51 protein-coding genes and 1 tRNA gene are annotated in these 57,671 nt (G+C 54.8%); 28 read left to right on the forward strand and 24 right to left on the reverse strand.

What is annotated here, in order from left to right:
* Positions 1–61: 61 nt before the first annotated feature.
* The 4 genes from OGV79_RS01230 to OGV79_RS01245 all read right to left on the reverse strand — a co-directional run bounded on the left by OGV79_RS01230 (position 62) and on the right by OGV79_RS01245 (position 4,294).
* Positions 62–138 (reverse strand) — tRNA-Pro (locus OGV79_RS01230).
* Between the two features lie 91 nt (positions 139–229).
* Positions 230–1,921: a kdo(2)-lipid A phosphoethanolamine 7''-transferase gene (gene eptB / locus OGV79_RS01235; RefSeq protein WP_286466711.1), complete on the reverse strand. Its 1,692-nt coding sequence runs from the start codon at positions 1,919–1,921 to the stop codon at positions 230–232.
* A gap of 213 nt (positions 1,922–2,134) precedes the next feature.
* On the reverse strand, positions 2,135–3,337 hold the full coding sequence (locus OGV79_RS01240) for an L-lactate MFS transporter (protein WP_071259261.1): 1,203 nt from the start codon (positions 3,335–3,337) through the stop codon (positions 2,135–2,137).
* A gap of 252 nt (positions 3,338–3,589) precedes the next feature.
* On the reverse strand, positions 3,590–4,294 hold the full coding sequence (locus tag OGV79_RS01245) for an autotransporter outer membrane beta-barrel domain-containing protein (RefSeq protein WP_047460372.1): 705 nt from the start codon (positions 4,292–4,294) through the stop codon (positions 3,590–3,592).
* 158 nt (positions 4,295–4,452) lie between these two features.
* On the opposite strand from OGV79_RS01245, the gene tag reads away from it, so the two are divergent.
* Both tag and OGV79_RS01255 read left to right on the forward strand, forming a co-directional pair.
* Entirely contained in the window at positions 4,453–5,034 is a 582-nt protein-coding gene (tag, locus tag OGV79_RS01250) for a DNA-3-methyladenine glycosylase I (RefSeq protein ID WP_012135682.1), read from the forward strand.
* Positions 5,012–5,443, forward strand: a complete 432-nt coding sequence (locus OGV79_RS01255) for an N-acetyltransferase (RefSeq protein WP_200024260.1) — start codon at positions 5,012–5,014, stop codon at positions 5,441–5,443. The genes tag and OGV79_RS01255 overlap by 23 nt, the downstream gene beginning before the upstream one ends.
* Here the strand turns inward: OGV79_RS01255 and OGV79_RS01260 are convergent.
* Positions 5,421–7,754 (reverse strand): molybdopterin guanine dinucleotide-containing S/N-oxide reductase, encoded by a 2,334-nt coding sequence (locus tag OGV79_RS01260; RefSeq protein ID WP_200075904.1) that lies wholly within the window; start codon positions 7,752–7,754, stop codon positions 5,421–5,423. The two genes, OGV79_RS01255 and OGV79_RS01260, sit on opposite strands and share 23 nt — an antisense overlap.
* A 166-nt stretch (positions 7,755–7,920) precedes the next feature.
* Between OGV79_RS01260 and OGV79_RS01265 the strand changes: the two genes are divergently transcribed.
* The 6 genes from OGV79_RS01265 to ghrB all read left to right on the forward strand — a co-directional run bounded on the left by OGV79_RS01265 (position 7,921) and on the right by ghrB (position 13,886).
* A complete protein-coding gene (locus tag OGV79_RS01265) occupies positions 7,921–8,583 on the forward strand; it encodes an OmpA family lipoprotein (RefSeq protein WP_049008917.1) in 663 nt (220 codons plus the stop codon).
* A 148-nt stretch (positions 8,584–8,731) separates the two neighbouring features.
* A complete protein-coding gene (locus tag OGV79_RS01270; RefSeq protein ID WP_071259408.1) occupies positions 8,732–9,748 on the forward strand; it encodes a LacI family DNA-binding transcriptional regulator in 1,017 nt (338 codons plus the stop codon).
* A 100-nt stretch (positions 9,749–9,848) separates the two neighbouring features.
* Entirely contained in the window at positions 9,849–10,598 is a 750-nt protein-coding gene (locus OGV79_RS01275) for a sugar phosphate isomerase/epimerase family protein (protein WP_104868045.1), read from the forward strand.
* Between the two features lie 3 nt (positions 10,599–10,601).
* On the forward strand, positions 10,602–11,540 hold the full coding sequence (locus OGV79_RS01280) for a sugar kinase (protein WP_049008239.1): 939 nt from the start codon (positions 10,602–10,604) through the stop codon (positions 11,538–11,540).
* A gap of 68 nt (positions 11,541–11,608) precedes the next feature.
* Positions 11,609–12,889, forward strand: coding sequence for an MFS transporter (locus tag OGV79_RS01285; protein ID WP_049008241.1), 1,281 nt, complete (start codon positions 11,609–11,611; stop codon positions 12,887–12,889).
* 22 nt (positions 12,890–12,911) lie between these two features.
* The gene (gene ghrB / locus OGV79_RS01290; protein WP_047460360.1) at positions 12,912–13,886 is read left to right on the forward strand and encodes a glyoxylate/hydroxypyruvate reductase GhrB; all 975 of its coding nucleotides are present in this window, start codon (positions 12,912–12,914) and stop codon (positions 13,884–13,886) included.
* Positions 13,887–13,979: 93 nt separating this feature from the next.
* Here ghrB and OGV79_RS01295 read toward each other — a convergent pair whose 3' ends face one another.
* Complete coding sequence (locus OGV79_RS01295) at positions 13,980–14,690, reverse strand: DUF3053 domain-containing protein (RefSeq protein ID WP_024131051.1); 711 nt, start codon at positions 14,688–14,690, stop codon at positions 13,980–13,982.
* 356 nt (positions 14,691–15,046) lie between these two features.
* Here OGV79_RS01295 and OGV79_RS01300 point away from each other — a divergent pair, with 356 nt between their 5' ends.
* A complete protein-coding gene (locus tag OGV79_RS01300) occupies positions 15,047–15,337 on the forward strand; it encodes an HTH-type transcriptional regulator (RefSeq protein ID WP_012135694.1) in 291 nt (96 codons plus the stop codon).
* 280 nt (positions 15,338–15,617) lie between these two features.
* Positions 15,618–15,830 carry a transcription antiterminator/RNA stability regulator CspE gene (gene cspE / locus OGV79_RS01305; RefSeq protein ID WP_000014594.1) on the forward strand — a complete coding sequence of 71 codons (213 nt, stop codon included), beginning with the start codon at positions 15,618–15,620 and terminating at the stop codon, positions 15,828–15,830.
* 114 nt (positions 15,831–15,944) lie between these two features.
* Here the strand turns inward: cspE and glyS are convergent, their stop codons facing one another.
* The 3 genes from glyS to OGV79_RS01320 form a co-directional block, all read right to left on the reverse strand.
* Complete coding sequence (gene glyS / locus OGV79_RS01310; RefSeq protein ID WP_286466728.1) at positions 15,945–18,014, reverse strand: glycine--tRNA ligase subunit beta; 2,070 nt, start codon at positions 18,012–18,014, stop codon at positions 15,945–15,947.
* Between the two features lie 9 nt (positions 18,015–18,023).
* On the reverse strand, positions 18,024–18,935 hold the full coding sequence (gene glyQ / locus OGV79_RS01315) for a glycine--tRNA ligase subunit alpha (RefSeq protein ID WP_001168544.1): 912 nt from the start codon (positions 18,933–18,935) through the stop codon (positions 18,024–18,026).
* A 95-nt stretch (positions 18,936–19,030) separates the two neighbouring features.
* On the reverse strand, positions 19,031–19,333 hold the full coding sequence (locus tag OGV79_RS01320) for a YsaB family lipoprotein (RefSeq protein ID WP_012135698.1): 303 nt from the start codon (positions 19,331–19,333) through the stop codon (positions 19,031–19,033).
* 189 nt (positions 19,334–19,522) lie between these two features.
* On the opposite strand from OGV79_RS01320, the gene OGV79_RS01325 reads away from it, so the two are divergent.
* Positions 19,523–20,518, forward strand: a complete 996-nt coding sequence (locus OGV79_RS01325; protein WP_286466734.1) for an acyltransferase — start codon at positions 19,523–19,525, stop codon at positions 20,516–20,518.
* Between the two features lie 7 nt (positions 20,519–20,525).
* On the opposite strand, the gene OGV79_RS01330 is transcribed toward OGV79_RS01325, so the two are convergent.
* The 3 genes from OGV79_RS01330 to xylA all read right to left on the reverse strand — a co-directional run bounded on the left by OGV79_RS01330 (position 20,526) and on the right by xylA (position 23,885).
* Positions 20,526–20,879, reverse strand: a complete 354-nt coding sequence (locus OGV79_RS01330; RefSeq protein WP_275376113.1) for a YiaA/YiaB family inner membrane protein — start codon at positions 20,877–20,879, stop codon at positions 20,526–20,528.
* Between the two features lie 174 nt (positions 20,880–21,053).
* A complete protein-coding gene (gene xylB, locus OGV79_RS01335) occupies positions 21,054–22,508 on the reverse strand; it encodes a xylulokinase (protein WP_110493666.1) in 1,455 nt (484 codons plus the stop codon).
* 54 nt (positions 22,509–22,562) lie between these two features.
* Positions 22,563–23,885 (reverse strand): xylose isomerase, encoded by a 1,323-nt coding sequence (gene xylA / locus OGV79_RS01340; protein ID WP_286466738.1) that lies wholly within the window; start codon positions 23,883–23,885, stop codon positions 22,563–22,565.
* A 366-nt stretch (positions 23,886–24,251) separates the two neighbouring features.
* Between xylA and xylF the strand changes: the two genes are divergently transcribed.
* From xylF to xylR, 4 genes are all read left to right on the forward strand, one after another.
* The gene (xylF, locus tag OGV79_RS01345; protein ID WP_047460342.1) at positions 24,252–25,244 is read left to right on the forward strand and encodes a D-xylose ABC transporter substrate-binding protein; all 993 of its coding nucleotides are present in this window, start codon (positions 24,252–24,254) and stop codon (positions 25,242–25,244) included.
* Positions 25,245–25,321: 77 nt separating this feature from the next.
* The gene (locus OGV79_RS01350) at positions 25,322–26,863 is read left to right on the forward strand and encodes a xylose ABC transporter ATP-binding protein (protein WP_012135704.1); all 1,542 of its coding nucleotides are present in this window, start codon (positions 25,322–25,324) and stop codon (positions 26,861–26,863) included.
* The gene (gene xylH, locus OGV79_RS01355) at positions 26,841–28,022 is read left to right on the forward strand and encodes a xylose ABC transporter permease XylH (RefSeq protein ID WP_012135705.1); all 1,182 of its coding nucleotides are present in this window, start codon (positions 26,841–26,843) and stop codon (positions 28,020–28,022) included. The genes OGV79_RS01350 and xylH overlap by 23 nt, the downstream gene beginning before the upstream one ends.
* 82 nt (positions 28,023–28,104) lie before the next feature.
* Positions 28,105–29,283, forward strand: a complete 1,179-nt coding sequence (xylR, locus tag OGV79_RS01360) for a D-xylose utilization transcriptional activator XylR (RefSeq protein ID WP_012135707.1) — start codon at positions 28,105–28,107, stop codon at positions 29,281–29,283.
* Positions 29,284–29,377: 94 nt separating this feature from the next.
* On the opposite strand, the gene OGV79_RS01365 is transcribed toward xylR, so the two are convergent.
* Positions 29,378–30,202: a protein bax gene (locus OGV79_RS01365; protein ID WP_024131053.1), complete on the reverse strand. Its 825-nt coding sequence runs from the start codon at positions 30,200–30,202 to the stop codon at positions 29,378–29,380.
* A 316-nt stretch (positions 30,203–30,518) separates the two neighbouring features.
* Here OGV79_RS01365 and malS point away from each other — a divergent pair, with 316 nt between their 5' ends.
* Both malS and avtA read left to right on the forward strand, forming a co-directional pair.
* Complete coding sequence (gene malS / locus OGV79_RS01370) at positions 30,519–32,549, forward strand: alpha-amylase (RefSeq protein WP_286466742.1); 2,031 nt, start codon at positions 30,519–30,521, stop codon at positions 32,547–32,549.
* Positions 32,550–32,724: 175 nt separating this feature from the next.
* Positions 32,725–33,975 (forward strand): valine--pyruvate transaminase, encoded by a 1,251-nt coding sequence (gene avtA / locus OGV79_RS01375; RefSeq protein WP_024131054.1) that lies wholly within the window; start codon positions 32,725–32,727, stop codon positions 33,973–33,975.
* A gap of 35 nt (positions 33,976–34,010) precedes the next feature.
* On the opposite strand, the gene OGV79_RS01380 is transcribed toward avtA, so the two are convergent.
* Complete coding sequence (locus OGV79_RS01380; RefSeq protein ID WP_012135712.1) at positions 34,011–34,484, reverse strand: 4Fe-4S dicluster domain-containing protein; 474 nt, start codon at positions 34,482–34,484, stop codon at positions 34,011–34,013.
* A gap of 117 nt (positions 34,485–34,601) precedes the next feature.
* The gene (gene yiaJ, locus OGV79_RS01385) at positions 34,602–35,417 is read right to left on the reverse strand and encodes an IclR family transcriptional regulator YiaJ (protein WP_200075943.1); all 816 of its coding nucleotides are present in this window, start codon (positions 35,415–35,417) and stop codon (positions 34,602–34,604) included.
* Positions 35,418–35,635: 218 nt separating this feature from the next.
* Between yiaJ and yiaK the strand changes: the two genes are divergently transcribed.
* The 8 genes from yiaK to araD all read left to right on the forward strand — a co-directional run bounded on the left by yiaK (position 35,636) and on the right by araD (position 43,284).
* Positions 35,636–36,634, forward strand: coding sequence for a 3-dehydro-L-gulonate 2-dehydrogenase (gene yiaK / locus OGV79_RS01390; RefSeq protein ID WP_071259234.1), 999 nt, complete (start codon positions 35,636–35,638; stop codon positions 36,632–36,634).
* 11 nt (positions 36,635–36,645) lie between these two features.
* On the forward strand, positions 36,646–37,110 hold the full coding sequence (locus OGV79_RS01395) for a YhcH/YjgK/YiaL family protein (RefSeq protein WP_012135715.1): 465 nt from the start codon (positions 36,646–36,648) through the stop codon (positions 37,108–37,110).
* Between the two features lie 22 nt (positions 37,111–37,132).
* Complete coding sequence (locus OGV79_RS01400) at positions 37,133–38,062, forward strand: DUF4862 family protein (protein WP_286466745.1); 930 nt, start codon at positions 37,133–37,135, stop codon at positions 38,060–38,062.
* Positions 38,063–38,167: 105 nt separating this feature from the next.
* Positions 38,168–39,487: an MFS transporter gene (locus OGV79_RS01405; protein ID WP_047460323.1), complete on the forward strand. Its 1,320-nt coding sequence runs from the start codon at positions 38,168–38,170 to the stop codon at positions 39,485–39,487.
* 90 nt (positions 39,488–39,577) lie between these two features.
* Positions 39,578–41,083, forward strand: a complete 1,506-nt coding sequence (locus tag OGV79_RS01410; protein WP_286466759.1) for an FGGY-family carbohydrate kinase — start codon at positions 39,578–39,580, stop codon at positions 41,081–41,083.
* The gene (gene ulaD / locus OGV79_RS01415) at positions 41,080–41,742 is read left to right on the forward strand and encodes a 3-keto-L-gulonate-6-phosphate decarboxylase UlaD (RefSeq protein WP_058668274.1); all 663 of its coding nucleotides are present in this window, start codon (positions 41,080–41,082) and stop codon (positions 41,740–41,742) included. Before OGV79_RS01410 ends, ulaD begins: the two co-directional genes overlap by 4 nt.
* Positions 41,735–42,595 carry an L-ribulose-5-phosphate 3-epimerase gene (locus OGV79_RS01420; RefSeq protein ID WP_012135721.1) on the forward strand — a complete coding sequence of 287 codons (861 nt, stop codon included), beginning with the start codon at positions 41,735–41,737 and terminating at the stop codon, positions 42,593–42,595. Before ulaD ends, OGV79_RS01420 begins: the two co-directional genes overlap by 8 nt.
* The gene (araD, locus tag OGV79_RS01425; RefSeq protein ID WP_012135722.1) at positions 42,589–43,284 is read left to right on the forward strand and encodes an L-ribulose-5-phosphate 4-epimerase; all 696 of its coding nucleotides are present in this window, start codon (positions 42,589–42,591) and stop codon (positions 43,282–43,284) included. Before OGV79_RS01420 ends, araD begins: the two co-directional genes overlap by 7 nt.
* Before the next feature lie 85 nt (positions 43,285–43,369).
* Here the strand turns inward: araD and OGV79_RS01430 are convergent, their stop codons facing one another.
* The 8 genes from OGV79_RS01430 to OGV79_RS01465 form a co-directional block, all read right to left on the reverse strand.
* A complete protein-coding gene (locus tag OGV79_RS01430; protein ID WP_012135723.1) occupies positions 43,370–43,783 on the reverse strand; it encodes a winged helix-turn-helix domain-containing protein in 414 nt (137 codons plus the stop codon).
* A gap of 439 nt (positions 43,784–44,222) precedes the next feature.
* Positions 44,223–45,761, reverse strand: coding sequence for an aldehyde dehydrogenase AldB (gene aldB / locus OGV79_RS01435; protein ID WP_047460312.1), 1,539 nt, complete (start codon positions 45,759–45,761; stop codon positions 44,223–44,225).
* A gap of 215 nt (positions 45,762–45,976) precedes the next feature.
* Positions 45,977–47,128, reverse strand: a complete 1,152-nt coding sequence (yiaY, locus tag OGV79_RS01440; RefSeq protein WP_024131056.1) for an L-threonine dehydrogenase — start codon at positions 47,126–47,128, stop codon at positions 45,977–45,979.
* 186 nt (positions 47,129–47,314) lie between these two features.
* Positions 47,315–49,162 (reverse strand): selenocysteine-specific translation elongation factor, encoded by a 1,848-nt coding sequence (selB, locus tag OGV79_RS01445; RefSeq protein WP_286466768.1) that lies wholly within the window; start codon positions 49,160–49,162, stop codon positions 47,315–47,317.
* Entirely contained in the window at positions 49,159–50,550 is a 1,392-nt protein-coding gene (selA, locus tag OGV79_RS01450; RefSeq protein WP_286466778.1) for an L-seryl-tRNA(Sec) selenium transferase, read from the reverse strand. The genes selB and selA overlap by 4 nt, the downstream gene beginning before the upstream one ends.
* A gap of 99 nt (positions 50,551–50,649) precedes the next feature.
* Positions 50,650–51,258: a glutathione S-transferase gene (locus tag OGV79_RS01455; protein WP_047460300.1), complete on the reverse strand. Its 609-nt coding sequence runs from the start codon at positions 51,256–51,258 to the stop codon at positions 50,650–50,652.
* 174 nt (positions 51,259–51,432) lie between these two features.
* The gene (locus OGV79_RS01460) at positions 51,433–52,569 is read right to left on the reverse strand and encodes an HlyD family secretion protein (RefSeq protein ID WP_012135732.1); all 1,137 of its coding nucleotides are present in this window, start codon (positions 52,567–52,569) and stop codon (positions 51,433–51,435) included.
* Positions 52,570–52,571: 2 nt separating this feature from the next.
* Positions 52,572–52,955 (reverse strand): DUF3302 domain-containing protein, encoded by a 384-nt coding sequence (locus tag OGV79_RS01465; protein ID WP_071259218.1) that lies wholly within the window; start codon positions 52,953–52,955, stop codon positions 52,572–52,574.
* 531 nt (positions 52,956–53,486) lie between these two features.
* On the opposite strand from OGV79_RS01465, the gene mtlA reads away from it, so the two are divergent.
* The 3 genes from mtlA (at position 53,487) to mtlR (ending at position 57,363) form a co-directional block, all read left to right on the forward strand.
* Positions 53,487–55,400 (forward strand): PTS mannitol transporter subunit IICBA, encoded by a 1,914-nt coding sequence (gene mtlA, locus OGV79_RS01470; protein ID WP_012135735.1) that lies wholly within the window; start codon positions 53,487–53,489, stop codon positions 55,398–55,400.
* A 227-nt stretch (positions 55,401–55,627) separates the two neighbouring features.
* Positions 55,628–56,776, forward strand: coding sequence for a mannitol-1-phosphate 5-dehydrogenase (gene mtlD, locus OGV79_RS01475; protein WP_286466779.1), 1,149 nt, complete (start codon positions 55,628–55,630; stop codon positions 56,774–56,776).
* Positions 56,773–57,363, forward strand: coding sequence for a mannitol operon repressor MtlR (gene mtlR / locus OGV79_RS01480; RefSeq protein ID WP_012135737.1), 591 nt, complete (start codon positions 56,773–56,775; stop codon positions 57,361–57,363). The genes mtlD and mtlR overlap by 4 nt, the downstream gene beginning before the upstream one ends.
* Before the next feature lie 12 nt (positions 57,364–57,375).
* Here the strand turns inward: mtlR and OGV79_RS01485 are convergent, their stop codons facing one another.
* A complete protein-coding gene (locus OGV79_RS01485) occupies positions 57,376–57,585 on the reverse strand; it encodes a hypothetical protein (RefSeq protein WP_012135738.1) in 210 nt (69 codons plus the stop codon).
* Positions 57,586–57,671: the final 86 nt, after the last annotated feature.

Genomic DNA, 57,671 nt, shown 5'->3' on the forward strand with positions numbered 1-57,671 from the left:
TTCTCATCCTCGTTAAATTCCGGGCAGCAAAAAGCCAGCCCGTAGGCTGGCTTTTCTGAATTGGTCGGTGATAGAGGATTCGAACCTCCGACCCCTTCGTCCCGAACGAAGTGCGCTACCAGGCTGCGCCAATCACCGAATGCGGGGCGCATCTTACTGCTCAGGTGCGCGCCCGTCAATCCCTTAGTTTGAAAATGCCATTCAATCGGCGAGAAAGTCAGCAGACAGCTTACTGCACCGCTGCATTCTGTTCAGCCGGAATATGGCACCAGTCGTTGTTTTTGTTAATTCCGCCATCTGGCGAGGTGTAGCCGAGACATCCCATCACCGTGTCATACAGCTCCACATGACGGCGCGGCGTTTTCATCGCCGCCGCCTGTTGCAGGCGCGCAAGCATCTGCGCATGCTGCGGGTTCTCCAGATACTTATCCGACATCCACACCAGCATTGGCACCCGGAACTGTTCTGGCGGCGCCATCTTGCGCGGCGTGCCGTGCAAATGCTCGCGCTCATTGATCGACTCGCCGTGATCGGCGGCGTAAAACACAATGGCTTTCTTATCGCGCAGCTGATCGAACACGCGGGTAATAAAGTGATCAACATAGCTCACCGAGTTATCGTAAGAGTTGATCATCTCCGCTTTTGTGCAGCCATCGTCAACGCCGACACACTCCGGCGTCCACTGCGCAAAACTGCGGGGGTACCGCTGCGTATAGTTATAATGCGACCCTTTGGTATGCATTACGATCAGGTGTTTCCCGTCAGGGGTTTGCGCTAACGAACGCTGCATTTCATCCACCAGCAACATATCATCAACCGTCTTACCCCGGTTGCGCGGCTCTGCGCCGATTTGCTCGCGGTAGGCAATGTTATCCGCCATCGTATTGCTGTAGAACCACATCTCGCTCTGCATCGCATACAGATCGGCGCTAAACCCTAGCTGCTTCAGCACCGCAAAAATGTTTTGCTCTTTCAGCGTACGCTGCGGATTCTCCGACGCGCCACCCTCGCGCACAAACATACAGCGCAGCGAAAGTTTGGTCGCGGTATCACACGACTCACCCCGGAACGCCGCGAGATTTTTTTCCTGCGCCAGCTTCGGCGTCGTATTCCGCTCGTAGCCGAAGATGCCCATATGATCCCAACGCGTGGTTTCGCCGATGATAAACACAACATACGTATCATCAATGCCTTCTGGCGCAACATAGGAAAACTTCTTCGCCGGGTTCATCAGCGAGTTATTATCCGACGACTCATCCACCTGCGCCCAGGCGTACAGCCCTAAAGCCGATAGCCAGTTCGACGGTAAATAAGAGTTCGCCACCACGCCGCCATAGCTCGGCAAATCGATACCCGTTGTTCGTTCAACATTCTTTTGCTGAACGTCGAGCAGGCGAATCGGCGCCCACACCATCACCCCAGCCAGAACCACCGCCGCCACGCTGCGAACGCGCTGGCCCGGCGTGCGTAACTGCCGCAGCAGGGTGTAACGACAGCGGTTACTCCAGATAAAGACCAGCGGCAGAATGCTCACCGCCACCAGCCACAAAATGAAGTGCCAGCCGACGACCTCTTTCGATAAATCGATATCCGTGGTCATCACGGAGGCAATAATGCCGTAGCCGATCACCACGTTCAGGAGAGTCATGTAATAGCTGGCGCTCGCGGAGAACAGCACCACCAGCGTAGCCAGAACCCGCCAGACGCGGCGACCAAACAGGGAAAGCAGACGGAGTAAGAAGAACGTGGCGAGAACCGTGGCCCCAAGTTCAACCACTGCCGAGAGGCCTTTCCAGACGGTAAATTCCTGCGCATAGCTACCGAACCGGCGGTAAAACACTGCGCAATTCATAAACAGGCCGATATAGAGCGCAAGCAAGAAGCTCAGCTTCTGCTGCGTCATCGATTTAATGTATTTCATGCAAGCAAACCCTGGAAATCGGGATAAAAACCACCCGCAAAAGGCCATTCCAGACCGGGCAGGTGGATAAATGCGGTAACAGCAGATGTCAGACAGTCTACACGCGCGGGTATGTAGACCACAGGGAAGCGTAAAAGTGTCGGAAGAATAAGCAAGCGGCCCGGATATTTACAAAAATATCCGGGCCGGGAAGTGGTTAAATGATGAATAAAATCAGGCGTGAGCCTCTTTAAAGACGCGGCGCTGAGGCTGGCGAATCGTGGTCGAGAGCGCCAGAGAGAGGATCAGCAGAGCGAAAATAACGCAGAAGGTGACGTAGAACCCACCGAACAGCGAGGCGATAATCGACCCGCAAATACTGCCAATCCCAAAGCCCAGGTAAATCACGCCGTAGTTTTTCGCCAGGTTATTCAGGCCGAAGAACTCGCTCACCAGCGACGGGAACACCGTGATCGTACCGCCGAAGTTAAAGGCGACGCAGGCAATCGCGGCGAAGAACGTCACATCACTCAGCGGCGCGAACAGTAATGCTGCCATCCCGACCAGCGAGACAACCTGACCGATAGTAATCACGCGGATACGGGCGATTTTGTCAGACAGAATGCCCAGCACCAGGCGGCCTGACAGGTTAGCGATGGAAATCACCGTGACCGCGTTGGCCGCCGAAGCAACATCCATATGCGCCAGCCCCTGAGCAATGTCTTTCGCCACACCGATGACATACAGACCGCTCATGCAGGCCGTCAGGAACATCACCGCCAGCATCCAGTACTGCGGTTTACGCATGGACTGCGCCAGGGTGAAGTCGTTTTCCACCACCCCGTTTACCGCTTTAACATCCTGATTCGGCGCGTCTTTCATCAGCGTTGAACCAAAGACAATCATCACCAGCACAATCGCGCCCCAGATCATAAATGTCTTTTCCAGACCGACCGTCGCCAGCAGCTGGCTGTCGATGAATTTGAAGCCGAGGCTACCGAGGCCATAAGAACCAATCGCGAAGGCGGAAATCAGCCCTTTACGTTCCGGGAACCATTTTACGCAGTTAGACAGCGTTAACAGGTATCCCGCCCCGTCCGCCAGGCCAACCAGCACCCCGGCGCTCAGCCACAGCATCATAAGGTTGTTGGAATGCGCCGTTAAAAAGAAGCCGATGCCCAGTAAAACACCTGACGCCATCGTGACGCGTTTTACGCCGAAACGTTCCTGTAATTTACCCGCCACGGAAGAGGAGATCGCCAGTCCCAGGCTCAACAAGCCAAATGAAAAGGCCACCTGGCTGACGGGTTCATCCAGTTTCGCAGAGAGCGCGCCATTAAACAGGCTCCAGGTGTAAACAGAACCTAACGCAAATTGTGTGATGATGGTGCCGATAAGCGTCAGCCAACGGGTACGCTGATAATCAGAAGTTTTCATGGCAGTCTTCCTGCATAAACAAAGGAGAAATTCACTGCCGACAACAATAACGAAGTGCTTTTTATGCAGGGGAAAAACGGCATGAAATGCCATCAGAGCGGAATGAAATGCCTGGATTGCGGAATGAATGACGAGACAAAGACTGCGTGGCGTGATTTTTTTAATGTCAGTTAGTACCTACTATCGCTGTACGTCTTGTTATTAAAGAGACTTAATTGTAAAAAACTTGTTTTTATTACGTGCGTATTCTCGTTAAAATCTGGCGCTAACGCCCAGGGTGTACAAGTAGTCGCTATTGCTTGCGCTGTTATCTGCCTGAGAGAGCGCCGCATACGCCGCGATATGCGGGTTCAGTAGCATATCCGCCCCCACCGTCACATCCAGCCAGTTGCCATTCTGATCCGCCGCCGTCATTCGACTCAGCCCCGACTGCGCTTTCCAGATGTTCTCTCCGTATTGCTGGTTATAGCTGATTTGCGCCCAGGGACGGATATCACCAAACTGCGAATTCACCCGCCAGCCCAACGTACTGACGCTGGCATGCCACAGAGGGTCGGTCAGCGCCTGCGCCGTCACGCTGTCGCCAAATTCATTAAACATCGAGGTGGTTGAGCCGTCGTAATGCAGGCTGGCGACCGGCCCGGTCGTCACGCGCCCGGCAAGCGGAAAATTCCAGCCCATGCTCATGCCGCTGGTCGCATCCAGTGGCGTTTGATCGGCCAGGCTCAGCACAGGGCCAGGCGCATTCTGGCTGGACCGAATCCGCTCAGCCAGAATATCGTTGTAACTTGGTTGGTGATCGCTGTCCCATGTATAGCGTTCTGTCGTATGACCCGATACGGCATCAGCGATATATTCTTGTTGCCAGGCATATGCTGTGTTAGTGAAAATTGCACAGACGATAACGCTCGCCAGGCAGCACCACACCTGGCGACCACTGCATTTTTTTATAATCATCAACGCGACTCCAGAGAAGAGCCGAATTCGGCGATATTATTGTCATTGTTTGGCGGTTCCAGGGCTTATTAGCCCTGTATTAAATATTGTCTTTTTAGCTGGCGCGTCAAGGCGGGCCGAATGAAATTTTTGCGGTAGTCAAAACAGCGAGGAAGAGTATGCAGCGTTGCGGATGGGTCAGTCAGGACCCACTATACATCGCCTATCACGACAAGGAGTGGGGCATTCCCGAAACCGACGGCAAAAAGCTGTTCGAGATGATCTGCCTTGAAGGCCAGCAGGCGGGGCTTTCCTGGATCACCGTGCTGAAGAAACGGGAAAACTATCGCGCAAACTTCCACCACTTTGATCCCGTTCGCGTCGCGGCGATGCAGGAAGACGACGTTGAGCGTCTGTTGCAGGATGCGGGCATTATTCGCCATCGGGGGAAAATTCAGGCCATCATCGGCAATGCCAGGGCATATCTCGCAATGGAGCAAAATGGCGAACCGTTTGCTGAATTCGTCTGGTCTTTTGTCGAAAACCAGCCGCAGGTAACGCGCGCCGCCAGCCTGAGCGAGATCCCCACCTCAACCCCCGCGTCGGATGCGCTGGCAAAAGCGCTGAAAAAACGCGGCTTCAAGTTCGTCGGCACCACCATTTGCTACTCCTTTATGCAGGCGTGCGGGCTGGTCAACGACCATATCACGGGCTGTTTCTGCCATCCTGGAGGTCAGCATGATTCGCGAATCCCGGACTGACGATATGGCGTCAATTTTGACGCTCTGGATGGAAAGCACGATCTATGCCCACCCGTTTATCGAAGCGCGCTACTGGCGCGAAAGCGAACCGATAGTGCGTGACGTGTACCTGCCCGCCGCGCAGACCTGGGTGTGGGAAGAAGCAGGTTCACTGAAAGGCTTTGCCAGCGTGATGGAAGCGCGCTTTTTGGGCGCGCTGTTTGTCACGCCAGACGCGATCCGCAGCGGGATTGGCAAGGCGCTGGTGCAGCATGTTCAGCAGCGCTTTACCGCGCTCAGCCTGGAGGTTTACCAGAAAAATCAGTCGGCGGTGAATTTCTACCATGCGCTGGGTTTTCGTATCGAAGACAGCGCATGGCAGGAAGATACACAGCATCCGACATGGATTATGGGCTGGCAGGCGGATTAAACGCCGTAAGCGTCAGCGAGGGGCCGGTATACTTTTCAATCCACGCCAGCGCGGTGTTGCCCGCACAGCCGTTCCCCAGTCGCGAACTGGGGAGATCTTTGGTCAACACGTTTACCGCGCCATTTTTACAAATGCCGCCAGCCGACACCTCTAAATCCGGCCATGCCCCTTCATGAATGCAGATAACGCCGGGTCTAATGCCCTCCGTCACCACCGCGCCCGCCAGAATTTGTCCTCGGTGATTCCAGACCCGCACCGTGTCGCCGTCGGCAATGCCCCGCGTCTGCGCATCCTGCGGATGCAGAGTAACCGGTTCGCGCCCCGCCACCGCATACTGTTCACGAAGCTGGCTGTAGTTAAGCTGGCTGTGCAGACGATGCGCCGGATGGGCGGACAGCACCTGTAGCTGACCGGGTTCGGCATTGCCGTGCCATTCGTCCGGCTCCAGCCACATTGGGTGTCCTGGGCAGTCCGCATAGCCGTAGTCCGCAATTCGCCGGGAGTAGATCTCTATCTTGCCGCTGTCCGTTTTCAGTGGATGCGCGTCGGGGTCGCGGCGGAAATCCGCAAAGCGGATAAACTGCGCGTTGGCCGCATTCTCCGGCATTTCAATCAGATCGTTGGCTTCCCAGAACTGTGCAAACGGCGGCAGCGTCACCTGCTGGCTGGCGCCGCGTTGCCCGGCGATGTTGTAGAAGGTTTCCAGCCACTCAAGCTCGCTTTTCCCTTCGGTGAAGCGCGCATGACCGCCCGTTTCCCAGCGCTCGCTCAGTTCGGCAAACACGTCAAAGTCATTACGGGCCTCATCACGCGGCGGCACAACCTGCTTCATCGGCACCAGATGCTGGTTGCTGTAGTCGCCGGTCATGGTTAAATCGTTACGTTCATAAGAGGTCGTGGCAGGTAACACGATATCGGCATGTTTCGCCGCAGCGGTCCAGAAACATTCGGAGATCACCACCAGTTCCGGCTTTTGCCAGGCGCGAATCAGACGGTTGGTATCCTGATGATGCGTAAAGTTCGCGCCGCCGGCCCACCAGACGAAGCGGATATCCGGGAAATGGCGGTTCATACCGTTGTGCTGATAGGGCGCGCCGGGATTCTCCAGCGCCTCGACAATGCGCGCCACCGGAATTTTATCTACCGCATCGGTGCCGCCTGGCAGACTGCCCTGCATTGAAGCCAGTACGGCGGCGCGGCGCGTCGGGTTTCCCCCGTTGGCGAAATGGTACGAGAGGCCAAAACCGCCGCCGGACGTGCCAATTTGCCCTAACATGGCGGCAAGCGTTACCAGCATCCAGTGTTTTTGCTCGCCGAACTGCTGACGCTGCATCCCCCAGCCAGACATCAACATAGTGGTGTTTTTATGGAAGAGTTCCGCCAGTTCGTGAATTTTAGCGGCGGATACGCCGCAAATATCTGCGGCCCATTCCGCCGTTTTCGCCACGCCGTCGCTCACGCCCAGCAGATAGTCGGCGAATGTCTCGTAACCGGTCGTGCAGCGCGCCAGAAACGCGTCATCATGCCAGCCGTTTTTCACCAGCGTATGCGCAATCCCCAGCATCAGCGCCACGTCAGTCCCCATATGCGGGGCGATCCACTCCATCTTATCGCCAAAGAACGCCGCGCTTTCCGATCGCATTGGATCGATGCAGATCAGTCGTTTCCCGCTGTTGCGCAGCGCGGCAAAGTAAGCAATGCCCTGCTCATCCGACGCATTCCAGGCAATTTTTAGCGTATTCAACGGGTTGGCGCTCCATAGCACCACCACGTCACTGTGTTCCAGCACAACCGGCCAGCTGGTCTGCTGCTGGTAAACTTCGTTTCCGCCCACCACATACGGCATGATGGCCTGCGCCGCCCCCGTAGAGTAATCCCCCAGATGCCCGGTATACCCGCCCGCCAGCGCCATATAACGCTGCAACAGGGTGGAAGCTTTATGCAGTACGCCATTCGAGCGCCAGCCATAAGAACCGGCAAAAATCGAGGACGGCCCATATGTTTCACGAATACGTTTGTGCTGGGTATGGATCAGATCCAGCGCCTCATCCCAACTCACCCGCACAAATTCATCCTGACCGCGCACGCCCTGTGGCTTCTCTGGCGAGGCGAGAAAGCCTTTACGCACCATCGGGAAACGCACCCGGGTAGGGCTGTGAACCTGGTCGCGCACGACGGTTTGCAGGGAATTGAGATGCGAAGTGGGCAGCGCCCCGCGAGACGCGAGAATCGTCTCGCCGTCAGTGTCGACCCGGACAGGTCCCCAGTGGGCGGCGGTTAATACCGAATAGTGCGATGGTGCGTTGATCAAAATGCGCTCCTGAATGCGATGCAGGTGTGACGGCTTATTTATTATGCCGCTCAATGTTACTTACAAATTTAAGAGTCTTCCCTGGAATTTTCTTCATGTTCGCACGTCATAATCAACCGCCACCGTCGCTGTGGCGAAAAAATAAAAAAGTCATTAAGGAACTAAGATGAAAAAACGTGTTTTGGTCATTGCTGCTATCGTGAGCGGCGCCCTGGCAGTATCTGGCTGCACAACAAACCCTTACACCGGCGAGCGCGAAGCGGGTAAATCCGGCATTGGCGCGGGCATTGGTTCTCTGGTCGGCGCAGGCGTCGGCGCACTCTCCTCCTCCAAGAAAGATCGCGGTAAAGGCGCGCTGATTGGCGCAGCGGCAGGCGCGGCACTGGGCGGCGGCGTTGGCTATTACATGGACGTACAGGAAGCGAAACTGCGTGACAAAATGCAGGGAACAGGCGTGAGCGTGACGCGAAGTGGCGATAACATCATCCTGAATATGCCGAATAACGTCACCTTCGACAGCAGCAGCGCAACCCTGAAACCGGCGGGCGCCAACACGCTGACCGGCGTGGCGATGGTGCTGAAAGAGTACAACAAAACCGCCGTTAACGTAGTGGGCTACACCGACAGTACCGGCGGGCAGGATCTGAACATGCGTCTGTCGCAGCAGCGCGCGGACTCCGTGGCCAGCGCGCTGATCACCCAGGGCGTTGCCGCCAACCGCATCCGCACCAGCGGCATGGGCCCGGCGAACCCGATCGCCAGCAACAGCACCGCCGAAGGTAAAGCGCAAAACCGCCGCGTGGAAATCACCTTAAGTCCGTTGCAGTAATCGTTGTGCCGGGTGGCGACAGCGCCACCGGGCACATCGCCGGATGGTGGCTTCGCCTTATCCGGCCTACATTCTTATCCGGCATGAAGCGCTTGCCATCGTTGATTTTCGCGTTAAGGTGTTGTCACCAAATTCAGGGAAATCAGCGATGAGCAAATCAACACGGGCAACCATCAGCGATGTGGCGAAAGCCGCTAAAACCGGAAAAACCAGCATTTCACGCTATCTCAACGGTGAGAAGCATTTGCTGTCCGATGCCCTGCTGGCGCGCATTGAAAAAGCCATTGCCGAACTCGACTATCGCCCAAGCCTGATGGCCAGAGGCCTGAAACGCGGTCGTACCCGCCTGATTGGCCTGATCATCGCCGATATTACCAACCCCTATTCCGTTAACGTGTTGAGCGGCATTGAAGCCGCCTGCCGCGAGAAAGGGTTCACTCCTCTGGTCTGTAACACCAACAATGAGGTGGATCAGGAACTGCACTATCTGGATCTGCTGCGCAGCTACCAGGTGGAAGGCATCGTGGTGAACGCCGTCGGGATGCGCGAGGAGGGGCTGAACCGCCTGCAACAGTCGGCGCTGCCGATGGTTCTGATTGACCGTAAAATCCCTGATTTCGCCTGCGATGTCGTGGGTCTGGATAACACCCAGGCGGCAACAACCGCCACCGAACATCTCATTGAGCAAGGGTTCGAGGCGATCCTGTTTCTCAGCGAACCGCTCGGTATGGTCAATACCCGCCGCGAGCGCCTGAACGCATTTCGTGCGACGCTGGCGCGTTATCCTGGCGTGGTGGCGGAAAACGCCGAGGTGCCGCTGGCGGAAAATACGCAACTGGATAACACCCTGCGCCAGTTTCACCAGCAGCACCGGGGGATGCGCAAAGCCGTGATCTCCGCTAACGGCGCGCTCACATTGCAGGTCGCCCGTTCGCTCAAACGCATTGGTCTTAACTGGGGCAGCGACATCGGCCTGCTCGGTTTTGACGAACTGGAATGGGCAGAGCTGGCAGGCGTCGGCATCACCACGCTGAAACAGCCGACCTGGCAAATTGGTTTTGCCGCTGTCGAGCAGGTTGTACGCCGTATTGAAGGGGGCAGCGACGCGATTCACGAGCAGGTTTTCTCCGGCGAGCTGATCGTTCGCGGCTCCACCGCCCGCTAATTTTCCTTCGTGATGGTGATCATAATTTCGACACACTGCACTTTTCTTTGGAACCGGTTCCATCTAGCGTAATAGCAAGAGCGATAGATTTGGAGTTCCCATGCAAAGAAAAATTATGGTGGTCACCGCCGCCTATGGCTACGACCAGGTGCGTGCCGCAGGCGGACAAACCGCGATGCTGCCCATCATTGCCGGAGCGGGGGCGGATGGCGTCGAGATTCGCCGTGAAATGTTCACTGACGCCGAGCTTAACGCGCTCCCGCTGCTGGCGGCCGCCATTGACATTTTCGGCCTGCTGGCCTGCTACTCCGCGCCGGAACCGCTGTTCCTGGAGGATGGCAGCCTCAACCCCCACCTTCCCGACCTGTTACAGGAAGCCCGCACGCTGCAAGCGCGGTGGCTGAAAGTGTCGCTGGGTCATTTTGAACGCCAGGATCAGCTCGACACCCTGCGTGACTGGCTGGAGAGCAGCGGCATGGCGCTGGTGGTGGAAAATGATCAAACCGCCTGCGGGAAATTGCGCCCGATGCAACGCTTCAATGCCGCCTGTCAGGTACAGAACTTACCCATCAGACTGACGTTTGATATGGGGAACTGGCTGTGGGTAGGCGACTCGCCGGAAGACGCCGCACGCTACCTGGCGCCCGCCGTCGGCTATATCCACGTTAAAGCCGCCACGCCCCATCACGACAGTTTCCGCGCCGTTGCGCCGGATGACGCCGATCCCCGCTGGCTGGCGCTGCTGAACGCGCTGCCTGTTGATGTACCGCGCGGTATTGAGTTCCCACTGGAAGGGCAAGATTTGACGGCGGTGACTCGTCGCTACGTCGATTTGTTACGTGAGGAGTAACGCATGAAAAATTCTCTGGATGTCATCACGATTGGTGAAGCGATGGCGATGTTCGTCGCCACGCAAACGGGCGATCTCGCGGACGTAGACGCGTTTATCAAACGCGTCGCCGGGGCCGAACTTAACGTAGCGACCGGCCTGGCGCGCCTGGGGTTAAACGTCGGCTGGGTAAGCCGCGTCGGTGATGACAGCTTTGGCCGTTTTGTCCTTAAGTCGCTTGAAAAAGAAGGGATTGATGCGCAGGGCGTCACGCTGGACGGACGTTACGCCACCGGCTTTCAGCTTAAATCTAAAGTCGAAAATGGAACCGATCCCATTGTGGAATATTTCCGTAAAGGTTCCGCTGCAAGCCACCTTTCCGTGGACGATTACCACGATGCGTACTTCTCCGGCGCGCGTCATCTGCACTTAAGCGGCGTTGCGGCGGCGCTTTCCGCCAGCTCTTATGAACTGCTGGCGCATACCGCCCGCACCATGAAAGCGCAGGGCAAAACGATTTCATTCGATCCGAATCTGCGCCCGGTGCTGTGGAAAAGCGAAGCCGAAATGGTGGAAAAACTTAACCGCCTCGCCTTCCAGGCTGACTGGGTGCTGCCCGGTCTGAAAGAGGGAATGATATTAACCGGACAGCAAACGCCTGAGGGCATTGCCGATTTTTATCTGCGCCACGGCGTGAAAGCGGTGGTGCTGAAAACCGGCGCGGATGGCGCCTGGTACAAAACCGCTGAGGGCGAGCAAGGCTGCGTCACACCGGTGAAAGTGGACAACGTGGTCGATACGGTTGGTGCGGGCGATGGCTTTGCCGTGGGCGTGATCAGCGCCCTGCTGGAAGGCCGCACGCTGCATCAGGCAGTGACGCGAGGCAATAAAATTGGCGCGCTGGCGATTCAGGTTCAGGGCGACAGTGAAGGATTACCCACTCGTGAAGCGTTAGGCGAATAAACTTCACGCAATGATAACAGCCCCCTGTACCCTACATACAGCGGCGGCATAGTGACAGAGGCAGGCCTATGACAAGCTCAACAAATGCAGCAAAACGCTGGTGGTACATCATGCCTATCGTGTTCATCACGTACAGCCTGGCGTACCTGGATCGCGCAAACTTCAGCTTCGCTTCCGCAGCGGGGATTAACGAAGACCTCGGCATCACGAAAGGGATCTCCTCCCTGCTGGGCGCCCTGTTCTTCCTCGGTTATTTCTTCTTCCAGATCCCAGGCGCGGTGTACGCCGAGCGTCGCAGCGTACGTAAGCTAATTTTTATCTGCCTGATTTTATGGGGGGCATGCGCATCGCTGACCGGGATGGTGAGTAATATCCCAATGCTTGCCGCCATCCGCTTTATTCTCGGCGTCGTGGAAGCGGCCGTTATGCCCGCCATGCTGATTTACATCAGCAACTGGTTCACAAAGTCAGAGCGTTCGCGCGCCAATACGTTCCTGATTCTCGGCAACCCGGTGACGGTGCTGTGGATGTCCGTAGTTTCAGGCTACCTGATTCAGGCGCTCGGCTGGCGTGAAATGTTCATTATTGAAGGTTTCCCCGCCATCATCTGGGCGTTCTTCTGGTGGGTGCTGGTGAAAGACAAACCGTCACAGGCCGGTTGGCTGACGGAGTCAGAAAAAGCTGCGCTTCAGGCGCAACTGGAAAAAGAGCAGCAGGGCATCAAAGCGGTACGCAATTACAGCGAGGCATTCCGCTCACGCAACGTCATCCTGCTGTGCATGCAGTATTTCACCTGGAGTATCGGGGTGTACGGGTTTGTTCTGTGGCTGCCGTCCATCATCCGCAGCGGCAGCGCGAATATGGGCATGGTGGAAGTCGGCTGGCTCTCTTCAGTGCCGTACCTGGCGGCGACAATCGCGATGATCGTTGTCTCCTGGGCATCCGATAAACTGCAAAACCGTAAACTGTTCGTCTGGCCGCTGCTGTTGATTGCCGCCTTTGCCTTTATCGGCTCATGGGCCGTTGGCGCGAACAACTTCTGGCTCTCTTATACCCTGCTGGTTATCGCCGGTGCGGCGATGTATGCCCCTTATGGCCCGTTCTTCGCCATTATTCCTGAAATGCTGCCGCGTAACGTCGCGGGCGGCGCAATGGCGCTGATCAACAGTATGGGCGCGCTGGGCTCTTTCTTTGGTTCATGGTTCGTCGGCTATCTCAACGGCGCAACCGGCAGCCCGGCCGCCTCGTACATTTTTATGGGGGTGGCGCTTTTCGCCTCAGTATGGCTAACTTTAATTGTTAAGCCTGCTAACAATCAGCAATTACCGATTGGCGCACGCCACGCTTAAACCTTAACTCACGGAGATCCGCATGAAGCCGTCCATTATTCTCTACAAAGCGTTACCTGACGATTTACTGCATCGCCTGGAAGAGCATTTCACCGTCACGCAGGTGCCAAATCTTCGCCCGGAAACGGTAGAACAACACGCCCAGGCTTTCGCCAGCGCGGAAGGTTTGTTGGGCTCCAGCGAAACCGTCAATAGCGCACTGCTGGAGAAGATGCCGAAACTACGCGCGGCATCGACCGTCTCCGTGGGTTATGACAATTTTGATGTGGCTGCCCTCAACGCGCGCAGCGTATTGCTGATGCACACGCCGACCGTGCTGACGGAAACCGTTGCGGATACGGTCATGGCGCTGGTGCTAAGCACCGCCCGCCGCGTGGTGGAAGTGGCCGAACGCGTCAAAGTGGGGGAATGGACAAAAAGCATCGGGCCAGACTGGTTTGGCACTGATGTACACCACAAAACGCTGGGGATTGTCGGGATGGGGCGCATTGGTCTTGCGCTGGCGCAACGCGCCCACTTCGGCTTTAACATGCCTATTCTCTATAACGCCCGCCGCCATCATCCTGAGGCGGAAGAACGCTTCAACGCCCGGTACTGCGATCTGGACACCCTGTTGCAGACGGCGGATTTTGTCTGCCTGATCCTGCCGCTGACGGAAGAGACGCATCACCTGTTTGGCGCGGCGCAGTTTGCCAAAATGAAGTCCTCCGCCATTTTCATTAACGCAGGGCGCGGCCCGGTCGTGGATGAAAACGCGCTGATTGCCGCCCTGCAAAGCGGTGAAATTCATGCGGCGGGTCTGGATGTGTTTGAACAAGAACCGCTGCCGGTCGATTCGCCGCTGCTGTCGCTGCCGAACGTTGTGGCGCTGCCGCACATCGGGTCTGCCACTCATGAGACGCGCTACAACATGGCCGCCTGCGCGGTGGATAACTTAATTGATGCGTTACAAGGCAAGGTGGAGAAGAACTGCGTGAACCCGCAGGTCGCAGGATAATAAATGGCCGGGCGGCGGCGTTGCCCTGCCCGGCCTACAACGTTGCTTAACCGTATGCCCGATCGACGCCAGCGCCATCGGGCATAAACAGCGTTACTGGATCGCGTTTACCGCAGTGGTCCAGGCCTGATTAAATGCCTGGTGCTGAGACGCCAGCGGCCCAATCAGCGTGTTGTACTGGCTGGCCTGCTGTGACGTCGGGAACTGAATGCCGTTCGCGACAAAGCTCACCTGCGTGTCCTGCTGCGCCACAAAGTCGCCGACCTGCACCAGTTGCTGCGTGAAAATTTGCGCAGCCGGAATCAGCGGCTGTAACGCCTCCGAAGGCGCCGTCACCACTTTACTGTAAACCTGATCAAAGACCGGTTTCAGGTCGTCGGACTGTTTCAGCGCGCTGTGCGCGGCATCTGCCTGCAATTTCGCATTCTGCAACTGCTGGCCCAGCACGCCCAGAGAACCATTTGCCTGACGCAGCGGCTCGCGCTGGGTGACATAGTCCTGAGGAACGCGGATCGCATTGACGCTATCCACAACCGGACGCAGACCGGAATCCATCGCCTGATTCACCTGCTGCGAATAGCCATACAGGATCGCATAATCAGACACGAACGGACCAAATTGTTTTTTCTGATCGGCGGTCAACGTCGGCAGACGCTCCCCGCTACGCATCGCAGTATTCTGCAGGAAATCAATAAACGCTTTACGCTGATCACCTTCTTTATCAAAACACCCGCTCAGGCTAACTACCATTAATAACGCCATAACAGGCGCAAACCAGCGAGAGCAGGACTTACCTGTCGCCATTTTAATACTCCTTTCACCCAAAAATGCGCACAACGATGCCGCGTGCCTGACGCTGACAAGGATAGTCCAGGACAGCCTCGCAAGATACCCTTTCTGCGTAATCTTGCCGTGGAATATTATACGAAGAAACGGCCAGCTTTTTTACGTGATAAAATTTTTGTTATCTTTACAATTGCGCGCCGTCGATCCGATATGTCGGCCTTTTTCAGATCCTTAGCCAACGCGCGATCCTGACCGGAATGCGCTGAAACGAATCCACTTCTTTGCCGCTTCCAACCGGCTTCACGTTTCCCGACTATTCTTAATGAGCTTCGATGAAATTCACGATCCCGCTGTGTGATTTATAGGAGTTCTCAATGGAATACAAAGATCCTATGTTTGAACTGCTGAGCAGTCTGGAACAAATTGTTTTTAAAGATGTATCGCAGACGATTATCCTGACAAACAAGCCCAACCCTTTTACAGAGTTTGAACAGTTACGAAGAGGAACCGGGCTAAAAACAGATGATTTTGCCCGGGCGATGGGCGTAACCGTTGCCACGGTGCAGGAATGGGAATCCAGACGGGTAAAACCGTCGAGTACCGAGTTAAATCTGATGCGCCTGATCCAGGCCAACCCAGGTTTAAGTAAGCAGTTGATGAAATAGATTATTGCCTGATTTTTTCGTTTAACGGTCCTGTTAAGGGGCCGTTTCCCGACAGACTTACCCGAAAGAAGTAAAATAAAAGTTGCATCCACAAGCGTTACATGAGTTAATGCGTCCAACGGTTTGACGTACAGACCATTAAAGCAGTTTAGTAAGGCAGTCCCCTTCAAGAGTTATCCGTTGATACCCCTCGTAGTGCGCATTTCCTTAACGCTTAAAAAATCTGTAAAGCACGCCATATCGCCGAAAGGCACACTTATTTTTTAAAAGGTAATACACTATGTCCGGTAAAATGACTGGTATCGTAAAATGGTTCAACGCTGATAAAGGCTTCGGCTTCATCACTCCTGACGATGGCTCCAAAGACGTGTTCGTACACTTCTCTGCTATCCAGAACGACGGTTACAAATCCCTGGATGAAGGTCAGAAAGTTTCCTTCACCATCGAAAGCGGCGCTAAAGGCCCGGCAGCTGGTAACGTAACCAGCCTGTAATCTTAGCTTTATAAGCTCAGAATTGAAGATCCCTGCCAATCGGCGGGGATTTTTTTTTACCTTTTTCCCCATAAAAAAACCTGCCAGATGGCAGGTTTTTTTATTGCGACGAACTTACTGCAACAGGGAAATATCCGCTACTTGCAGGAACAGCTCACGCAGTTTCGCCAGCATAGAGAGGCGGTTGATGCGCAGATCTTTGTCATCAACCATCACCATCACTTTTTCAAAGAACGTATCGACCGGTTCACGCAGCTCAGCCAGTTCGACTAGCGCTTCCTGGTAACGACCTTCAGCAAACACGGGTTCAAGTTTGTCACGCAGAACCACAACTTGCAGAGCCAAAGCAATTTCCTCTGGTTCCTTCAACGTTGCCGCATTGACACGATCGTTCAGCACTTCGTCGGACTTCGCCAGAATGTTGGACACACGTTTGTTCGCCGCCGCCAGCGCGGAGGCTTCTTCCAGCGTGCGGAAGTGCGACACGGCCTTCATACGGGCATCGAAATCCGCCGGACGGGTCGGACGACGCGCCAGAACCGCCTGAATGGTGTCCACGGTGTAACCTTCATCCTGATACCAGGCGCGGAAACGACCGAGCATAAAGTCGATAACGTCATCAACCACATTCGCGTTGGTCAGCTTGTCGCCGTACAGACGCGCCGCTTCTTCGGTCAGCGTTTGCAGATCCAGATTCAGGTTCTTCTCAACGATGATACGCAGCACGCCCAGCGCAGCACGACGCAGCGCGAACGGGTCTTTATCGCCTTTCGGATGCTGACCGATACCGAAGATCCCCGCCAGCGTGTCCATCTTGTCGGCAATCGCCAGCGCGCAGGCAACCGGGTTAGATGGCAGGTCGTCACCGGCAAAGCGCGGCTGATACTGCTCGTTCAGCGCGACAGCCACATCTTCCGCTTCGCCGTCATGGCGCGCGTAGTGCATCCCCATGACGCCCTGCGTGTCGGTGAACTCAAAGACCATGTTGGTCATCAGGTCACATTTCGACAGCAGGCCCGCACGGGTGGCGTGGTTAACATCCGCGCCAATTTGTTCAGCAATCCAGCCCGCCAGCGCCTGAATACGGTCGGTCTTGTCGCGCAGCGTACCCAACTGTTGCTGGAACAGCACGGTTTGCAGACGCGGCAGGTTATCTTCCAGACGTTTTTTACGGTCGGTATTGAAGAAGAACTCGGCATCTGCCAGACGCGGACGCACCACCTTCTCGTTACCGGAGATGATTTGCTGCGGATCTTTAGATTCGATGTTCGCCACGAAGATAAAGTTCGGCAGCAGTTTGCCGTCTGCGGCGTAAACCGGGAAGTATTTCTGGTCGCCCTTCATGGTGTAAACCAGCGCTTCAGACGGCACCGCGAGGAATTTCTCTTCGAATTTCGCCGTCAGCACCACCGGCCATTCCACCAGCGAAGTGACCTCTTCCAGCAGGCTCTCGCTCAGGTCAGCGTTACCGCCAATCTGACGCGCCGCTTCTTCTGCATCGGCTTTGATTTTCGCTTTACGCGCTTCGTAATCAGCAACAACTTTACCGCGCTCCAGCAGGATTTGCGGATACTGGTCAGCAGTGTCGATGGTGATTTCCGGCTCGCCCATAAAACGATGGCCGCGAATGACGCGATCGGACTGGATACCCAGAATCGTTGCCGGAATGAGCTTGTCGCCCAGCAGCAGCGTTACGGTGTGTACCGGACGCACGAAGTGAACGTCAGACGCGCCCCAGCGCATCAGTTTCGGAATCGGCAGTTTCGCCAGAGAGGTGGCAATCATGTTCGGCAGCAGCGCTTCTGCGCTTTCGCCTTTCACATGCGCGCGATACAGCAGCCATTCGCCTTTGTCAGTGGTCAGACGTTCAGCCTGGTCCACGGTAATGCCGCAACCACGCGCCCAGCCTTCCGCCGCTTTGCTCGGTTTGCCTTCCGCGTCAAACGCCTGGGCAATCGCCGGGCCGCGTTTTTCAACTTCGCGATCGGGTTGAGAAGCAGCAAGATTCGCCACTTTCAGCGCCAGACGGCGCGGTGCGGCGAACCACTCTACGTTGCTGTGTGCGAGGCCAGCGTTATCCAGCTCCGCAGTAACGTTCGCAGCAAAGGACTCCGCCAGGCTGCGCAGGGCTTTTGGTGGCAGCTCTTCAGTGCCGATTTCCACCAGAAAAGTTTTCTCAGACATGGCCGCCTCTTATTTGTCTTTGTTGCACATCGGGAAGCCAAGGGCTTCACGGGAAGCGTAGTAAGCTTCTGCCACTGCTTTGGTCAGGGTGCGAATGCGCAGGATGTAGCGCTGACGCTCGGTAACGGAGATGGCTTTACGCGCATCCAGCAGGTTAAAGCTATGGGCGGCTTTCAGAATACGCTCGTAAGCAGGCAGCGGCAGCGGGTTTTCCAGCGCCAGCAGTTGCTGTGCTTCTTTCTCATACTGTTCGAAACAGGTGAACAGGAAATCCACATCGGCGTATTCGAAGTTGTAGGTGGATTGCTCCACTTCGTTCTGATGGAACACGTCGCCATAGGTGGTTTTACCCAGCGGGCCGTCGCTCCAGACCAGGTCGTAAACGCTGTCTACGCCCTGAATGTACATAGCCAGACGTTCCAGGCCGTAGGTGATCTCACCGGTAACCGGCTTACACTCCAGACCGCCAACCTGCTGGAAGTAGGTGAACTGAGTCACTTCCATGCCGTTCAGCCACACTTCCCAACCCAGCCCCCAGGCGCCCAGCGTCGGGTTTTCCCAGTTATCTTCCACGAAACGGATATCGTGGATAGTCGGGTCCATCCCCAGCTCTTTCAGAGAACCGAGATACAGCTCCTGGATGTTATCCGGCGATGGCTTAATCACCACCTGGAACTGATAGTAGTGCTGTAAACGGTTCGGGTTTTCGCCATAGCGACCATCGGTCGGACGACGAGAAGGCTGCACATAGGCAGCCGCCATCGGCTCTGGCCCCAGCGCGCGCAGACAGGTCATTGGGTGAGAAGTCCCCGCGCCGACTTCCATGTCCAATGGTTGAACAATGGTGCAGCCCTGGCGAGCCCAGTAATCCTGTAAGGTCAGGATCAAGCCCTGGAAGGTCCTGGTATCAAACTTTTGCATATTATTTCGTGCTGGATACGTGTGGATTTAAAGGAAGGGATCAGTATACCCGCTGACCGCAAGATATACAGTACGAAACGGGAAAAAGGGGGAACTTAGCGCATGGAAAGATGTAAAAACTGCCCTTCTGCGTCAAAAGAGCAAACAAAACTCTCTTTGCGGAAAGTATTGCCGCGCATCTCATAGCTACCCTGGTATTGCTCAAAACCGGTCACATCAATTTTCTGCGTGCCGGTGTTATACCGCCGCGCCGCCTGCGCTTTGCACAATGCTTCCATATCCAGTGAACGTTCCGGGTTCACGTTGACCTTCTGCGCCTTCTGAACCGGCTGCGCCGTCGTCGCGCATCCCACCAGCAGGAGGGTTAACAGCGCCGGAAAAACAGACTTCATCATCATTTTTATTACCGCCTTATTTGCCGGTCGCTCTTATTATTATTAAGGTTAGGGTTTAGCCCAAAAGACAGGCGCATTTTGCGAATCTCGCTGGGCCATCACAAGCTTTAGCGTAAAAACTCAGAATATTCCAGTGAGATACCGCGCCAATAAACAAGTCAGACCCTATTTAAAACGGAAGCAGAGGCACTGATGCAACCCAAAATATACTGGATTGATAATTTGCGAGGGATCGCCTGTTTAATGGTCGTGATGATCCACGCCACCACCTGGTACGTCACCAATGCGCAAAGCATCAATCCGTTTAGCTGGGATTTTGCCAATGTTCTGAACTCTGCCTCACGCGTCAGCGTACCGCTGTTTTTTATGATCTCGGGCTATCTCTTTTTTGGCGAACGTAGCGCCCAGCCGCGACATTTCCTGCGCATTGCGCTCTGCCTGCTGTTCTATAGCGCCGTCGCGCTGGTATATATCACCCTTTTTACGTCGATTAACGCAGAGCTATCGCTGAAAAACCTGCTGCAAAAACCGGTGTTCTACCACCTGTGGTTTTTCTTTGCGATCGCGGTGATCTACCTGGTATCGCCGTTAATACAGGTTAAAAACGTCAGCGGCAAAATGCTGCTGGTGCTGATGATCGTCATTGGCGTTGTCGCCAACCCCAATACCGTGTCGCAAAAAATCGGCGGATTTGAGTGGCTCCCCGTTAACCTGTATATCACCGGCGACACGTTTTACTACATCCTCTATGGCATGCTGGGCCGGGCGATTGGCATGATGGAGACACAAAAACGTTCGCTGACCTGGATAAGCGCCGCGCTTTTCATTACGGCGGTATTGATTATTTCGCGCGGAACGCTACATGAACTCAACTGGCGCGGAAATTTTGCCGATACCTGGTACGTCTATTGCGGCCCAATGGTGTTTATTTGCGCCGTTTCGCTGCTCACGCTGGTCAAAAATACCCTGAATACGCGCACTGTTCCCGGGCTGGCGCTGATTTCCCGCCACTCACTCGGTATTTACGGGTTTCACGCGCTGATAATCCATGCGCTACGGACGAATGGCGTGGAGTTTAAACGCTGGCCGCCGCTGGATATCGTATGGATTTTTACCCTCACCCTGGCCGGAAGTTTGCTGCTGTCGATATTGCTACAGAAGATTGATACGCGCAGGCTGGTCAGTTGACCGGCCCTTATTCGTCATCAGAATACGTGGCGTACATATCCGTACCCAACAGACTCACGCCCAGCCCCAGAAGGCACATCACTTTGACGGCGACCGGTAAATCAATATTCCATAGACCGACAAAAAGCATACCTGCGGCGAGAAGTAACAGATATTTGCACCGGGTGAGCAGACGCTCATTTCCCGTCGGCTCCTGGCGTATTAACAGGGGAAAGCCACTCATCACCATTATCGCCAAAAAATAGCCCTTATCGCTCAACGAGTGGCAAGCAGGCCACAGCCCTGTCAGATAGACCAGCGCACCGCCCGCCAGCATGATTAAACCGACCAGACGCTTCCTGCGCGCAACCTTATCGTCCATATCACTCTCCTTATGCTTTGCCGATTCACATTAAGACAAGAAATAAGAATGGAAAAGACGATAACCGGACAATAACGTGAAAATCAGAAAACACACATATTGATTTCGATATATATCGAGGCAATCAATATGAAATAAGAATTCCTTCCGGCCACTGCCGGAAGGAATAGCGGATTAAGACATGAGCGGTAATAACTGCTGGTAAATGCGGCGGAACGTTTCGCGACGTTCAAGGTAACGCGCATGGCGTTCAGCATCAGGGAAATGCGCCTGCTCCAGCGGAAGCTGCGGTAATAAATCAGATAATGATTGCTCTTTATTCATCGCAATTTGCGCCAGACGCGCGGCGCCCAATGCCGGGCCTACATCGCCGCCGGTACGGTAGTCAAGCTGTAGCCCGCTGATATCCGCCAGCATTTGTCGCCAGTATTCACTGCGCGCCCCGCCGCCGATCAGCGTCACGCTGCCGGGTTTCACGCCACAGGCATGCACAACATCCATGCCATCCGCCAACGCATAACCGACGCCTTCCAGCACCGCCCGCGCCAGCTCTGCGGGGCCATGCTGATGCGTAAGGCCAAAGAATACGCCCTTCGCCTGCGGATTATTATGCGGCGTGCGTTCGCCGGAAAGATAAGGCAGGAACCAGACGGCATCCGCGTTATCATCCGCCTGGCGTGCCGCGTCAATCAGCGCGGGAACAGACGCCTGACCGGTCAATTTTGCCGCCCAGTCCAGGCAGGATGCCGCGCTCAGCATGACGGACATCAAATGCCAGCGTTCGGGCAATGCGTGGCAAAAACTGTGTACCGCACTTTCTGGTTTACTGAGAAAACCGTCACTCACCGCAAAATAGACGCCTGATGTTCCCAGCGACAGCATGGCCTGACCCGCATTGATCATCCCCACGCCCACCGCGCCCGCCGCGTTATCTCCGCCCCCTGCAACAACAGGCACCGCAGGCATCCCCCAGGAGTGCGCCACCTCAGGCAACACCGTACCGGTGATGTCGCTGCCTTCGTACAGAGCAGGCATGTGCTCACGGGTTAGCTGACAAGCGTTGAGCATGGTGTCGCTCCAGTCACGCGCTGCGACATCCAGCCACATCGTTCCCGCCGCGTCCGACATATCGCTGGCAAAATCCCCCGTCATACGCAGACGCAGGTAATCTTTAGGTAGCAGCACCTTTGCAACCTGGCGGAAGATATCCGGCTCATGGCGCTGAACCCACAGCAGTTTTGGCGCGGTAAAGCCGGGCATCATCAGATTGCCGGTAATGGCGCGAGACTGCGGAACCTGCTGCTCAAGCAGCGCGCACTCTTCACCACAGCGTCCGTCATTCCATAAAATCGCCGGGCGTAGCACCTTCTGGTGTTTATCAAGCAACGTGGCGCCGTGCATCTGCCCGGCAATCCCCAGCGCCTTTACATCACGCAATGAATGCTCTCGCCCCAGCGCTTTTACGGCGCGATCCGTCGCCAGCCACCACTGTTCGGGATCCTGCTCCGACCATAATGGATGCGGGCGAGAGACAGACAGTTTCTCCGTCTGCGAGGCCAGCACGTCTCCCTGCTCATTCAGCAGGATAGCTTTCACACCGGACGTGCCCAGATCTATCCCGATATACATCGTGACCACTCCTTTATCGATGCGCCGCGTTGGCTAAACGCGGCACAATGGCGATTACTTGTCGAACAGATAACGATTCACCAGATTTTCCAGCAGTTCCTGATGACCGCTTTGATGCACCGGCGCCAGATTACGCTGTTCAGCATAGTGCGCGACGTCGCTCAGGGATAACTGGCCTTTCAAAATTTGCTGGCCCAGTTCGCTATTCCAGCCGGAATAACGTTTCGCCACGCGTTTATCCAGTTCGCCATCTTCAATCATGCGCGCTGCCACTTTTAATGACAGCGCCATCGTGTCCATCGCGCCAATATGACCATAGAACAGATCGTATTTGTCGGTGCTCTGGCGACGAACCTTCGCGTCAAAGTTCAGCCCGCCGGTCGTGAAACCGCCCGCTTTCAGGATTTCATACATCACCAGCGCGTTCTCTTCGACGCTTACCGGGAACTGGTCGGTATCCCAGCCCAGCTGCGCATCGCCACGGTTGGCATCCACAGAACCAAAAATGCCCAGCGCAATGGCGGACGCAATCTCATGATGGAAAGAGTGGCCCGCCAGCGTAGCGTGGTTGGCTTCAATGTTCACCTTGATCTCTTTTTCCAGGCCGAACTGCTTGAGGAAGCCGTAAACCGTTGCCACATCGTAGTCATACTGGTGTTTTGTCGGCTCCTGCGGTTTTGGCTCGATCAGCAGCGTGCCCTGGAAACCTGTTTTATGTTTATGCTCCACCACCATCTGCATAAAGCGGCCAATCTGCTCGCGTTCCTGGCGCAGATCGGTATTCAGCAGGGTTTCATACCCTTCACGGCCCCCCCACAGAACGTAGTTTTCGCCGCCCAGTTTGTGCGTGGCGTTCATCGCGTTCACCACCTGCGTCGCCGCCCAACTGAAGACTTCCGGGTCCGGGTTCGTCGCCGCCCCGGCGCCGTAACGCGGGTTGGTAAAGCAGTTCGCGGTGCCCCATAACAGCTTCACGCCGCTCTGTTCTTGCTTCGACTCCAGCACATCGACCATCTGCGCAAAGTTGTTTTTATACTCTTTCAGCGAGGCGCCTTCCGGCGAAACATCCACATCGTGGAAGCAGTAGTAAGGCACGTTCAGCTTATGGAAAAATTCAAACGCCACATCCGCCTTGCGCTTCGCCAGCTCCAGCGCATCGCCGGGCTGTTGCCACGGACGGTTGAACGCGCCTACGCCAAACATATCCGCGCCGTTCCAGCAGAAGGTATGCCAGTAGCAGGCCGCAAAACGCAGATGCTCTTCCATGCGTTTACCCAGTACGATTTCATCTGGATTATAATGGCGGAAAGCTAACGGATTAGTGCTTTTAGGGCCTTCATAACGAACACGATCGAGTTGGTCAAAATAAGCCTGCATAATGAACTCCATAATCAGGTAATACGGCGAGGGATGGGTAATGGCGTAATATTGGTTACTCGATTCACATTGCTCAATTATGTTATTTCACTCTGCTATTTAGATAATTCGTAAGTGTGCGCTGCCTCGCAAAATAAAAGTAACCGTCTGCAAAAAATGGTTATTCATCAACAACGAAATGTAACGGGCGTAATGCGTCATTAAAAGTACGATCTCGGTCATAATTCACGAAATAAACCAAAAATCGTAACTGCAAGATAAAAATCTATAATTGCCTTCCGCGTATTAACTGCTAAAAATCTGCTACGTCTCACGCTGTGATTGTTACTTTTACCGCTGTTCCCTCTAACAAAAGGCATCACGATTATGAAGATAAAAAACATCTTACTCACCGTCTGCACTTCACTCCTGCTCGCCAGCATAACGGGACATGCCAAAGAAGTTAAAATTGGTATGGCTATCGATGACTTACGTCTGGAACGTTGGCAAAAAGATCGCGATATTTTCGTGAGCAAGGCCGAGTCCCTCGGCGCAAAAGTATTTGTACAATCTGCCAATGGTAATGAAGAAACCCAAATGTCGCAGATTGAAAACATGATCAACCGTGGCGTTGATGTTCTGGTCATTATTCCTTATAACGGGCAAGTATTAAGCAATGTCGTAAAAGAAGCGAAACAAGAAGGAATAAAAGTATTAGCGTACGACCGCATGATAAATGATGCCGACATCGATTTTTATATTTCTTTTGATAACGAAAAAGTCGGTGAATTACAGGCTCAGGCGTTGGTCGATAAAGTGCCTGAAGGGAATTATTTCCTGATGGGCGGTTCGCCGGTAGATAATAATGCAAAATTGTTCCGCGCCGGACAAATGAAAGTATTAAAACCTTATATCGACTCAGGAAAAATTAACGTCGTCGGCGATCAATGGGTGGACGGATGGTTGCCTGAAAATGCGCTGAAAATTATGGAAAATGCGCTGACCGCAAACAATAACAAAATTGACGCGGTTGTCGCTTCCAATGACGCGACCGCAGGCGGTGCGATTCAGGCGCTCAGCGCTCAGGGATTATCGGGAAAAGTCGCTATTTCCGGTCAGGATGCCGACCTTGCGGGCATTAAACGTATTGTCGCAGGCACGCAGACCATGACGGTTTATAAACCCATCACGCTACTGGCGAATACCGCCGCCGAGATCGCCGTCGAGCTGGGTAACGGGCAACAACCTAAGGCCGACGCCACGCTGAATAACGGTCTGAAAGATGTCCCTTCCCGCCTGCTTACTCCAATTGATGTTAATAAAACCAATATTGACGAAACCGTGATTAAAGACGGGTTCCACAAAAAGAGTGATCTGTAAACGTTGCGCCCTCTACAACAGCGGAGGGCGTCAAACCCTCCATGCCGGGTTCTCGCATTGGCTTATGTGGAGTAGTTATGCCCTATCTACTTGAAATGAAAAACATTACCAAGACCTTCGGCGCAGTGAAGGCAGTTGATAACGTCAGCCTCAGGCTTAATGCCGGGGAAATCGTTTCATTGTGCGGTGAAAATGGTTCGGGTAAATCAACGTTAATGAAAGTGCTGTGCGGTATTTACCCTCATGGCTCTTATGAAGGTGAAATTCTGTTTGCGGGAGAAACACTGCAAGCCAGTCATATTCGTGATACCGAACGTAAGGGCATTGCTATTATTCACCAGGAGTTAGCGCTGGTTAAACACTTAACCGTGCTGGAAAATATCTTCCTGGGCAGCGAAATCACCCGTAACGGCATTCTTGATTACGACATGATGACGCTACGCTGCCAGAAGCTGTTAGACCAAGTCAGCTTGTCTATCTCACCGGATACCCGCGTGGGCGACCTGGGCCTGGGGCAACAACAGCTGGTAGAAATTGCCAAAGCGCTTAATAAACAAGTTCGGCTGCTGATTCTCGATGAGCCGACGGCCTCCCTCACGGAACAAGAAACCACCGTGCTGCTGGAAATTATTCGCGATCTGCAACAGCATGATATTGCGTGTATTTATATCTCACACAAGCTCAATGAAGTTAAAGCTATCTCGGACACAATCTGCGTGATCCGCGACGGCCAACATATTGGCACCCGCGCAGCCGCCGGAATGGAAGAAGACGATATCATCACCATGATGGTCGGTCGCGAGCTGACGGCGCTCTATCCTAATGAGCCGCATGCCACCGGGGAGGAGATTTTGCGCGTTGAGCGCCTTACCGCCTGGCATCCCGTCAACCGTCACATCAAACGCGTCAATGATGTCTCCTTTTCGCTGAAACGGGGCGAGATTCTCGGCATTGCAGGGCTGGTCGGCGCGGGCCGCACGGAGTTAGTGCAATGCCTGTTCGGCGTCTGGCCCGGGCGCTGGGAAGGAAAGGTCATGATCGATAATCAGGCCGTGGATATTCGTCATTGCCAGCAAGCGATCGCTCATGGCATTGCAATGGTGCCTGAAGACAGGAAACGCGACGGCATTGTGCCGGTTATGGCCGTCGGGAAAAATATCACGCTGGCGGCGCTCGATCGGTTCACCGGGAAGATAAGCCATCTTGACGATGCCGCAGAGCAAAAATGCATTCTGGAATCACTGCAACGCCTGAAAGTGAAAACATCCTCGCCTGATTTAGCGATTGGGCGCCTTAGCGGCGGGAACCAACAAAAGGCCATACTGGCGCGCTGTCTCCTGCTGAACCCGCGTATTCTCATCCTCGATGAACCCACCCGAGGAATCGATATCGGCGCGAAATATGAAATCTACAAACTCATTAACCAGCTTGTTCAGCAAGGTATTGCTGTCATCGTCATCTCGTCGGAACTCCCCGAGGTTCTTGGATTAAGCGATCGCATCCTGGTGATGCACGAAGGAAAACTGAAAGCCAACCTGGTGAATCATAACCTGACTCAAGAACAGGTGATGGAAGCCGCATTGAGGAGCGAATATCATGTCGAAAAACAATCCGTCTGAAGTGAAACTCTCAGCCCCTCTGACGGGCGGTTTTCCTGGGTTAAAATCACTGAACCTACAGGTGTTCGTCATGATCGCGGCGATTATTGTGATCATGCTGTTCTTTACCTGGACCACGGAAGGCGCATACCTGAGCGCGCGCAACGTCTCCAACCTGCTTCGTCAGACGGCGATCACCGGTATTCTGGCCGTGGGGATGGTTTTCGTGATTATCTCTGCGGAAATCGACCTCTCCGTTGGCTCAATGATGGGGCTATTAGGCGGCGTCGCGGCAATCTGCGACGTCTGGCTGGGCTGGCCATTGCCGCTTACGATTGTTGTCACGCTGGCGCTGGGTTTACTGCTCGGCGCCTGGAACGGGTGGTGGGTCGCCTACCGGAAAGTCCCTTCGTTTATCGTCACCCTGGCCGGGATGCTGGCTTTCCGTGGCATTCTCATTGGCATCACGAATGGTACAACCGTCTCGCCCACCAGCTCGGCGATGTCGCAGATTGGTCAGAGCTACTTATCCAACGGTCTGGGCTTCACAATAGGCGCCATCAGCTTAATGGCGTTTATCGGCTGGCAATGGCGCGGGCGTATGCGCCGGCAGGCTCTGGCGCTTAGCACCCCGGCTTCTACTGCGGTAGTCGGTCGCCAGGCGCTGACCGCCGTCATTGTCCTGGGCGCAATCTGGCTGCTGAACGATTATCGCGGCGTTCCAACGCCCGTACTGCTGCTGGTATTCCTGCTGCTTGGCGGTATGTTTATGGCGACGCGAACGGCGTTTGGCCGGAGAATTTATGCGATTGGCGGCAATCTGGAAGCCGCTCGTCTCTCCGGCATTAACGTTGAGCGAACCAAACTGGCGGTCTTCGCCATCAACGGCCTGATGGTGGCGATTGCAGGGCTGATACTCAGTTCGCGCCTCGGCGCCGGATCGCCTTCCGCCGGGAACATTGCCGAGCTGGACGCGATTGCCGCCTGCGTGATCGGCGGAACCAGTCTGGCGGGTGGCGTGGGTAGCGTCGCGGGCGCCGTCATGGGGGCGTTTATTATGGCCTCTCTTGATAACGGAATGAGTATGATGGACGTGCCCACATTCTGGCAGTACATCGTGAAAGGTGCGATCTTGTTACTGGCAGTATGGATGGACTCAGCAACTAAACGTCGTTCCTGAATTCCAGAAAAGGGGTCATGCTCAATGCCGGTCAACACGTACCGGCATTGTCCTTTATGACTGATTCAGCAGGGAAAGAACTATGTTTGAGAAACGCCACCGTATCACACTGTTATTTAATGCAAATAAAGCCTACGACCGTCAGGTAGTGGAAGGCGTGGGTGAATATTTACAGGCATCGCAATCGGAATGGGATATCTTCATTGAAGAAGACTTCCGCGCGCGAATTGATAACATCAAAGAGTGGTTGGGCGATGGCGTCATTGCCGACTACGATGACGATGACATTGCTCAGGCGCTTGCCGATGTGGATGTGCCCATTATCGGCGTCGGCGGTTCTTACCACCTTGCTGCACACTATCCATCCGTCCATTATATCGCCACCGATAACTACGCTCTGGTGGAAAGCGCCTTTCTGCACCTGAAAGAAAAAGGGATCAATCGCTTCGCCTTTTATGGCCTGCCCGCCTCCAGCGGCAAGCGCTGGGCGGCTGAGCGTGAATACGCGTTTTGCCAACTGGTTGCACAAGAAAAATACCGTGGCGTGGTCTATCAGGGGCTGGAAACCGCACCGGAAAACTGGCAGCACGCGCAAAACCGGCTGGCGGACTGGCTGCAAACCCTGCCGCCGCAAACCGGGATTATCGCCGTTACCGACGCCCGGGCAAGACATGTGCTGCAAGTTTGCGAGCATCTGCATATCCCGGTTCCCGAAAAGCTGTGCGTCATCGGTATTGATAACGAAGAACTGACCCGTTATCTGTCGCGAGTCGCGCTGTCATCGGTCGCTCAGGGAGCCAGGCAGATGGGCTATCAGGCGGCAAAACTGCTACACCGCCTGCTGGATAAGGAAGTGCTGCCGCTGCAACGTATTCTGGTTCCGCCTGTGCGCGTCGTTGAGCGTCGCTCGACGGACTACCGCTCATTGACCGACCCGGCCGTCATACAGGCGATGCATTTCATCCGTAACCATGCCTGCAAAGGTATTAAAGTCGATCAGGTGCTGGACGCGGTCGGTATCTCCCGCTCGAACCTGGAGAAACGGTTTAAAGAAGACGTCGGGGAGACCATTCACGCCGTTATTCATGCTGAAAAACTGGAAAAAGCGCGCAGCCTGTTAATTTCAACCACGCTGCCGATTAACGAAATATCACAGATGTGCGGCTACCCATCCCTGCAATATTTCTATTCTGTTTTCAAAAAGGAGTATGACACGACGCCAAAAGAGTACCGCGATCGGTACAGTGAGGTGTTGTTGTAGCGGGGTCTTTTGTAAGCCCGGTAAGCAAAGCGTCACCGGGCGTTTGTGCCGGATGGCGGCGCAAGCGCCTTATCCGGCCTACAAAATCGGGTCATTACATATGCGCGGCGATTAAACGCTGGTTATCCTGATACATCGCGAACAGATAGTTGTTGTAGCTCTGCCCTTTCGTCGAATAACCCTTCAGCTTATGAATCATCGCGCTTGCGGTAACTTCCTGATCCGCCTTACGCAACTGGGCGCGAGACTTACGGAAAGACGAGTAAGCAGGATGCGTGTTCAGGTTAATCACGTACGCGTTAACCGACTCTTTAACCGAGCCGAACTGCGAGTAACCTTTCACTTTACCCGGCGCATTGGTACAACGCCCTTTTCCGCATTTCATGCCGAACAGGTTATTGTTGTTGCGCGCCAGTTTAGAGGTTCCCCAGCCGCTTTCCGCCGCCGCCATCGTCGCCACCATACTGGTCGGGATGATGTCTACGCGTTCCAGCAAGGTATTCCACGGAATGTTACGCGTGTTGCCAGACCACTTTACCTTGTAGCGCGCTGCGATATCTTTCATACGCGTACGCTCAGAAGGCGACCAGCGGTTCTGGTACTGTTTTGAAATCAGCCAGTTACGATCCGCAGTAATCGCAGCATTTTGACTGGTGATAAAAGGCATAACCGTCCGGAGAAACGCTTTTTTCCTTGGTGTTCCGGAAGGGTATTTTCGCAAATCAGGAAGTGAACTACTCTTTGCACTATTGCGAGAATACTCTTGTTTACTGCTTACCTGTTTATGACCTGTCTTGGTTACGTGGGACTTTTGACTCGTTGTTGTCGTGTGCGCCTTCGCCAGCACCTCACCCGAAAATACTACGGTGAGTAACATAAGAATCATTGCCCCATATCGTCGTATGGGCGTCAATATCATTAGGTCTCCTGGTCGGATTTATACATTCCAACGCCTTATATTTTTCAAAAAAATGAGAGATGAATCTCAAATCATATCAAAAATAACCGTCAAGAGCACCCCAAGGAATAGTCCAATTCCGAAACCCTGTCACGCAATAATGGCGAAGAACGCTATTAATACGAAGAAAATGTGGTGGTTATCGCAAAACATGGCTATTTTCTGCGCACGATCGCTCACCCTCGCGCCTCAGCCTGGCGGAATACGCCAGAGGGATGAGTTATCCGCTATCTTTCAACGGCATACTGGCTAAAATCGCAGCAATAAGGAAAGCGTAATGAAACTTACCGCTTTTGCGCTGGCGCTTATGCCCGGCATCGTATTCGCCTCATCATGGACATCTCAGGGATTCCCGCCCTTTACGGCGGAAGGTACGGGTAAGTTTGTCAGCCATGCCGCGTTGACGAAAGGTACGCGCCCTTTGACGCTGCATATTGACCAACAGTGCTGGCAACCTGCTGATGCCATAAAACTCAATCAGATGCTGTCGCTCAAACCGTGTGAAGGCACGCCGCCGCAGTGGCGACTGTTTAAAGACGGCGACTATTCGCTGGAGATTGATACCCGCTCCGGTACGCCAACGCTGACGCTGTCGATAAAAAGCACCGCCGATCCCGTCGCCAGCACGGTGCGCCAGTGCCCGACGTGGAACGGCTCGCCGCTGACCCTGGAGGTGAGTCACACCTTCCCGGAAGGCGCGGTCGTGCGCGATTACTACAGCCAGCAAACCGCTACCGTTAAGAACGGTCAGATTACGTTACAACCCGGCGCGACCAGCAACGGGCTTTTGTTGCTTGAACGCGCGGAAACCAACGCGCCCGCCGCATTCAACTGGCATAACGCGACGGTCTACTTTGTGCTGACAGACCGTTTCCAGAACGGCGATCCGACGAATGACCAAAGCTATGGCCGCCACAAAGACGGCATGGAGGAGATTGGCACCTTTCATGGAGGCGATTTACGCGGGCTGGCAGACAAGCTGGACTATCTGCAACACCTGGGGGTGAATGCCCTGTGGATCAGCGCGCCGTTCGAGCAAATCCACGGCTGGGTCGGCGGCGGTACGAAAGGGGATTTCCCGCATTATGCCTACCACGGCTATTACACCCAGGACTGGACCACGCTGGACGCCAATATGGGCAGCGTGGACGACCTTCGCGCGTTAGTCGATGGCGCACACCAGCGCGGCATCCGTATTCTGTTTGATGTGGTGATGAACCACACGGGCTACGCCACGCTGGCGGACATGCAGACATTCCGGTTTGGCGCGCTGTATCTGCAAGGCGATGAGCTGAAAAAGACGCTGAGCGAACGCTGGACCGACTGGAAGCCCGCCGCCGGGCAAAGCTGGCACAGCTTTAATGACTACATCAACTTCAGCGACAAAGCGGCATGGGAAGCATGGTGGGGGAAAGAATGGATTCGCACGGATATTGGCGATTATGACAATCCAGGCTTTGACGATTTGACCATGTCGCTGGCCTTCCTGCCCGATATTAAAACGGAATCCACAACCCCTTCCGGCCTGCCGGTGTTCTATAAAAACAAACCGGATACCCGTGCAAAAGCCATTGAGGGCTACACGCCGCGGGATTATCTGACCCACTGGCTCAGTCAGTGGGTGCGTGATTACGGCATCGACGGGTTCCGCGTAGATACCGCCAAACACGTCGAACTTCCTGCCTGGCAGCAGTTGAAAACCCAGGCCAGCGCGGCGTTGACCGAGTGGAAACAGGCCAACCCGGACAAGACGCTGGACGACACGCCTTTCTGGATGACTGGTGAAGCCTGGGGCCACGGCGTCATGCAGAGTGATTATTACCGCCACGGCTTTGATGCGATGATCAACTTTGACTACCAGGAGCAGGCGGCAAAAGCGGTCGATTGCCTGGCGGATATGAACGCCACCTGGCAGCAAATGGCAGAGAAATTACAGGATTTCAACGTGCTGAGTTATCTCTCCTCGCACGACACGCGCCTATTTCGGGAAGGCGGCGATAAGGCCGCAGAGCTTCTGCTGCTGGCGCCCGGCGCCGTGCAGATCTTTTATGGCGACGAATCCGCACGCCCCTTTGGCCCGACGGGTTCCGATCCGCTGCAAGGCACCCGTTCTGACATGAACTGGCAGGATATCAACGGTAAATCTGCCGCCACCGTCGCCCACTGGCAGCGAATCAGCCAGTTCCGCGCCAGACACCCCGCCATCGGCGCCGGTAAGCAAACCACGCTCTCGCTGAAGCAGGGATACGGTTTTGTGCGCGAGCACGACGACGATAAGGTCATGATCATCTGGGCGGGTCGCCCTTAATCCTGCCTGACGTCCGGCGTGCCCATCCGCCGGACGTCTTATCAAAACAAAACACCAGCCAGATAAAAATCTTCAGCATAAAACATCAACCACGGCGTTAACGCCTGATTTGCACCCTGCCATAGGTAGCGCTATGGTTAGCCACTTTGATAATGAGTTCGACAGACCACCTGCTATGACATTCTCACTTTTTGGCGACAAATTTACCCGCCATTCAGGCATTACCCGCCTGATGGAAGACCTCAATGACGGCTTACGCACGCCCGGCGCAATCATGCTCGGCGGGGGTAATCCAGCGCAAATCCCGGAAATGCAGAATTACTTCCATTCGCTACTGGGCGAAATGCTGGAAAACGGCAAAGCCACTGATGCGCTTTGTAATTATGACGGTCCGCAGGGAAAAACGGAGCTACTGACAGCGCTCGCGTCGCTGCTGCGTGAGAATCTGGGTTGGGATATCGAACCACAGAATATTGCACTAACAAACGGCAGTCAGAGCGCGTTTTTCTACTTGTTTAATCTCTTCGCCGGACGCCGCGCCGACGGGACGACTAAAAAAGTGCTGTTCCCGCTGGCGCCGGAATACATTGGTTATGCCGATTCCGGGCTGGAAGAGGATCTTTTCGTTTCTGCTCGCCCGAATATCGAGCTATTGCCGGAAGGTCAGTTCAAATACCACGTTGATTTTGAACATCTGCGCATCGGGGAAGAGACTGGCATGATCTGCGTGTCGCGCCCGACTAACCCAACAGGCAATGTGATTACCGACGAAGAGCTGATGAAGCTGGATACTCTTGCCAATCAGCACGGCATCCCGCTGGTGATCGATAACGCCTACGGCGTTCCCTTCCCGGGCATTATTTTCAGCGAAGCACGCCCGCTGTGGAATCCGAATATCATCCTGTGCATGAGCCTCTCTAAACTGGGGCTGCCCGGCAGCCGCTGCGGCATCATTATCGCCAATGAAAAAATCATCACCGCCATCACCAATATGAACGGCATTATCAGCCTGTCGCCTGGCGGTATTGGCCCGGCAATGATGTGCGAAATGATCAAGCGTAACGACCTGCTGCGCCTGTCGGAAACGGTAATAAAACCGTTCTACTACCAGCGCGTACTGGAGACAATCGCGACCATTCGCCGGTATTTACCGGAAAATCGCTGCCTGATCCATAAACCGGAAGGCGCTATTTTCCTCTGGCTGTGGTTCAAAGATTTGCCGATTTCGACTGAATTGCTGTACCAGCGTCTGAAAGCGCGCGGCGTATTGATGGTTCCCGGCGACTACTTCTTCCCGGGGCTGGACAAACCCTGGCCACATACGCATCAGTGCATGCGGATGAACTACGTTCCCGATCCGCAAAAAATTGAGGCAGGGGTGAAAATTCTTGCTGAAGAGGTTGAGCGCGCCTGGCGCGAAGGCTGACAGCCCCCCCGGTCATCGCCTGACCGGGGTGACACTCAGACGGGTTGCGCGTGCAGTCGTTGTCGCTGCACGTTTTCCACATCAAGGCACTGCAACGCGTCAGTCGGGCAGGCCTCCACGCATGCCGGGCCCGTTTCACGGTGCCAGCAAAGATCGCATTTAATCGCCTGTACGCGTGAGGTTCGCGACACAACGTTCATCGCGCCGAACGGGCACGCCAGCATACAGCTTTTACACCCGATACAGCGCGCTTGTTCCACGAAGATGTGCCCATGATCGCGACGGATGGCCTGCGTTGGGCACACGTTCGCGCAGGGGGCATCTTCACACTGACGACATGCCGCCGCCGTGGTAAACGCATCGTCTTTAATGACCCGGATGCGGGAGACAAATTCCCCGGACGACACCGCCGCACAGTCCTGGTTCTCCTGATGCGCCACTACGCAGGCAACCTCACAGGTACGACAGCCGATACATTTCGCCGCATCCGCCATGATAAATCGGTTCATTGCCCTCTCCACCTGCGTAAAACCCCAGAGTGCCAGAGAGGGCGCGATCGCTGCTTTGATCCGACGAGGGAAACGATTAAATTTTGTCAGATGTCCATCATCTTCCGGGCGCCTGCCTTAATCGCGCACGGTAAAACCCAACTCATTCGAGATCGCCTGCGCGGTGTCACGCAGGGGTTTGAGCAGATTTTTCTCGCCAATTTGCTTAAGCCGGGACGTCGAAAGCGAAATAGAGATGGCGTATGGCACCCGATGGTGAATATCAAACACCGGCACGGCAATGCAGGAAACGCCCAGCTCATTCTCTTCGCGATCCATCGCCATACCGCTTTCACGAATTTGCGCCAGCTCGTCATACATCGCCGGCAACCCGGTAATGGTGTTACGGGTCAACGGCTGGATCTGATCCCTGTGGCTTTCCCAATAGGTTTCCACATAGTCAGGATGGCCGAACGCCATGTAAATCTTCCCCATCGCAGAGCAATACAGCGGCATATGCTGACCGATATAGGCGCGGGTGCGCAGCATGCCGGTGGTCGGCTCCAGCTTATAGATCAGGATGGCATGATCGTCTTCACGGCTGGAGAAGTTGACGGTCTCGCCAGTGGCGATATTCAGCGTCTCAAGATGCGGCGCAGCCACATGAATGATATTCAGCGATGACAGGGCTTTCTGCCCGACAGCGATAAATTTAGTGGTCAGACGATAGCTTCCGGCGGCAGGCGCGGGGGTGACATACCCGCAGGACTGCAATCCCTGTAGCAGTCGATGCACGGTACTTTTGTTCAGCCCTGCCAGTTCAGACAAGTGCGCCAGCGGGCATCCGTTCGGGTAGTTACTGAGGATCTCAATCAGCATCAAACCACGGAACAGGCTCTGACTACCGGCTGGCCTCTCTTTTTCTTGCGTCATTTCGCTCTCTTTTATGCCCATCGCTTCCGCTCCCCTTTTCGTCGCGCTCTGATGGTAGCGCAAAGTGTGTTTCAGTTCACGATCTGAACCGAAAAAACACAACTATTTGATTTTGATGATTTTAAAAAATAGACCACCCCGTTGATCTGTCAAAATTTGATCGCTATATTTGAAATCAGATTTCGCATAGTGAAATTTAAAGATAAAAAAGCGGTCAAAAATAAACGGGAGAAGCAGGAATGAAAGTGACTTTTGAGCAGTTAAAAGAGGCGTTCAATCGGGTGCTGCTGGCGCGCGGCGTTGCGGCGGAAACGGCTGACGCCTGTGCAGAGATGTTTGCCCGTACCACAGAATCCGGCGTCTATTCGCATGGCGTGAATCGCTTTCCCCGTTTCATTCAGCAACTGGATAATGGCGACATCATTCCTGATGCCAGACCGCAGCGTATCACCAGCCTTGGCGCCATCGAGCAGTGGGATGCTCAGCGATCCATCGGCAATCTGACGGCGAAAAAAATGATGGATCGCGCCATTGAACTGGCTTCCGACCACGGCATCGGCCTGGTGGCGTTACGCAATGCCAACCACTGGATGCGCGGCGGCAGCTACGGCTGGCAGGCGGCGGAAAAAGGCTACATCGGCATCTGCTGGACCAACTCTATCGCCGTGATGCCGCCGTGGGGGTCAAAAGAGTGCCGCATTGGCACGAACCCGCTGATCGTCGCCATCCCTTCATCGCCAATCACCATGATCGATATGTCGATGTCGATGTTCTCCTACGGCATGTTAGAGGTGAACCGGCTGGCGGGACGTGAGCTGCCGGTAGACGGCGGGTTCGACGATGAAGGCAATTTGACCAAAGAACCTGGCGTGATCGAAAAAAATCGCCGCATTTTGCCGATGGGCTACTGGAAAGGGTCAGGTCTGTCGATTGTGCTGGATATGATCGCCACCCTGCTTTCCGACGGCGCTTCCGTTGCCGAAGTTACCCAGGAAAACAGCGACGAATACGGCGTTTCGCAGATCTTCATCGCTATTGAGGTCGATAAGTTGATTGATGGCGCCACGCGCGATGCCAAACTCCAGCGCATTATGGATTTCGTCACCACCGCTGAGCGCGCCGATGAGAACGTGGCAATCCGTCTGCCAGGCCACGAATTTACCCGGCTGCGGGATGAGAATCGCCGCAACGGCATCACCGTCGATGACAGCGTATGGGCCAAAATCCAGGCGCTGTAAGGAGGCATAGCATGATATTTGGACATATCGCACAGCCCAATCCGTGTCGTCTGCCAGACGCGATTGAAAAGGCGCTCGATTTCTTACGCACCACCGACTTTCGCACGCTGGACCCTGGGGTGGTGGAAATCGACGGCAAAAATATTTTTGCCCAGATAATTGATTTAACCACCCGCACTGCGGCTGAAAACCGTCCAGAAGTTCATCGCCGTTATCTGGATATTCAGTTTCTCGCCTGGGGTGAAGAAAAAATAGGGGTTGCCATCGACACCGGTAATAACCAAATCAGCGAATCGTTATTAGAACAGCGCGATATTATTTTCTATCACGACAGTGAACATGAATCTTTCTTTGAAATGGTTCCGGGAAGCTACGCTATTTTTTTCCCGCAGGATGTTCATCGCCCTGGCTGCAATAAAACGGTCGCGACACCCATACGGAAAATCGTCGTTAAAGTGGCAATATCCGCTTTATAAAACGTTATCTTTGGAGCACAACATGAAAACGAACAATACCGGTTATATTATCGGTGCGTATCCCTGTGCACCCTCATTTCACCAAAAGAGTGAAGAGGAAGAGAAGGAATTCTGGCGGCAACTCTCCGATACTCCTGATATTCGTGGGCTGGAGCAACCCTGCCTTGAACATCTTCACCCACTCGGCGACGCGTGGTTATTGCGCCATACGCCAGGCAACTGGCAAATCGTCGTGACGGCGATTATGGAAACCATGCGCCGTCGCGGTGAAAACCGCGGCTTTGGGCTGGCCTCCAGCAATGAAGATCAGCGTCAGGCCTGTGTGGCGTACTATCGCCACCTTTACCAGAAGATCACGACAATCAACGCGGCAAGCGCCGGGAAAGTGATCGCGCTTGAGCTGCACGCCGCACCGCAGGCCGATAACCCAAACGTCGCACAGGCAACGGACGCATTTGCCCGTTCAGTGAAAGAGATCGCTGGCTGGGACTGGCCGTGCGACCTGGTGCTGGAACACTGCGACGCGATGACCAGCGCCGCGCCGCGCAAAGGATTCCTGCCTCTGGACAACGTGCTGGAGGTGATTGCCGACTACGACATCAGCGTTTGCATTAACTGGGCGCGTTCCGCCATTGAAGGACGCAACACCACCCTGCCACTGACCCATACGCAGCAGATGAAACAGGCTGGTAAACTCGGCGCGCTGATGTTCTCCGGTACAACGCAAAGCGGTGAATACGGCGAATGGCAGGATTTACATGCGCCTTTCGCACCTTTCTGCCCTGACAGCATGATGACGCAAGAACATGCCCGTGAATTACTGACCTGCGCAGGAACAGACGTTCTGCAATTCATGGGTATTAAGTTACTGGAAATTAACGCTAATGCCGACGTCAGTCACCGCGTAGCGATATTACGCGACGGCATTACGGCATTAAATAACGCCAAATAATAAGACGTTACCGGATAGCGCCGTAGGTCTGATAAGCAAAACGTCATCAGGCATTAAATAATTTACTTTTCATCGCCAGAATACTTACTTTACGAGAATACGAAGATGAATATGACCTCTCGCCCTACAGAAAAAGATATACCTCGTCAGCGTTGGCTGCGAATTATTCCGCCCATTCTGATTACCTGTATTATTTCTTATATGGACCGCGTGAATATTGCTTTCGCGATGCCTGGCGGAATGGATGCCGAATTAGGTATTTCCGCCACTATGGCCGGTCTGGCTGGCGGGATTTTCTTCATCGGCTATCTGTTCTTACAGGTTCCCGGCGGCAAAATCGCCGTTCACGGCAGCGGCAAGAAATTTATCGGCTGGTCGCTGGTTGCCTGGGCGGTCATTTCCGTCCTCACAGGCTTAATCACCAACCAGTATCAATTGCTTGCCCTGCGTTTCTTACTGGGTGTGGCGGAAGGCGGCATGCTGCCCGTCGTACTGACGATGATCAGCAACTGGTTCCCGGACGCTGAACGCGGTCGTGCGAACGCCATTGTGATTATGTTTGTGCCGATTGCCGGGATTATCACCGCCCCGCTCTCCGGCTGGATAATCACCGTACTCGACTGGCGCTGGCTGTTCATTATTGAAGGTCTGCTCTCTCTCGTCGTGCTGGTGCTGTGGGCGTACACCATTTATGACCGGCCGCAGGAAGCCCGCTGGATCTCCGGGGCGGAAAAAAACTATCTGGTGGAAACCCTCGCCGCAGAACAGAAAGCCATTGCCGGAAGCGAAGTCAAAAACGCCTCTCTCAGCGCGGTCCTTTCCGACAAAACCATGTGGCAACTTATCGCCCTGAACTTCTTCTATCAGACCGGGATTTACGGTTACACCCTCTGGCTGCCGACCATTCTCAAAGAGCTGACCCACAGCAGCATGGGGCAAGTCGGTATGCTCGCCATTTTGCCATACGTCGGCGCGATCGCCGGGATGTTCCTGTTCTCTTTCCTTTCCGACCGCACGGGTAAACGCAAACTGTTTGTCTGCCTGCCGCTGATTGGCTTCGCCCTGTGCATGTTCCTGTCGGTGGCGCTGAAAAACCAAATCTGGCTGGCCTATGCCGCGCTGGTCGGCTGCGGCTTCTTCCTGCAATCGGCGGCGGGCGTCTTCTGGACGATTCCGGCACGTCTGTTCAGCGCCGAGATGGCGGGCGGCGCACGCGGCGTTATCAACGCGCTTGGCAACCTCGGCGGCTTCTGCGGCCCCTACGCGGTTGGCGTACTGATCACGTTGTACAGCAAAGATGCGGGCGTCTATTGCCTGGCGATCTCCCTGGCGCTGGCCGCGCTGCTGGCGTTGTTGTTGCCCGCGAAATGCGATGCGGGTTCGACACCGGCAAAGACAATGAGTCCGCGTAAACACGCCGCGTAACACCATGCCCGGGGCGCAGCGCTTACCGGGCCTACAAAACCCGTAGGCCGGATAAGCGTGGCGCCATCCGGCAAAAATGAGACATGAAAGATGAGAGAGAAAGAGGCCTTCTGGCTGGGCATCGATTGTGGCGGTACTTATCTGAAAGCCGGTTTGTATGACGCCAAAGGTCATGAGCATGGGATCAACCGGCAGTCGTTACAGACGGCAACGCCACTGCCGGGTTACGCCGAACGCGACATGCACCAGCTCTGGCAACAGTGTGCAGCCACCATTACCGGGCTTTTGCAGCGTACAGGCATCTCCGGCGAGCAAATTAAAGGGGTCGGTATCTCCGCTCAGGGTAAAGGACTGTTTCTGCTCGACAGGCAGGATCAGCCGCTGGGCAGCGCCATTCTCTCTTCCGACCGCCGGGCGCTGAAGATTGTCCAGCGCTGGCAGCAGGACGGCATTCCTGAACAGCTTTACCCCGTTACCCGCCAGACGCTGTGGACCGGGCATCCCGCCTCTCTGCTGCGCTGGATTAAAGAGAACGACCCTCAACGTTACGCACAAATTGGCTGCGTGATGATGGGGCATGACTATCTGCGCTGGCGCTTAACCGGCATAAAAGGGTGCGAAGAGAGCAACATTTCTGAGTCCAACCTCTACAACATGAGCAGCGGGCAGTATGACCCGCGCCTGACCCAATGGTTGGGCATCAGTGAAATCGACGATGCGCTGCCCCCCATTATGGGGTCAGCCGAAATATGCGGGGAGATCACTGCTCAGGCAGCCGCCATCACCGGTCTGAAGGCGGGCACGCCCGTCGTCGGCGGTCTGTTTGACGTGGTTTCCACCGCGCTCTGCGCCGGTATTGAAGATGAATTCACCCTCAACGCGGTGATGGGTACCTGGGCGGTGACCAGCGGGATCACCGAGGGGTTGCGCGACCACGAAGCGCACCCTTATGTCTATGGCCGCTACGTCAACGACGGGCAGTACATCGTTCACGAAGCCAGCCCTACCTCATCCGGCAATCTTGAATGGTTTACCGCCCAGTGGGGCGAACTCTCTTTTGACGAGATCAACCAGGCCGTCGCCAGTCTGCCGAAAGCGAGCGGCGAACTCTTTTTCCTACCGTTTCTGTACGGCAGCAATGCCGGGCTGGAGATGACCTGCGGCTTTTACGGCATGCAGGCGCTGCATACCCGAGCGCATCTGCTACAGGCCATTTACGAAGGGGTGGTGTTCAGCCACATGACCCATCTCAACCGTATGCGCGAACGCTTTACTGAGGCGCACACCCTGCGCGTGACCGGCGGCCCGGCGCACTCCAACGTCTGGATGCAGATGCTGGCGGATGTCAGCGGCCTGCGCATCGAACTGCCGCAGGTTGAAGAGACCGGCTGCTTTGGCGCCGCGCTCGCCGCCCGCGTCGGCACCGGCGTATACCGCAGTTTCAGCGAGGCTCAGCACGCCTTACGGCACCCGGTACGCACGCTGATGCCCGACATGGCCGCGCACCGTCTTTATCAGCGCAAATACCACCAATACCAGGATTTGATTCAGGCATTACAGGGCTACCACGCCCGCATTAAGGAGCACGCATTATGAGCCGACCATTACTGCAACTGGCGCTCGACCACACCAACCTTCAGGCGGCGCTTCACGATGTCGCCCTGTTACAGGACCACGTCGATATCGTTGAGGCTGGCACCATCCTCTGTTTAACCGAGGGGCTGGGCGCGGTGAAAGCGCTGCGCGCCCAGTGCCCGGATAAAATCATCGTTGCCGACTGGAAGGTGGCCGATGCGGGTGAAACGCTCGCGCAGCAGGCTTTTGCCGCCGGCGCCAACTGGATGACGATTATCTGTGCGGCGCCGCTCGCCACGGTGGAAAAAGGCCATGCCGTCGCGCAATCCTGCGGCGGTGAAATTCAGATGGAGCTGTTCGGCAACTGGACGCTGGACGATGCCCGCGCCTGGTATCGCACCGGTGTGCGCCAGGCGATTTACCACCGTGGGCGCGACGCGCAGGCCAGCGGACAGCAGTGGGGAGACGCGGATCTGGCGCGGATGAAGGCGCTTTCTGACATTGGCCTGGAGCTGTCGATTACCGGCGGCATTACGCCTGCCGATCTGCCGTTGTTTAAAGATATTCGCGTCAAAGCATTTATCGCTGGACGCGCGCTGGCAGGGGCGGCGCATCCGGCACAGGTTGCTGCCGGGTTCCACGCGCAAATTAACGCCATCTGGGGAGAGCAGCATGCGTAATCATCCGTTAGGTATCTATGAAAAAGCGCTGGCAAAAGACCTCAGTTGGCCGGAGCGCCTGGTGCTGGCGAAAAGCTGCGGCTTTGACTTTGTCGAAATGTCGGTGGATGAGACCGACGAACGCCTGTCGCGCCTGGACTGGAGCCCCACGCAGCGGGCGTCGCTGGTGACCGCCATGCTGGAAACCGGCGTGGCCATCCCGTCAATGTGCCTGTCCGCGCATCGTCGCTTTCCCTTCGGCAGTCGCGATGAGGCCGTACGCCAGCGAGCGCGCGACATCATGACCAAAGCGATTCACCTGGCGCGCGATCTGGGTATCCGCACCATTCAACTGGCGGGTTATGACGTCTATTACGAAGAACATGACGAAGGTACGCAACAACGCTTTGCCGAAGGGCTGGCGTGGGCAGTGGAGCAAGCCGCAGCAGCGCAGGTGATGCTGGCGGTGGAGATCATGGATACCGCCTTTATGAACTCCATCAGCAAATGGAAAAAATGGGACGCGCTGCTCGCCTCGCCGTGGTTTAGCGTTTACCCGGATGTCGGCAATCTCAGCGCCTGGGGCAACGACGTCGCCGCTGAGCTGAAGCTCGGTATTGACCGCATCGCCGCCATCCACCTGAAAGACACGCAGCCGGTGACAGAGAACAGCCCCGGTCAGTTCCGCGACGTGCCGTTCGGCGAAGGATGCGTGGATTTTGTAGGCATCTTCAAAACGCTGCATGAGCTGAACTATCGTGGCGCGTTTTTGATTGAGATGTGGACGGAAAAGGCCAAAGAGCCGGTGCTGGAAATTATCCAGGCGAGGCGCTGGATAGAAGCGCGTATGCAGGAAGGAGGATTCACATGTTAGAGCAGTTAAAAGCCGAGGTGCTGGCAGCCAATCTGGCGCTTCCGGCACACCATCTGGTGACATTCACCTGGGGTAACGTCAGCGCCGTCGATGAAACGCGAAAACTGATGGTCATTAAACCTTCCGGCGTTGAATATGACGTCATGACCGCTGACGATATGGTGGTGGTGGAGATCGCCAGCGGCAAGGTCGTTGAAGGCAGCAAAAAGCCCTCATCCGATACGCCGACGCATCTGGCGCTCTATCGTCGTTATCCGCAGATCGGCGGAATTGTGCATACCCATTCCCGCCATGCAACGATCTGGTCACAGGCGGGTCTTGACCTGCCCGCCTGGGGCACCACGCATGCCGACTATTTCTATGGCGCAATCCCCTGTACCCGGCTGATGACCGTGGAGGAAATTAAAGGGGAATACGAATACCAGACGGGCGAGGTAATCATCAAAACCTTTGAAGAACGCGGTCTGAACCCAATGCAGATCCCGGCGGTGTTAGTCCATTCACACGGGCCATTCGCCTGGGGGAAAGACGCCGCTGACGCCGTGCATAACGCCGTGGTGCTTGAAGAGTGCGCCTATATGGGGCTGTTTTCCCGCCAGCTCACGCCGCAGCTACCGGATATGCAGCCAGAATTGCTCGACAAACATTATCTGCGTAAACACGGCGCGAACGCCTATTACGGGCAGTAAGACAATAAAAAAATCCCTGGGCGTAAAACGTCCAGGGTAAGAATCCGAAGGCGACATCACGCTACGGAATAAACGGTTACTGACCTCAGCGATATCGGTATTGATAATCTACATTGTCCACCACACTATAAAGCGGTTGAATATCATCCAGTGCCAGTATGTATCCACTTCCTTTCACGCAGACAATTGAATTCTTCGGTAGCCCCAGCAGACTTAATTTATTATTTAGATTTTTGACGACTTTAGATAAACGCTGCGTGGAAGCACATAATTCATTTTTTTCCCAAACGTTGATGAGTAATTCATCCTTTGAGACATATTGAGAACGTGCATTGACCAAAAGGTAAACAAACAGATGGAGCATTGTCCGATTAAAAAACACTCCACAGAAAGAGATGACGCTATCCATTTTATTAACCGGCAGCCGGAAAATTCGAGCTTCGTTAATATCAAGGAATATTTCCCTGCCAATCATAAATCCATGTAACTGATATTCCATACTTTAGATACTCACGTTGAGCTAAACCAGAGATACCTGCTCATGTTCACCTCCTCCTTGATTATTGTGTAAGCCTCAAGTGTAAAAAAAAGCAATTTATTTTCAATAGTTAACCGACACAACTCTTTTCCCACACCTTTCTGATGGGGTATAGGTTTAATAGCTGAAAAAAATATTTGTATAAATTAATGTAATTACTAAAGACAAACGATTAGCAGTATAAGCTAAATAGACAGGGCCGGCGCATGTGACAATTAAATATTATATATTTATCTCAAATTACAGTTAATAATCCTGCGACGGGTTCCCAACGACCGAACAGCGGCCTCACTCTCCCCGGCGCCATGCCCGATGGCGCTACGCTTATCGGCCTACATATGCGGTTTCCCGTAGGCCGGATAAGGCGAAGCCGCCATCCGGCAACGTGGTTATACGGCGCTTAAAACAGCCCCAGCGGTTTATCGGAATAGCTCACCAGCAGACATTTGGTTTGCTGATAATGCTCCAGCATCATTTTGTGGGTTTCGCGGCCAATCCCCGACTGCTTATAGCCGCCGAACGCAGCATGCGCCGGGTAAGCATGATAGCAGTTGGTCCATACGCGTCCCGCCTGAATACCGCGCCCCATTTTGTACGCCAGGTTGCCGTTACGACTCCAGACTCCGGCGCCAAGCCCGTACTGGGTGTCATTAGCCAGTTCCAGCGCTTCCTCCATCGTCCTGAAGGTCGTCACCGCCAGCACCGGGCCAAAAATCTCCTCCTGGAAGACGCGCATATTGTTCTTACCAAACAGGATGGTCGGTTCGAGGTAATAGCCCTCTTTCAGCTCTCCTTCCAGCTGCTTGCGCCGCCCGCCGGTTAACACATCCGCGCCTTCTTTCTTACCGATATCAATGTAGTTGAGGATGGTTTCCAGTTGACCCTGGGAGACCTGTGCGCCCATCTGCGTAACGCTGTCGAGTGGGTTACCGCTGCGAATGCTTTCGACGCGACGAATGGCCCGCTCCATAAAGCGCTCATAAATAGACTCCTGTACCAGCGCGCGGCTCGGGCAGGTACAAACTTCGCCCTGGTTAAAGGCAAACAGCGCAAAGCCCTCCAGCGCCTTGTCGAAAAACGCATCCTCTTCATCCATCACATCGGCGAAGAAAATATTGGGGGACTTACCGCCCAGCTCCAGCGTTACCGGGATAATGTTTTGTGTCGCGTACTGCATGATCTGTTGCCCGACTTCCGTCGAACCGGTAAACGCCACCTTCGCGATCCGCTTCGACGTCGCCAGATATTCGCCGATCTCTCCGCCCGCGCCGTTCACGACGTTGACCACGCCCGGCGGGAGCAGGTCGCCAACGATTTCCATCAGCAACAGAACCGAAAGCGGCGTCAGACGCGCAGGTTTGAGCACCACGCAGTTCCCCGCCGCCAGCGCCGGGGCCATTTTCCAGCTCGCCATCAGCAGCGGGAAGTTCCACGGGATGATCTGCCCCACCACGCCCAGAGGTTCATGGAAGTGATAGGCCACCGTTTCGCTGTCAACTTCGCTGATACCGCCCTCTTGTGCGCGGATACAGGACGCAAAATAGCGGAAATGGTCGATCGCCAGCGGCACGTCGGCGGCGCTGGTTTCACGGATGGGTTTGCCGTTATCCCAGGTTTCCGCCGTTGCCAGCAGTTCCAGGTTTTGCTCCATGCGATCGGCAATCTTAAACAGAATCGCGGCGCGATCCTGCACGGACGTATGCGCCCACTGTTCTTTCACGTTATGCGCGGCATCCAGCGCCAGATCGATATCTTTTTTGCCGGAAGAGGCGACTTCACACAGCAGTTGCCCGGTCACCGGCGTCAGATTCTGGTAATACTCGCCGTCTACCGGTGCGACCCAGTCTCCGCCGATAAAGTTGTCGTAGCGGGCTTTTAATTTCAGAGGAAAACCATACTCGCCGGGCTGAATACGCGTTGAAGGGGGATTATTGGTCATGACCGTCTCCTTACTGTAGGGGTACTACAAAGGTTAGACGGGACTGGCGAAATCTTCGCCAGCCTTTTACTGCTTTACGACTGCGGTCACGATATAGACAAGCGGATGTTTAAGCCGTTTCACCTTACCGCACAGTGTAGGCCCGATAAGCACAGCGCCATCGGGCATGACGCCGGAATGACACGATGCGTATCGTATATCCGGCAATCACTCAATTACATCGCCGCGTGGTAAATCGCCATGATCTCGTCGTGGGTCGCCTGAATAGGGTTGGTCAGGCCACAGGCGTCTTTCAGCGCATTGGTCGCCAGCACGGAAATATCTTCTTCTTTCACATTCAGGTCGCGCAGACCCGCCGGAATGTTGACCTGCTGCGCCAGCTGACGGATAGCGTCAATGCACGCTTTCGCGCCGTCGGCTTCACTCATCCCGGTTACATTAACGCCCATCGCAGCCGCACAGTCACGCAGACGGCCTGCCGCGACCTGGCTGTTAAATACCTGAACGTGCGGCAACAGCACCGCATTACATACGCCGTGCGGCAGATTGTAGAAGCCGCCGAGCTGGTGCGCCATCGCGTGGACATAGCCCAGAGAAGCATTGTTAAACGCCATACCAGCCAGGAATTGCGCATAGGCCATCGCTTCGCGCGCCTGCGCGTTGCTGCCCTCTTCCACGGCAATCGCCAGGTTTTCCGCAATCATAGAGATGGCTTTCAGCGCACATGCATCAGTAATCGGCGTTGCGGCAATAGAAACATAGGCTTCAATGGCGTGGGTTAACGCATCCATGCCGGTCGCGGCGGTCAGCGATTTTGGCATCCCCATCATCAACGAAGAGTCATTCACGGAGAGCAGCGGCGTAACGTGTTTATCCACAATCGCCATCTTAATATGGCGCGCTTCATCGGTAATGATGCAGAAGCGGGTCATTTCTGATGCCGTTCCCGCCGTCGTGTTGATGGCAATCATCGGTAGTTGAGGTTTCGCGGAGCGATCCACGCCTTCATAGTCGCGGATGTCGCCGCCGTTCGCCGCCACCAGCGCGATGCCTTTCGCGCAGTCGTGCGGGGAGCCGCCGCCCAGCGAAATTACGCTATCGCACCCGTGTTCTTTCAGGAGTTTCAGCCCGGCAGCCACGTTTTCGGTGGTCGGGTTCGGCTGCGTGCCATCATAAATAACGCTGAAAATATCGCGTTCCTGCAACGCTTTCTGAATATCTCCAGCCATGCCTAATGTTGTCAACATGCTATCCGTGACAATTAATGTACGGCGAAAACCATATTCCGCCATAGTATTCATTGCTTCTTTTAATGCACCAGCGCCGATTACATTCACGGAAGGAATAAAAAATGTTGAAGCAGCCATTGTACCATCCTTAATTACTGAAATAAGGCTGGCAGCATACGGATGAACCTGTCGTGAAAATATGATCGCTGTTGTTATTTTCCCATTATAAAATATAAAAAAGCACATTAGGTTCATCGCCTGCTGTGCTTTATATAATTCAAGAAAATAATTGTATTAATTCATTTTCTATTTTAATAATTCGTATCATTCTTTTGCCGGAAATAATAACGCATCGCGTAATAAATGATCGTTTCCGCGACGGCGCGTGAATCCTGTCCGGTCAAAATACTCCAGAATTTGAATGGCGAGTTTTCGTCCAACATTCAACCGATCGCGAAAATCAGCGGCGCAGGTCGAGCCTCTCTCCTGATCCAGTTCGCGGATCAGGTTCGCAAAAGCGACAATCCGATCGTTACGGTAATAACGATCTTTCACGATCGCGGTAATCATGCCCTGCTGTGCCGCCTGTCGCAGCACCTGCCGCATAACCTGCTCGTCCACGCCCTTTTCTTTCGCCAGATCGCGCACCCACCAGGGGTCGTCGCCAAACAGCGGCTCAATGTTTTGCCAGACGGCCTGCTGCTCGTCGCTGAAACCGGCTTTGTGATCCGGTAAATGCAACCAGCCGTGGTGGCTGTGAATCACGCCGCTTTCACGCATACGGTCGATGAGCAGCAGCACCAGCGCTTCGTCTTCCATCGGGAGCGCCATGCGCCGCAAACGCTCGCGCCCCGGGCCGGGCTCATCGCGATGGTGTTCGTGGTACATCGCGAGCGTATCCAGAATCTTACGCTGCCAGCGCGCGGCGACAGGGGCGTTCAACAGGCTGTAACCCGCCTGAATAAAACCATGCTGTTCAATAAGCTGGCGCATACCGTCGCCGTTGAGCTGCCGCGCCCACACGAAATCAGGAATATTCACCGCGCCGCGTTCGAGATGCGTCGCCAGCGCGGCGCTGTCATCCCTGGCGTTTTCCAGCGCCGACAGCCATTGCAGATATTCCGGTTTACGTTTACCGCGACGCGGCGAGTTGAGCGTCACCACACGTGCGCCAGCAAGCGTGGTTCGGGCAGAAATATCGCGTAATACCAGCCGGTCGTTATCGGCAAGCCATAGCGGCGTATCGAACACCAGTTCCGCCAGCGTGCCCTCCAGCAGGGAAATACGTCCGGTGACATGGCTGGCGGCGTGGTGAATATGCAGCGGTTGCCATTGCACGAGCGGCGCAGCATGTTCTAACGAAACGATGACGCGTGAAAAGGCATCCGGCGGTACGTCAGAGAGAAGCCAGTCGCCACGATTAAGCTGCTCTTTTTCCGCATCGCCCGCGATATTCAGCGCAATACGCTGTCCGGCATGAGCGTGTTCAGTCGCCTGATTCTGCGCATGCAGGCTGCGCACACGCATTGGCTTATTCACACCGGTCAGCCACAGCGTATCGCCAACGTTCACTTCGCCGCTGAGCGCCGTACCGGTCACCACCAGCCCTGCGCCTTTCACCGTAAACGCGCGATCGATCGCCAGGCGGAAGCTCTGATGGCCGGGATGCGCGCGGCCCGTCAACTGCCGTAAATACTCGCGCAATGCCTCAATACCGCGCCCTTCATTAGCGGCAGTGACAAACAGCGTCGCGTCGGCAAACCCGTAATGGCCCAGCGTCGCCAGAATCTCTTCCCGCACCTCTTCTATTCGCGCGTCGTCCACCCGGTCGGCTTTGGTCAGCGCAACCGTAAGCTGCGGATTGCCCGTCAGTTGTAAAATTTGCAGATGCTCGCGGGTCTGCGCCATCACGCCGTCATCACAGGCGACAACCAACAGCGCATGATCGATACCGCCCACGCCCGCCAGCATGTTGGAGAGAAACTTTTCATGACCGGGAACGTCGATAAATCCCAGCACGCGGCCATCCGGCTGCGGCCAGTAGGCATACCCCAGATCGATAGTCATGCCGCGTTTTTTTTCTTCCGGCAGGCGATCGGCATTCACGCCGGTAATCGCCTGTAATAGCGTTGTTTTTCCGTGGTCAACGTGTCCGGCTGTTGCAATAATCATTTCAACATCATCTCCATAAACCGGGTCTCGTCTTCAAGGCAACGGATATCCAGCCACAGGCGACCATCGTAAATTCGGCCAATGATCGGGACCGGCAGCGCGCGCCAGCGGGCCGCCAGCGCCTCAAGACGGCTTCCGCGCCCGTCATGCGGCGTAAAGGTCAGTGCCGCGCTGGGCAGCCGATCAACCGGCAGCGAACCGCTGCCGATCTGCGACAGGCAAGGCATCACGTTTACCGCGAACTCCGCGCTAAAGCGTACGGCAAGCGCCGCCTGTAGCCGCTGCGCCTGCGCCTGAATCGCCGCTTCACTGCGGGTTAACAGCCGCAGCGTCGGCAGTTTCTCCGCCAGCGCTTCCGGGTGCAGATAAAGTCGCAGGGTTGCCTCCAGCGCCGCCAGCGTCATTTTGTCGGCACGCAGGGCCCGCTTCAGCGGGTGGCTTTGCAGTTGCGCAATCATCTCTTTCTTGCCGACAATGATCCCGGCCTGCGGCCCGCCCAGCAGCTTGTCGCCAGAGAAGCTGACCAGGCTGACGCCTGCGGCAATCAGCTGCTGCGGCATCGGTTCTTTCGGCAAGCCGTACTGACTGAGATCCACCAGCGAACCGCTGCCCAGATCCGCCACCACCGGGATATCCAGCTCCAGCCCAATAGCGGCCAGCTCTGCCTCATCCACCGCTTTGGTGAAGCCTTCAATACTGTAATTACTGGTATGCACTTTCATCAACAGGCCGGTGTTTTCATTCACCGCCTGACGATAATCTTTCGCGTGAGTCCGGTTGGTGGTGCCCACCTCATGCAGCGTACAACCCGCCTGACGCATCACATCAGGAATACGAAACGCGCCGCCAATCTCCACCAGTTCGCCACGCGATACCACCACCTCTTTACCGTTCGCCGTCGCCGCCAGCATCAGCAACACGGCCGCCGCGTTGTTGTTCACAATACAGGCGTCTTCCGCCCCGGTAATGCGACACAACAGATCCGCCAGCGCCCGATCGCGGTGCCCGCGCCCGGCGCCATCCAGATCATATTCCAGTGTGACCGGAGCGCGCATTGCCTGCGCCACTGCGTCAATCGCCTCTTCCGCCTGCTGCGCTCGCCCCAGATTGGTGTGCAGCACCGTTCCCGTCAGGTTAATCACCGGACGCAGCGCGCTTTGCGCCTCTTTCGCCAGCCGGATATTCACCTCTTGCGCCCAGTTCTCGCACCACGCGGGCAGCGCCTGCGTATCGCGAATCGCTTCCCTTGCTTCATCCAACATCTGGCGAAGCAGATCCACCACCCTGGTATGCCCGTGGGTGTCACGTAAAGAGAGAAAAGTGCTGTCACGCAGTAAGCGATCGATAGCAGGAAGCTGGCTGTAGAGTGAACGCGTTTCGGTTGTCATGAAAAAGGCCTGGCTGTTGGTGGCCCCCTCCGGTGCGGAGAGGGATATCGACATGAGGGGGATTGTACCGTGAGTTTGCTCAGGCGGACATAATGCGCATCAAGCCTTTGGCGGTTCCGTGCGGGCAAAGCTTTCGCGTTGAAAGAGCGTTTCCACCAGTTTGACTAAGTGCGGTCTGTCCACACACCAGCCCGGCGCCACGCGGCGGAAATTGAGGTAGCCCACGGCGCAGGCAATGGCGATGGTTGCCAGATTCACGGTATCGGTCTTAATCGTCCCGTCCACCAGATAACCTTCCAGCGCGTCCAGACTACGGTTGATTTTCTCGCGCTGGCGCAACAGTTCCGTTTCAGACTGCTGCGCCGCCGGGCGCGCCTGTTCACGCACGGAAACCAGACCGGCATCCATAATGCCGTCCGCCAGCGCTTCAATCTGCCGTACTTTCAGTGAGGCCAGCGGTTCACGCGGAATCATCACCGGAGCAATATCCAGTAACTCAATATATTCGGCGATTATCGGGGAATCGAACCAGCACTCTCCCTTATCCGTCACCAGCGCGGGGACTTTGCCAAGCGGGTTGTACTGCGCCACGCCGTTTTCCGCGTTGTAGGGAAGTTCATTCACAAATTCGAAAGTGATGCCCTTTTCCAGCAATAAAACCGAAATCTTTCGCACAAAAGGGCTGGTATAGCTGCCGATGAGTTTCATGCCGTGTCCTTTTTGCCAACAAAAAATAAAGTGGTATCAATAAATCTTGCCTTAGTTTTACCGGATGGCGGCGCAAGCGCCTTATCCGGTCTACACATTGCAGGCATTGTTCCTGTCGGTCTGATAAGCATAGCGCCATCAGGCATTTTTACTAAAAAGCAGGTGGCGACCCGCTTAATGATCCAAATAAAGATAGTGCATCCAGCTGGTCATGCGCAGTAGCACCTTACGCATCACGGAGACATGGGCGAAGTGATCGGAGTAAACCGCAACCTGGGCGTAAATGCCGTCAGGCAGGGCATCCACATCACTATTCGGCTCCAGCTCAATCAACGCAAGCACGCCGTCCATCCCCGGCGTTACGCTTAAGGACTGTAATGTTCCCTGCGCCTGGTAAGAACCGCCGGGCACAACCGGTAAAATACTCAACAATTTGCCCTGGAATACCTGGCCGGGCAGCGCATTGAACACCACTTCTGCCTCATCTCCCGCCTCAAGACGTAATAATGAGTTCTGCCGGAACTGGGCGACAATTTGCCGTTTTTGTTCGGGAATAAAAACCATTACCGGGCGCAGCGGCAGCGCGGCGGCATAGCTACCGGGCCGGATAAGCACCTGGGTCACATAGCCATTGCTCGGCGCGCGAATAACCGTCTGTTCAAGATTGTATTTCGCCTCGGCCAGCTGCGCCCGCAGGCTGACGATTTGCGACTGCTCGCCATCGACCATGCTGTCCAGTTGGCTCTGGATCTGCGTTTGCTCAGCAACAGAACCTTTTACCATCGCATCCTGCGCTAAATAGTTTTGCCGCGCGTTATCGATATCGCTTTCAGAAAACGGATTCACCCTCGCCTGACTGCCTTTCAGATAGCGCTGATAATCCTTATAGAGGCGGTCGCGTTCTGCGGACACCCGCGTGGTATTGGCCTGAGCCTCCGCTAATTGCGCCTTCAGGGTATGTATATTATGCGTGGCCGTGACCAGGTCAGCCTGTAACCTGTCGACCCGCGCCTGATACCGCACAGGATCGATTTTGAATAAAACATCGCCTTTTTTAATCAGCTGATTATTTTTATCCGTTACCTCACTCACAATACCTGTTACCTGCGGCGTAATGGGAATAGAAATAACCGCTTTCTGCGCCGTAAAAGTATAGGGGTGGTTATAGTTCATTAATAATATAAGTCCGCTAACTAAAAATACCCCGCCTAATGCCGCCGTGGAAAGTGTCCATTGATTCACCGGAATCCTGAATATTTTAAATACCGCCCAGGCTAATGCTACGTAGGTCAAAACAATCAACAGATCCATGATTAGCTCTCCGACGGGGGAATATCAGGGGACTGTACCTCAGCCAGCTTTCGCTCCAGCGCTTCCACACGTTTCGACAAGGCGATAAGTTCCGGGTCAGGCTCCGGTTCTGGCCCCGGCTCAGGTTCCTTTTCCTGCGGTGAAACATGCGCTTGCATGCCCCAGCCCCGTTCGGGCTGATAAAGCGTGGCCCAAATCCACAGAAACGGCCAAATAACATGCAGCGTAAACAGACTGACCCAACCAGCAGTATGAATAGCATCAGCATGGGGGTGGTTTCGTTTTTTAGCGATCAGATAAGGGATGTCATGAATCATGATGATTCCATAAAAAATCACCAAAAAAACAAAGATCAATACTCCTAACGCGAAATAATTTAGAAACATACCTGCTCCGGCTTCACGCTAATAAGAGTGTTAAATGACAGGCGGCGTATTACGATTCCACCGATATTTTGAACATAATTCGAGTCCGCCATTTTCGCCATCAAACCAAAAGATAATTTTGCACGGCGAGAGGTTGCTCAATTACACATCAGAATGAAGCATGAGGCGGAATCTGCTTAAGATCACACCACACAGGTTTCGGATGAAAATATCTTGTGATTCAGATCACAAAAACCTAACAAACCCTCAAATCAAAAATGTGAAACAGTTCACATTTAAATGCTATTTCTACCAGTGATTCCGGGTTTGTTGTTTTTTTACACAGCTGTTTTGTGATCAATATCACATCAATAACTACCATCCACCCTATATTCATGTGATCTAAATCACACAACAAGCCAGCAACTGGACAGTTGAACGATTCAGTGCCAGATTTCGCACTATCTACAGGGTCCGGCTACCTCTGCCGCTACATTAACAAACCTCGGGCTTCGAGCCTGCGCGACAGCAAACATAAGAAGGGGTGTTTTTATGTCATCCGATATTAAGATCAAAGTGCAAAGCTTTGGTCGTTTCCTCAGCAATATGGTGATGCCAAATATCGGCGCGTTTATCGCGTGGGGTATTATCACCGCATTATTTATTCCAACAGGGTGGTTGCCTAACGAAACGCTGGCAAAGCTCGTTGGTCCGATGATCACCTACCTCCTGCCGCTGCTGATCGGTTATACCGGTGGTAAGCTGGTAGGCGGCGAGCGCGGCGGCGTGGTCGGTGCTATCACCACGATGGGCGTTATCGTCGGTGCGGACATGCCGATGTTCCTCGGCTCAATGATCGCAGGCCCGCTGGGCGGCTACTGCATCAAGAAATTCGATAGCTGGGTAGACGGTAAGATCAAATCCGGTTTCGAAATGCTGGTGAATAACTTCTCCGCTGGCATCATCGGGATGATCCTCGCGATTCTGGCGTTTCTCGGCATTGGCCCGGCGGTTGAAGTCCTGTCCAAACTGCTGGCAGCCGGCGTTAACTTCATGGTTGTCCATGACATGCTGCCGCTGGCGTCTATCTTCGTTGAACCGGCGAAAATCCTGTTCCTTAACAACGCGATCAACCACGGTATCTTCTCGCCGCTGGGTATTCAGCAGTCCCATGAGCTGGGTAAATCCATCTTCTTCCTGATCGAAGCTAACCCAGGCCCGGGTATGGGCATCCTGATGGCGTACATGTTCTTCGGTCGCGGCAGCGCAAAACAGTCTGCTGGCGGTGCGGCAATCATCCACTTCCTGGGCGGTATCCACGAAATTTACTTCCCGTACGTGCTGATGAACCCGCGTCTGATCCTGGCCGTTATCCTCGGCGGTATGACTGGCGTGTTTACGCTGACCATCCTGAACGGCGGTCTGGTTTCTCCGGCGTCTCCGGGTTCTATCCTGGCGGTACTGGCGATGACGCCAAAAGGCGCCTACTTCGCTAACATCACGGCGATTATCGCTGCTATGGCGGTCTCCTTCATCATTGCCTCCATTCTGCTGAAAACCAGCAAAGTGAAAGAAGATGATGATATCGACGCGGCAACCCGTCGCGTGCAGGACATGAAAGCGGAATCTAAAGGCGCATCCGCGCTGTCCGCTGGCGATGTGACCAACGACCTGAGCCATGTACGTAAAATCATCGTTGCCTGTGATGCCGGTATGGGTTCCAGCGCAATGGGTGCGGGCGTACTGCGCAAAAAAGTTCAGGATGCGGGTCTGAGCCAGATTTCCGTCACCAACAGCGCGATCAACAACCTGCCGCCGGATGTCGACCTGGTCATCACTCACCGTGACCTGACCGAGCGCGCCATGCGCCAGGTTCCGCAAGCGCAGCACATTTCGCTGACCAACTTCCTGGATAGCGGACTGTACACCAGCCTGACCGAACGTCTGGTTGCCGCGCAGCGCCACAACACCAACGAAGAGAAAGTACGCGATCATCTGAAAGACAGCTTTGATGAAGGGGATAACAACCTGTTCAAGCTGGGCGCAGAAAACATCTTCCTGGGTCGTAAAGCCGCCACTAAAGAAGAAGCCATTCGCTTTGCGGGCGAGCAACTGGTGAAAGGCGGTTATGTTGAGCCAGAATACATCGACGCCATGCTGGAACGTGAAAAACTGACCCCGACTTATCTGGGTGAGTCTATCGCCGTACCGCACGGCACCGTGGAAGCCAAAGACCGCGTGCTGAAAACCGGTGTGGTGTTCTGCCAGTACCCGGAAGGCGTACGCTTCGGTGAAGAAGAAGACGATATCGCCCGCCTGGTCATTGGTATCGCGGCGCGTAACAACGAGCACATCCAGGTCATCACCAGCCTGACTAACGCGCTGGATGATGAGTCCGTGATCGAGCGTCTGGCGCATACCACCAGCGTGGATGAAGTGCTGGAACTGCTGGCCGGTCGTAAGTAAGTCCGTTGCCCGGTGGCGCTCGCGCTTACCGGGCCTACGATGTGCAGTTCCCGTAGGCCGGATAAGGCGTTTACGCCGCCATCCGGCATCATGTCCGGTGGCGCTGCTACCGGGCATGCGGTGTACGGTTTCCTCTCCCGCAAGGGAGAGGGTTTGGGTGAGGGGGGAAGCCATGCGGTCCCTCACCCCAGCCCTCTCGGGTAAAAACATTAATGAAGGTTAACACTATGAAAGCATTACATTTTGGCGCAGGTAATATCGGTCGTGGATTTATCGGCAAACTGCTGGCTGACGCGGGGATACAACTGACGTTCGCGGATGTAAACCAGGTCGTGCTCGACGCCCTGAATGCCCGTCATAGCTATCAGGTTCATGTGGTGGGTGAAAATGAGCAGGTTGATACGGTTTCCGGCGTTAATGCCGTGAGCAGCATCAGCGATGACGTGGTTGAGCTGATTGCGCAGGTCGATTTGGTCACCACCGCCGTTGGGCCGGTGGTACTGGAACGCATTGCTCCGGCCATCGCCAAAGGCCTGGTTAAACGTAAAACGCAGGGGATTGAAACGCCGCTTAACATCATTGCCTGCGAAAACATGGTGCGCGGCACCACGCAATTGAAAGGTCATGTGATGAACGCCCTGGCGGATGAAGACAAAGCCTGGGTTGAACAGCATGTCGGTTTTGTCGATTCCGCCGTCGACCGTATCGTGCCGCCTTCCGCCTCCGCCACGAACGACCCGCTGGAAGTCACCGTGGAAACCTTCAGCGAGTGGATTGTCGATAAAACGCAGTTCAAAGGCGCGCTGCCAGATATTCCAGGTATGGAATTAACCGATAACCTGATGGCATTTGTCGAACGTAAACTCTTCACGCTGAACACCGGGCATGCTATAACCGCGTACCTCGGAAAATTAACCGGTCATCAGACCATCCGTGACGCGATTCTCGATGAGAAAATCCGCGCTGTGGTAAAAGGGGCGATGGAAGAGAGCGGCGCGGTGCTGATCAAACGCTACGGTTTTGATGCCGACAAACATGCGGCATACATTCAGAAAATCCTCGGTCGTTTTGAAAACCCGTATCTGAAAGATGACGTTGAGCGCGTTGGCCGCCAGCCGCTGCGTAAACTGAGTGCGGGCGACCGTCTGATCAAACCGCTGCTGGGCACGCTGGAATACGGCCTGCCGCACGTTAACCTGGTCAACGGCATCGCTGCCGCGATGCACTTTACCAGCGAAGACGATCCGCAGGCCCAGGAACTGGCTGCGCTGATCGCAAAGAAAGGGCCGCAGGAAGCGCTGGCGCAAATTTCCGGGCTGGATGTAAACAGCGAAGTGGTAGCGGAGGCGGTTAACGCATACAACGCGACCAAATGAGGCAAAATACGGCGCAGGTCATCCTGCGCCCGAATGACAGATTGTCAGATATGCAGGCAATAATGGAACAAACCCAGGCCTTTGAAAACCGCGTGCTTGAGCGTCTGAATGCTGGCAAAACCGTACGAAGTTTCCTCATCACCGCCGTAGAGTTACTCACCGAGGCGGTGAATATTCTGGTACTTCAGGTGTTTCGCAAAGACGATTATGCGGTGAAATACGCAGTGGAACCGTTGCTCGACGGCGATGGACCGCTGGGCGATCTCTCGGTACGTCTGAAACTGATCTACGGTCTGGGGGTACTCAGTCGCCCTGAATACGAAGATGCGGAACTGCTGATGGCGCTGCGTGAAGAACTGAATCACGACGGTAATGAATATGCGTTCACCGACGACGAAATTCTCGGGCCGTTTGGCGAACTGCACTGCGTGACGGCGTTACCGCCGCCGCCGCATTTTGAGACCTCTGACCCGGGTTTATACGCCATGCAAATTCAGCGCTACCAGCAAGCGGTACGCTCAACGATGGTGCTTTCCCTGACCGAGCTGATTTCTAAAATCAGCTTAAAAAAAGCCTTTCAAAAATAGACCGTCAACCACTTACTGTTTTTCTTCCGGCTGCGGCTGATAGAGCTGGCGATAATATTCCAGACGTTGCAGGTACATCTGCGCATTTGCCTTCGGCACCTCATCAGGAACCATATCGCGCGGCGGCGTTTTATTCAGATACTCCCGAAATGCCTGACTCGAAGCCATAAAATCTACAGCCTTATCAATAAGAAGCGGAACGTTGTCACCTATTTTGACCATGATGATATCTCCATGTATTCTCCGCGTCGGGGAATGCGCGGCCGCTAATTTTAGTTTAGGCTCAGACAGGGTTTTCTATTGGGGAA

Origin of the sequence: Citrobacter sp. CK185, assembly GCF_030333565.1 — a bacterium.
GTDB classification, from domain to species: Bacteria; Pseudomonadota; Gammaproteobacteria; order Enterobacterales; family Enterobacteriaceae; genus Citrobacter_B; species Citrobacter_B koseri.

What these genes read in the sequence shown, in the direction of transcription:
- ghrB (WP_047460360.1), top strand. Translation starts at nt 12,912, where the DNA reads ATGAAGCCGTCCATTATTCTCTACAAAGCGTTACCTGACGATTTACTG.
- glyS (WP_286466728.1), bottom strand. Translation starts at nt 18,014, where the DNA reads ATGTCTGAGAAAACTTTTCTGGTGGAAATCGGCACTGAAGAGCTGCCA.
- malS (WP_286466742.1), top strand. Translation starts at nt 30,519, where the DNA reads ATGAAACTTACCGCTTTTGCGCTGGCGCTTATGCCCGGCATCGTATTC.
- OGV79_RS01265 (WP_049008917.1), top strand. Translation starts at nt 7,921, where the DNA reads ATGAAAAAACGTGTTTTGGTCATTGCTGCTATCGTGAGCGGCGCCCTG.
- selA (WP_286466778.1), bottom strand. Translation starts at nt 50,550, where the DNA reads ATGACAACCGAAACGCGTTCACTCTACAGCCAGCTTCCTGCTATCGAT.
- aldB (WP_047460312.1), bottom strand. Translation starts at nt 45,761, where the DNA reads ATGACCAATAATCCCCCTTCAACGCGTATTCAGCCCGGCGAGTATGGT.
- OGV79_RS01300 (WP_012135694.1), top strand. Translation starts at nt 15,047, where the DNA reads ATGGAATACAAAGATCCTATGTTTGAACTGCTGAGCAGTCTGGAACAA.
- OGV79_RS01455 (WP_047460300.1), bottom strand. Translation starts at nt 51,258, where the DNA reads ATGAAACTCATCGGCAGCTATACCAGCCCTTTTGTGCGAAAGATTTCG.
- cspE (WP_000014594.1), top strand. Translation starts at nt 15,618, where the DNA reads ATGTCCGGTAAAATGACTGGTATCGTAAAATGGTTCAACGCTGATAAA.
- mtlA (WP_012135735.1), top strand. Translation starts at nt 53,487, where the DNA reads ATGTCATCCGATATTAAGATCAAAGTGCAAAGCTTTGGTCGTTTCCTC.
- xylA (WP_286466738.1), bottom strand. Translation starts at nt 23,885, where the DNA reads ATGCAGGCTTATTTTGACCAACTCGATCGTGTTCGTTATGAAGGCCCT.
- OGV79_RS01270 (WP_071259408.1), top strand. Translation starts at nt 8,732, where the DNA reads ATGAGCAAATCAACACGGGCAACCATCAGCGATGTGGCGAAAGCCGCT.
- OGV79_RS01295 (WP_024131051.1), bottom strand. Translation starts at nt 14,690, where the DNA reads ATGGCGACAGGTAAGTCCTGCTCTCGCTGGTTTGCGCCTGTTATGGCG.
- OGV79_RS01395 (WP_012135715.1), top strand. Translation starts at nt 36,646, where the DNA reads ATGATATTTGGACATATCGCACAGCCCAATCCGTGTCGTCTGCCAGAC.
- OGV79_RS01255 (WP_200024260.1), top strand. Translation starts at nt 5,012, where the DNA reads ATGATTCGCGAATCCCGGACTGACGATATGGCGTCAATTTTGACGCTC.
- xylF (WP_047460342.1), top strand. Translation starts at nt 24,252, where the DNA reads ATGAAGATAAAAAACATCTTACTCACCGTCTGCACTTCACTCCTGCTC.
- avtA (WP_024131054.1), top strand. Translation starts at nt 32,725, where the DNA reads ATGACATTCTCACTTTTTGGCGACAAATTTACCCGCCATTCAGGCATT.
- OGV79_RS01420 (WP_012135721.1), top strand. Translation starts at nt 41,735, where the DNA reads ATGCGTAATCATCCGTTAGGTATCTATGAAAAAGCGCTGGCAAAAGAC.
- yiaY (WP_024131056.1), bottom strand. Translation starts at nt 47,128, where the DNA reads ATGGCTGCTTCAACATTTTTTATTCCTTCCGTGAATGTAATCGGCGCT.
- eptB (WP_286466711.1), bottom strand. Translation starts at nt 1,921, where the DNA reads ATGAAATACATTAAATCGATGACGCAGCAGAAGCTGAGCTTCTTGCTT.
- xylB (WP_110493666.1), bottom strand. Translation starts at nt 22,508, where the DNA reads ATGTATATCGGGATAGATCTGGGCACGTCCGGTGTGAAAGCTATCCTG.
- tag (WP_012135682.1), top strand. Translation starts at nt 4,453, where the DNA reads ATGCAGCGTTGCGGATGGGTCAGTCAGGACCCACTATACATCGCCTAT.
- OGV79_RS01485 (WP_012135738.1), bottom strand. Translation starts at nt 57,585, where the DNA reads ATGGTCAAAATAGGTGACAACGTTCCGCTTCTTATTGATAAGGCTGTA.
- mtlD (WP_286466779.1), top strand. Translation starts at nt 55,628, where the DNA reads ATGAAAGCATTACATTTTGGCGCAGGTAATATCGGTCGTGGATTTATC.
- yiaJ (WP_200075943.1), bottom strand. Translation starts at nt 35,417, where the DNA reads ATGGGCATAAAAGAGAGCGAAATGACGCAAGAAAAAGAGAGGCCAGCC.
- selB (WP_286466768.1), bottom strand. Translation starts at nt 49,162, where the DNA reads ATGATTATTGCAACAGCCGGACACGTTGACCACGGAAAAACAACGCTA.
- OGV79_RS01245 (WP_047460372.1), bottom strand. Translation starts at nt 4,294, where the DNA reads ATGATTATAAAAAAATGCAGTGGTCGCCAGGTGTGGTGCTGCCTGGCG.
- OGV79_RS01320 (WP_012135698.1), bottom strand. Translation starts at nt 19,333, where the DNA reads ATGATGATGAAGTCTGTTTTTCCGGCGCTGTTAACCCTCCTGCTGGTG.
- OGV79_RS01240 (WP_071259261.1), bottom strand. Translation starts at nt 3,337, where the DNA reads ATGAAAACTTCTGATTATCAGCGTACCCGTTGGCTGACGCTTATCGGC.
- xylH (WP_012135705.1), top strand. Translation starts at nt 26,841, where the DNA reads ATGTCGAAAAACAATCCGTCTGAAGTGAAACTCTCAGCCCCTCTGACG.
- mtlR (WP_012135737.1), top strand. Translation starts at nt 56,773, where the DNA reads ATGAGGCAAAATACGGCGCAGGTCATCCTGCGCCCGAATGACAGATTG.
- OGV79_RS01285 (WP_049008241.1), top strand. Translation starts at nt 11,609, where the DNA reads ATGACAAGCTCAACAAATGCAGCAAAACGCTGGTGGTACATCATGCCT.
- araD (WP_012135722.1), top strand. Translation starts at nt 42,589, where the DNA reads ATGTTAGAGCAGTTAAAAGCCGAGGTGCTGGCAGCCAATCTGGCGCTT.
- OGV79_RS01430 (WP_012135723.1), bottom strand. Translation starts at nt 43,783, where the DNA reads ATGGAATATCAGTTACATGGATTTATGATTGGCAGGGAAATATTCCTT.
- glyQ (WP_001168544.1), bottom strand. Translation starts at nt 18,935, where the DNA reads ATGCAAAAGTTTGATACCAGGACCTTCCAGGGCTTGATCCTGACCTTA.
- OGV79_RS01365 (WP_024131053.1), bottom strand. Translation starts at nt 30,202, where the DNA reads ATGATATTGACGCCCATACGACGATATGGGGCAATGATTCTTATGTTA.
- OGV79_RS01410 (WP_286466759.1), top strand. Translation starts at nt 39,578, where the DNA reads ATGAGAGAGAAAGAGGCCTTCTGGCTGGGCATCGATTGTGGCGGTACT.
- yiaK (WP_071259234.1), top strand. Translation starts at nt 35,636, where the DNA reads ATGAAAGTGACTTTTGAGCAGTTAAAAGAGGCGTTCAATCGGGTGCTG.
- OGV79_RS01330 (WP_275376113.1), bottom strand. Translation starts at nt 20,879, where the DNA reads ATGGACGATAAGGTTGCGCGCAGGAAGCGTCTGGTCGGTTTAATCATG.
- xylR (WP_012135707.1), top strand. Translation starts at nt 28,105, where the DNA reads ATGTTTGAGAAACGCCACCGTATCACACTGTTATTTAATGCAAATAAA.
- OGV79_RS01460 (WP_012135732.1), bottom strand. Translation starts at nt 52,569, where the DNA reads ATGGATCTGTTGATTGTTTTGACCTACGTAGCATTAGCCTGGGCGGTA.
- OGV79_RS01280 (WP_049008239.1), top strand. Translation starts at nt 10,602, where the DNA reads ATGAAAAATTCTCTGGATGTCATCACGATTGGTGAAGCGATGGCGATG.
- OGV79_RS01325 (WP_286466734.1), top strand. Translation starts at nt 19,523, where the DNA reads ATGCAACCCAAAATATACTGGATTGATAATTTGCGAGGGATCGCCTGT.
- OGV79_RS01405 (WP_047460323.1), top strand. Translation starts at nt 38,168, where the DNA reads ATGAATATGACCTCTCGCCCTACAGAAAAAGATATACCTCGTCAGCGT.
- OGV79_RS01275 (WP_104868045.1), top strand. Translation starts at nt 9,849, where the DNA reads ATGCAAAGAAAAATTATGGTGGTCACCGCCGCCTATGGCTACGACCAG.
- OGV79_RS01350 (WP_012135704.1), top strand. Translation starts at nt 25,322, where the DNA reads ATGCCCTATCTACTTGAAATGAAAAACATTACCAAGACCTTCGGCGCA.
- OGV79_RS01400 (WP_286466745.1), top strand. Translation starts at nt 37,133, where the DNA reads ATGAAAACGAACAATACCGGTTATATTATCGGTGCGTATCCCTGTGCA.
- OGV79_RS01380 (WP_012135712.1), bottom strand. Translation starts at nt 34,484, where the DNA reads ATGAACCGATTTATCATGGCGGATGCGGCGAAATGTATCGGCTGTCGT.
- ulaD (WP_058668274.1), top strand. Translation starts at nt 41,080, where the DNA reads ATGAGCCGACCATTACTGCAACTGGCGCTCGACCACACCAACCTTCAG.
- OGV79_RS01465 (WP_071259218.1), bottom strand. Translation starts at nt 52,955, where the DNA reads ATGTTTCTAAATTATTTCGCGTTAGGAGTATTGATCTTTGTTTTTTTG.